Origin of the sequence: Acinetobacter sp. YH01020 (assembly GCF_013420275.1) — a bacterium.
Taxonomy (GTDB): Bacteria; Pseudomonadota; Gammaproteobacteria; order Pseudomonadales; family Moraxellaceae; genus Acinetobacter; species Acinetobacter amyesii.
The window spans coordinates 1-48,249 of sequence record NZ_VOYN01000025.1 but is presented as its reverse complement, the minus strand read 5'-3'; the positions used below and the strand labels follow the sequence as shown (position 1 = coordinate 48,249).

At 39.4% G+C, this 48,249-nt stretch carries 45 protein-coding genes and 6 tRNA genes; 28 read left to right on the top strand and 23 right to left on the bottom strand.

Going from position 1 to position 48,249, the window contains the following annotated elements:
* Nucleotides 1-76 precede the first annotated feature (76 nt).
* Nucleotides 77-379 carry a YiiX/YebB-like N1pC/P60 family cysteine hydrolase gene (locus FTT85_RS10825; RefSeq protein WP_257232146.1) on the top strand — a complete coding sequence of 101 codons (303 nt, stop codon included), beginning with the start codon at nucleotides 77-79 and terminating at the stop codon, nucleotides 377-379.
* A gap of 66 nt (nucleotides 380-445) precedes the next feature.
* On the opposite strand, the gene FTT85_RS10820 is transcribed toward FTT85_RS10825, so the two are convergent.
* The 6 genes from FTT85_RS10820 to FTT85_RS10795 all read right to left on the bottom strand — a co-directional run bounded on the left by FTT85_RS10820 (nucleotide 446) and on the right by FTT85_RS10795 (nucleotide 3,523).
* A tRNA-Glu gene (locus FTT85_RS10820) sits at nucleotides 446-521 on the bottom strand.
* Between the two features lie 58 nt (nucleotides 522-579).
* Nucleotides 580-655, bottom strand: a tRNA-Glu gene (locus tag FTT85_RS10815).
* Between the two features lie 24 nt (nucleotides 656-679).
* Nucleotides 680-755: transfer RNA gene (locus tag FTT85_RS10810), tRNA-Glu, on the bottom strand.
* Between the two features lie 132 nt (nucleotides 756-887).
* Nucleotides 888-1,793, bottom strand: a complete 906-nt coding sequence (locus tag FTT85_RS10805; protein WP_111885776.1) for an alpha/beta fold hydrolase — start codon at nucleotides 1,791-1,793, stop codon at nucleotides 888-890.
* A 112-nt stretch (nucleotides 1,794-1,905) separates the two neighbouring features.
* Complete coding sequence (locus FTT85_RS10800; RefSeq protein ID WP_078189154.1) at nucleotides 1,906-3,324, bottom strand: amino acid permease; 1,419 nt, start codon at nucleotides 3,322-3,324, stop codon at nucleotides 1,906-1,908.
* Nucleotides 3,325-3,447: 123 nt separating this feature from the next.
* A tRNA-Glu gene (locus FTT85_RS10795) sits at nucleotides 3,448-3,523 on the bottom strand.
* A gap of 106 nt (nucleotides 3,524-3,629) precedes the next feature.
* Here FTT85_RS10795 and FTT85_RS10790 point away from each other — a divergent pair.
* Nucleotides 3,630-4,322 carry a hypothetical protein gene (locus tag FTT85_RS10790; protein WP_180183532.1) on the top strand — a complete coding sequence of 231 codons (693 nt, stop codon included), beginning with the start codon at nucleotides 3,630-3,632 and terminating at the stop codon, nucleotides 4,320-4,322.
* A 156-nt stretch (nucleotides 4,323-4,478) separates the two neighbouring features.
* On the opposite strand, the gene FTT85_RS10785 is transcribed toward FTT85_RS10790, so the two are convergent.
* From FTT85_RS10785 to FTT85_RS10775, 3 genes are all read right to left on the bottom strand, one after another.
* The gene (locus FTT85_RS10785; protein ID WP_180183531.1) at nucleotides 4,479-5,906 is read right to left on the bottom strand and encodes an amino acid permease; all 1,428 of its coding nucleotides are present in this window, start codon (nucleotides 5,904-5,906) and stop codon (nucleotides 4,479-4,481) included.
* A gap of 128 nt (nucleotides 5,907-6,034) precedes the next feature.
* Entirely contained in the window at nucleotides 6,035-6,187 is a 153-nt protein-coding gene (locus tag FTT85_RS10780; protein ID WP_168379378.1) for a hypothetical protein, read from the bottom strand.
* A 65-nt stretch (nucleotides 6,188-6,252) separates the two neighbouring features.
* Nucleotides 6,253-6,681 (bottom strand): hypothetical protein, encoded by a 429-nt coding sequence (locus tag FTT85_RS10775; RefSeq protein ID WP_180183530.1) that lies wholly within the window; start codon nucleotides 6,679-6,681, stop codon nucleotides 6,253-6,255.
* Nucleotides 6,682-6,818: 137 nt separating this feature from the next.
* Here FTT85_RS10775 and FTT85_RS10770 point away from each other — a divergent pair.
* Nucleotides 6,819-7,984, top strand: a protein-coding gene (locus FTT85_RS10770; RefSeq protein WP_180183529.1) for an IS3-like element ISAba22 family transposase whose coding sequence is annotated in 2 segments (ribosomal slippage) — nucleotides 6,819-7,077 and nucleotides 7,077-7,984 — 1,167 coding nt in all. Because the reading frame shifts where the segments join, the coding sequence is not laid out codon by codon here.
* Nucleotides 7,985-8,013: 29 nt separating this feature from the next.
* On the opposite strand, the gene FTT85_RS10765 is transcribed toward FTT85_RS10770, so the two are convergent.
* The 4 genes from FTT85_RS10765 to pyrC all read right to left on the bottom strand — a co-directional run bounded on the left by FTT85_RS10765 (nucleotide 8,014) and on the right by pyrC (nucleotide 10,862).
* Nucleotides 8,014-8,886 (bottom strand): TonB-dependent receptor plug domain-containing protein, encoded by an 873-nt coding sequence (locus tag FTT85_RS10765; protein ID WP_180183528.1) that lies wholly within the window; start codon nucleotides 8,884-8,886, stop codon nucleotides 8,014-8,016.
* 201 nt (nucleotides 8,887-9,087) lie between these two features.
* A tRNA-Glu gene (locus FTT85_RS10760) sits at nucleotides 9,088-9,163 on the bottom strand.
* A 20-nt stretch (nucleotides 9,164-9,183) separates the two neighbouring features.
* Nucleotides 9,184-9,843 (bottom strand): ribonuclease T, encoded by a 660-nt coding sequence (gene rnt, locus FTT85_RS10755; protein ID WP_078192915.1) that lies wholly within the window; start codon nucleotides 9,841-9,843, stop codon nucleotides 9,184-9,186.
* Nucleotides 9,828-10,862 (bottom strand): dihydroorotase, encoded by a 1,035-nt coding sequence (gene pyrC, locus FTT85_RS10750; RefSeq protein ID WP_111885770.1) that lies wholly within the window; start codon nucleotides 10,860-10,862, stop codon nucleotides 9,828-9,830. Before pyrC ends, rnt begins: the two co-directional genes overlap by 16 nt.
* A gap of 151 nt (nucleotides 10,863-11,013) precedes the next feature.
* Here pyrC and FTT85_RS10745 point away from each other — a divergent pair, with 151 nt between their 5' ends.
* Nucleotides 11,014-12,270 (top strand): diguanylate cyclase, encoded by a 1,257-nt coding sequence (locus tag FTT85_RS10745; protein ID WP_180183527.1) that lies wholly within the window; start codon nucleotides 11,014-11,016, stop codon nucleotides 12,268-12,270.
* An 82-nt stretch (nucleotides 12,271-12,352) separates the two neighbouring features.
* On the opposite strand, the gene argG is transcribed toward FTT85_RS10745, so the two are convergent.
* Entirely contained in the window at nucleotides 12,353-13,696 is a 1,344-nt protein-coding gene (gene argG, locus FTT85_RS10740) for an argininosuccinate synthase (protein WP_078189146.1), read from the bottom strand.
* Nucleotides 13,697-14,314: 618 nt separating this feature from the next.
* Between argG and lldP the strand changes: the two genes are divergently transcribed.
* The 7 genes from lldP (at nucleotide 14,315) to FTT85_RS10705 (ending at nucleotide 23,261) form a co-directional block, all read left to right on the top strand.
* A complete protein-coding gene (lldP, locus tag FTT85_RS10735) occupies nucleotides 14,315-15,982 on the top strand; it encodes an L-lactate permease (RefSeq protein WP_171256696.1) in 1,668 nt (555 codons plus the stop codon).
* Between the two features lie 32 nt (nucleotides 15,983-16,014).
* A complete protein-coding gene (gene lldR / locus FTT85_RS10730; protein WP_180183526.1) occupies nucleotides 16,015-16,758 on the top strand; it encodes a transcriptional regulator LldR in 744 nt (247 codons plus the stop codon).
* Between the two features lie 2 nt (nucleotides 16,759-16,760).
* Complete coding sequence (lldD, locus tag FTT85_RS10725; RefSeq protein ID WP_180183525.1) at nucleotides 16,761-17,915, top strand: FMN-dependent L-lactate dehydrogenase LldD; 1,155 nt, start codon at nucleotides 16,761-16,763, stop codon at nucleotides 17,913-17,915.
* 337 nt (nucleotides 17,916-18,252) lie between these two features.
* Nucleotides 18,253-19,950, top strand: a complete 1,698-nt coding sequence (dld, locus tag FTT85_RS10720; protein WP_180183524.1) for a D-lactate dehydrogenase — start codon at nucleotides 18,253-18,255, stop codon at nucleotides 19,948-19,950.
* A gap of 182 nt (nucleotides 19,951-20,132) precedes the next feature.
* Entirely contained in the window at nucleotides 20,133-22,169 is a 2,037-nt protein-coding gene (locus FTT85_RS10715) for an NADPH-dependent 2,4-dienoyl-CoA reductase (RefSeq protein ID WP_180183523.1), read from the top strand.
* An 87-nt stretch (nucleotides 22,170-22,256) separates the two neighbouring features.
* Nucleotides 22,257-22,346: transfer RNA gene (locus FTT85_RS10710), tRNA-Ser, on the top strand.
* 702 nt (nucleotides 22,347-23,048) lie between these two features.
* Nucleotides 23,049-23,261: a hypothetical protein gene (locus FTT85_RS10705; protein ID WP_111885766.1), complete on the top strand. Its 213-nt coding sequence runs from the start codon at nucleotides 23,049-23,051 to the stop codon at nucleotides 23,259-23,261.
* 60 nt (nucleotides 23,262-23,321) lie between these two features.
* Here FTT85_RS10705 and FTT85_RS10700 read toward each other — a convergent pair whose 3' ends face one another.
* The 4 genes from FTT85_RS10700 to FTT85_RS10685 form a co-directional block, all read right to left on the bottom strand.
* Nucleotides 23,322-23,615 carry a hypothetical protein gene (locus FTT85_RS10700; RefSeq protein WP_078192906.1) on the bottom strand — a complete coding sequence of 98 codons (294 nt, stop codon included), beginning with the start codon at nucleotides 23,613-23,615 and terminating at the stop codon, nucleotides 23,322-23,324.
* Between the two features lie 166 nt (nucleotides 23,616-23,781).
* Nucleotides 23,782-24,138, bottom strand: a complete 357-nt coding sequence (locus tag FTT85_RS10695) for a hypothetical protein (protein ID WP_180094801.1) — start codon at nucleotides 24,136-24,138, stop codon at nucleotides 23,782-23,784.
* A gap of 217 nt (nucleotides 24,139-24,355) precedes the next feature.
* Entirely contained in the window at nucleotides 24,356-25,102 is a 747-nt protein-coding gene (locus tag FTT85_RS10690; protein ID WP_180183522.1) for a hypothetical protein, read from the bottom strand.
* 88 nt (nucleotides 25,103-25,190) lie between these two features.
* Complete coding sequence (locus tag FTT85_RS10685) at nucleotides 25,191-25,889, bottom strand: 3'-5' exonuclease (RefSeq protein ID WP_180183521.1); 699 nt, start codon at nucleotides 25,887-25,889, stop codon at nucleotides 25,191-25,193.
* Nucleotides 25,890-26,514: 625 nt separating this feature from the next.
* Here FTT85_RS10685 and FTT85_RS10680 point away from each other — a divergent pair.
* From FTT85_RS10680 to FTT85_RS10660, 5 genes are all read left to right on the top strand, one after another.
* Entirely contained in the window at nucleotides 26,515-27,738 is a 1,224-nt protein-coding gene (locus FTT85_RS10680) for an alpha/beta fold hydrolase (RefSeq protein ID WP_180183520.1), read from the top strand.
* Between the two features lie 156 nt (nucleotides 27,739-27,894).
* Nucleotides 27,895-29,148 (top strand): serine hydroxymethyltransferase, encoded by a 1,254-nt coding sequence (gene glyA, locus FTT85_RS10675; RefSeq protein ID WP_180035998.1) that lies wholly within the window; start codon nucleotides 27,895-27,897, stop codon nucleotides 29,146-29,148.
* A 161-nt stretch (nucleotides 29,149-29,309) separates the two neighbouring features.
* Nucleotides 29,310-29,714, top strand: coding sequence for a nucleoside diphosphate kinase regulator (rnk, locus tag FTT85_RS10670; protein WP_078192900.1), 405 nt, complete (start codon nucleotides 29,310-29,312; stop codon nucleotides 29,712-29,714).
* Nucleotides 29,715-29,961: 247 nt separating this feature from the next.
* Complete coding sequence (locus FTT85_RS10665; protein ID WP_180183519.1) at nucleotides 29,962-30,924, top strand: TauD/TfdA family dioxygenase; 963 nt, start codon at nucleotides 29,962-29,964, stop codon at nucleotides 30,922-30,924.
* Nucleotides 30,925-31,040: 116 nt separating this feature from the next.
* On the top strand, nucleotides 31,041-31,745 hold the full coding sequence (locus tag FTT85_RS10660) for a Crp/Fnr family transcriptional regulator (protein WP_180183518.1): 705 nt from the start codon (nucleotides 31,041-31,043) through the stop codon (nucleotides 31,743-31,745).
* A 60-nt stretch (nucleotides 31,746-31,805) separates the two neighbouring features.
* On the opposite strand, the gene FTT85_RS10655 is transcribed toward FTT85_RS10660, so the two are convergent.
* Nucleotides 31,806-32,294, bottom strand: a complete 489-nt coding sequence (locus FTT85_RS10655) for a TIGR00645 family protein (RefSeq protein ID WP_078189122.1) — start codon at nucleotides 32,292-32,294, stop codon at nucleotides 31,806-31,808.
* A gap of 326 nt (nucleotides 32,295-32,620) precedes the next feature.
* Here FTT85_RS10655 and FTT85_RS10650 point away from each other — a divergent pair, with 326 nt between their 5' ends.
* From FTT85_RS10650 to FTT85_RS10640, 3 genes are read left to right on the top strand one after another with little or no spacing between them, the layout of a single operon-like run.
* Entirely contained in the window at nucleotides 32,621-33,412 is a 792-nt protein-coding gene (locus tag FTT85_RS10650) for a tellurium resistance protein (protein WP_180183517.1), read from the top strand.
* A 16-nt stretch (nucleotides 33,413-33,428) separates the two neighbouring features.
* Nucleotides 33,429-34,559 carry a toxic anion resistance protein gene (locus tag FTT85_RS10645; protein ID WP_180024193.1) on the top strand — a complete coding sequence of 377 codons (1,131 nt, stop codon included), beginning with the start codon at nucleotides 33,429-33,431 and terminating at the stop codon, nucleotides 34,557-34,559.
* A gap of 41 nt (nucleotides 34,560-34,600) precedes the next feature.
* The gene (locus FTT85_RS10640; RefSeq protein WP_180113978.1) at nucleotides 34,601-35,521 is read left to right on the top strand and encodes a hypothetical protein; all 921 of its coding nucleotides are present in this window, start codon (nucleotides 34,601-34,603) and stop codon (nucleotides 35,519-35,521) included.
* Between the two features lie 85 nt (nucleotides 35,522-35,606).
* On the opposite strand, the gene FTT85_RS10635 is transcribed toward FTT85_RS10640, so the two are convergent.
* Entirely contained in the window at nucleotides 35,607-36,215 is a 609-nt protein-coding gene (locus tag FTT85_RS10635; RefSeq protein ID WP_180089090.1) for a DsbA family protein, read from the bottom strand.
* A 433-nt stretch (nucleotides 36,216-36,648) separates the two neighbouring features.
* Here FTT85_RS10635 and ahpF point away from each other — a divergent pair, with 433 nt between their 5' ends.
* Nucleotides 36,649-38,214 (top strand): alkyl hydroperoxide reductase subunit F, encoded by a 1,566-nt coding sequence (gene ahpF, locus FTT85_RS10630; RefSeq protein ID WP_180183516.1) that lies wholly within the window; start codon nucleotides 36,649-36,651, stop codon nucleotides 38,212-38,214.
* 286 nt (nucleotides 38,215-38,500) lie between these two features.
* Here ahpF and FTT85_RS10625 read toward each other — a convergent pair whose 3' ends face one another.
* The 3 genes from FTT85_RS10625 to FTT85_RS10615 form a co-directional block, all read right to left on the bottom strand.
* Nucleotides 38,501-38,755, bottom strand: a complete 255-nt coding sequence (locus FTT85_RS10625) for a YfhL family 4Fe-4S dicluster ferredoxin (protein WP_180009475.1) — start codon at nucleotides 38,753-38,755, stop codon at nucleotides 38,501-38,503.
* 9 nt (nucleotides 38,756-38,764) lie between these two features.
* Complete coding sequence (gene yegQ / locus FTT85_RS10620) at nucleotides 38,765-40,159, bottom strand: tRNA 5-hydroxyuridine modification protein YegQ (protein WP_180010889.1); 1,395 nt, start codon at nucleotides 40,157-40,159, stop codon at nucleotides 38,765-38,767.
* 80 nt (nucleotides 40,160-40,239) lie between these two features.
* Complete coding sequence (locus tag FTT85_RS10615) at nucleotides 40,240-40,656, bottom strand: Cd(II)/Pb(II)-responsive transcriptional regulator (protein ID WP_168379319.1); 417 nt, start codon at nucleotides 40,654-40,656, stop codon at nucleotides 40,240-40,242.
* Between the two features lie 76 nt (nucleotides 40,657-40,732).
* Here FTT85_RS10615 and FTT85_RS10610 point away from each other — a divergent pair, with 76 nt between their 5' ends.
* The 8 genes from FTT85_RS10610 to FTT85_RS10575 all read left to right on the top strand — a co-directional run.
* Nucleotides 40,733-41,368 carry a cation transporter gene (locus tag FTT85_RS10610; RefSeq protein WP_168379320.1) on the top strand — a complete coding sequence of 212 codons (636 nt, stop codon included), beginning with the start codon at nucleotides 40,733-40,735 and terminating at the stop codon, nucleotides 41,366-41,368.
* 301 nt (nucleotides 41,369-41,669) lie between these two features.
* Nucleotides 41,670-42,233 (top strand): TetR/AcrR family transcriptional regulator, encoded by a 564-nt coding sequence (locus FTT85_RS10605; protein ID WP_168379321.1) that lies wholly within the window; start codon nucleotides 41,670-41,672, stop codon nucleotides 42,231-42,233.
* 691 nt (nucleotides 42,234-42,924) lie between these two features.
* The gene (locus FTT85_RS10600; RefSeq protein WP_180183515.1) at nucleotides 42,925-45,546 is read left to right on the top strand and encodes a type VI secretion system Vgr family protein; all 2,622 of its coding nucleotides are present in this window, start codon (nucleotides 42,925-42,927) and stop codon (nucleotides 45,544-45,546) included.
* A gap of 1 nt (nucleotide 45,547) precedes the next feature.
* Nucleotides 45,548-46,054, top strand: a complete 507-nt coding sequence (locus FTT85_RS10595) for a DUF4123 domain-containing protein (protein ID WP_111885353.1) — start codon at nucleotides 45,548-45,550, stop codon at nucleotides 46,052-46,054.
* Between the two features lies 1 nt (nucleotide 46,055).
* Nucleotides 46,056-46,481, top strand: coding sequence for a hypothetical protein (locus FTT85_RS10590; protein WP_111885352.1), 426 nt, complete (start codon nucleotides 46,056-46,058; stop codon nucleotides 46,479-46,481).
* On the top strand, nucleotides 46,472-47,194 hold the full coding sequence (locus FTT85_RS10585) for a hypothetical protein (protein ID WP_180056089.1): 723 nt from the start codon (nucleotides 46,472-46,474) through the stop codon (nucleotides 47,192-47,194). The genes FTT85_RS10590 and FTT85_RS10585 overlap by 10 nt, the downstream gene beginning before the upstream one ends.
* Before the next feature lie 3 nt (nucleotides 47,195-47,197).
* The gene (locus FTT85_RS10580) at nucleotides 47,198-47,704 is read left to right on the top strand and encodes a hypothetical protein (RefSeq protein ID WP_111885350.1); all 507 of its coding nucleotides are present in this window, start codon (nucleotides 47,198-47,200) and stop codon (nucleotides 47,702-47,704) included.
* 253 nt (nucleotides 47,705-47,957) lie between these two features.
* Nucleotides 47,958-48,249, top strand: a 292-nt coding sequence (locus FTT85_RS10575) for a helix-turn-helix domain-containing protein (protein WP_180183514.1), incomplete at its 3' end; no start/stop codon positions are given.

Sequence of the window (48,249 nt, the reverse complement as noted above, 5' to 3'; positions counted from 1 at the left end):
GGATAATCTTTTTCAGATTCAATCAATAATTGAACCGCTCTTTCTCTGATTTCAGGGGTATATTTTGGTTTTGTCATTGGAACATTCTCTCAAGAAAGTTGGTCTCCGACAAAACCGGTACGGTTCACCCTATGATATTTACTTTGAATGGGATGACCGTGCAATTTACTGTTCTGAAATTGTTTGGAAAGCTTATCAGCATGCTTTAGGAATCGAACTTTCTCCATTACAGCAACTTAAACAATTTGATTTAAAACAAAATGAAGTGCAGCGTCTAATGCGGCAGCGCTATGGTCAAAATATTCTGCTGAATGAGCAGGTGATTGCCCCTAAGGCCATTTATGATTCAAAACTTTTAAAAGAAATATTTAGAAATTAAGGCAATAAAAAAGCCCAAGTCGCAATGCTTGGGCTTTTTAATGAGTGGTTAAAACCAGCTCGAATATGGCGTCCCTACGGGGATTCGAACCCCGGTTACCGCCGTGAAAGGGCGATGTCCTAGGCCTCTAGACGATAGGGACAGTACAGAAAGCAAATTTTAAAACCGTTTATTTCAGTCTAAGTTTTTAGACTAAATAATGGCGTCCCTACGGGGATTCGAACCCCGGTTACCGCCGTGAAAGGGCGATGTCCTAGGCCTCTAGACGATAGGGACTTAATAAAATGTACTTCTGAAAATTGGCGTCCCTACGGGGATTCGAACCCCGGTTACCGCCGTGAAAGGGCGATGTCCTAGGCCTCTAGACGATAGGGACGTTTCAGAGGTGGGCGTATATTAGGGTGAAAATCGGGGGGTGTCAAACGCTTTTCTATAAATAAATTCAGTTTTTGTTGTTGAGTGCATAAAATTAAAACAATTTGCTAAAAATGTTTGAAAAATACATTATTTATGTCGGTTTTTTCAACACTTGTAAGATTGTAGCAATAACTTCTGGATGCGTTAAATATCCAGCAATATCGTGTGGGTGTTCAATCGATGTCTGAATTTGCTGGTTGATAATGGCGGGTTGAAAATCAAATGGTGCCTGACTCAGTGGAAAAGCGCTGAGAAAATCATCATGTGAATAAAAGTTTAACCAATCGCCTGAAATTGCATCAGGTCGCTGTAAAGGCTGAGGTAAGTGGGCTTGGATGACACGAAAAGCCAAAGGTGAGCCCAAGGTGATAAAGCGCTGTATGTTGAGTTCAGGATGTAACAGTAAAAAATGATACGCAATCACGCTACCTAGCGAATGTGCAATCAACAGGGTGGGTTTCGTTTGATGTAATTGCTCATGCAGACGAGTATGAACTGCCTGAATAAAGTGTGGATTGGATAAATAGAGATAAGTTTCGACCAAAAATTTATGCAAAAGTGTGGCATGTAATTTTGGGAAATAATTCATTAAAACTGCAAAATCGCGTAGGGCAAGATCTTTGCCAAGTGCAGTGATCGATTTGAATGATTGGCTTAATCCAATAGCATCATTGAGGGTGATGTCAGGTAGATTATTTTGTACAGCGTGATGCTCAAGTACTTTTGGTGATTTTTCTGGGAGTTCAGTACGATGGATAAACGGAAAATGTGGCCACGTTTGAGGCGTCAAGGTGCTGGCTTGAAGCATATTCTGCAAATGATAACGCGTGAGTAAGTCCCCATAAAAAGGCATGCGCATATGGTGCTGTATATACGATAAAAAAGTCTCTTGATGGCTTTGCTTTAAGCCTTGAGACAATAGTGCAAGCCAATGCTGTTCGAGCGAACGTGCAGTTTGTTGCTGTTGATTCATGCCATGGATAAAGATGATCTGCATATTGCACCTCATCGACGGACCAGTTTTTATTCTACTTTTATTAAAATATAGCCATAAAAAAAGAGCAACCGAAGTTACTCTTTTATCGTGTTTGGTGGTATGACAACGCAGATCAATCTTTGTTGTGATACAAGGTGTAGTAGCTGATATAACACGCCACAATGAAGATCATACAGCAGATAAAGCCAGTTAACATTTCTGGGTCAAATACCATACTAATACAGGTAATAAGACAGAATACAAAACCGAGTATCGGCACGATTGGGAAGAGTGGTGCAGCAAAAGCTAAATCTTTTGCAGTTTTGCCTTCTTTATACCACTGACGACGGAAGTTGAATTGACTTAAACAAATACTCATCCATACCACCACCATGGTAAATGCCGCAACACCTAACAAGTTTTTGAAGATGGTTTCTGGTGCAAATTGCTCAGAAAGTAAGCCTGGCATACCACCGATCATGGTCACAATCACCGCAACATAAGGAATACCACGTGAGTTCACTTTAGAGAACACCGCAGGTAATTGCTTACTATAGGACAATGACCACATCATTCGAGATGCAGCAAATAAACCAGAGTTAGCAGCAGAAAGTAGGGCTGTGATAATCACAAAGCGGATGATGTCTTCTGCATAAGGAATACCAATGTGCTGGAATACCGTTACGAAAGGTGAACTACTTACACCTTCGGCAGATAAGCCAGCTTCTTGATGGGGCAATAATGCAGTAATAACAACAATGGTACCCACAAAGAAAATCAATAAGCGGAAAATCGCCGTGTTAATGGCTTTAGGTACATTTTTCGCTGGATCTTTGGTTTCACCCGCAGCAACACCAATCAGTTCAGTACCTGAGAATGCAAAGTTCACAATCAACATTGTAGCGAAGATTGGGAACAAGCCTTCAGGGAACCAACCTTGTGCAGTGAGGTTGCTAAACAGCGGTGCAGCTTCATAGCCTCGATAGCCTAAAACACCAAAAATGGCCAATAGACCTAAAATAATAAAGGCTACAACGGTAATCACTTTGACTAAAGCTAGCCAAAATTCAGATTCAGCAAACCATTTGGTTGAAATCATATTCAAGCAGAATACAAAAGCACCAAAGATTAAGGTCCACATCCACATAGAGCTGTCTGGGAACCATTCCTGCATTAAAAGTGCAGCAGCGGTAAATTCAGTTCCTAGCGTTACTGACCATGTCAGCCAATACAGCCAAGTGATGGTATAACCCGTACCAGGTCCGATATAGCGTTTAGCATAAGCGCCAAATGAACCAGATTCTGGCATATGTACAGCGAGCTCGCCTAAGCAAAGCATCACCATATAGGCGATAATACCGCCTAAAAAATACGAAATAATGGCACCTACAGGCCCCGTTTGTGCAATGACTTCACCCGAACCAAGAAATAAACCAGTACCGATTGCGCCGCCAAGCGAAATCATCACCAGATGTCGAGTACTCATAGCGCGTTTTAACGGCGCAGAATTGCCCTGATGCGAAGCATCATTCGGAGAATGTGATGACTGCATAGAGAAAAAGGAGAATCAAATAATGAAGCGAGTAATTGTAGAGAAGAATGCAATGATGATGCAATCAATTAATATAAATTATAGATAAATAAACTTTAAGTTTGTCAGAACTGACAGAAGAATTGGCGTCCCTACGGGGATTCGAACCCCGGTTACCGCCGTGAAAGGGCGATGTCCTAGGCCTCTAGACGATAGGGACGTTTTGAGGTGGGTGTATAGTACATAGCCCATCTATATTTGTCAAAATAGAGTTTCATTGTTATATTCTAAATGTATATAAATGAAACAAAAAACAGAATTTTTTAATGAAAAATAATTTTAATGAGTTTATTTCTGGAATTTTATTTGAAATCAATCAATTTAATGTGGGCAAAGTCCATGAAAGATTCTATATAGTTTTATTGAATTATTTGCATTGGTTTGAAGTTTATCCAAATAATTTTTCTTCGTATATCAGTAAATCAGAGTTTGAAAGAATTATTGATGAACTTTTATTTAGGGATTTAGATGGGGAAAGTAGAATTACGTATAATCACCTCAAATCTTTAGATGATTCTCATTATTTTTTAGATATCCAGAGCTTTTTTAAATTATATTTAATCTTAAAGGTTCGAAGATATCAGTTGTCTAGTGATGATGTAGAACTTGAAAAATTAGAAAAAAAATTGGATGTAAGTTTTGAGCCAATGTTGTGGAGTAAAGACAAACAAGATTTATTGGTTATTAATCGTGATTTTCCTGAATTTAAAAAACAGATGAATTCAAGTCGGGTGCTTTTGCCACTTTCATTAATAGTTTTTAACTTTACTTTTGTTGAATTAATATCTAATACAAGTTTGAGAGTATCTATCCAAATATTTCTAGCAATAGTAGCTGCGTGTCTTTTAGCTAATGTTTCTAAAGGGGCAAAATCCGAAAAGGACTCATTAGAGTTGAAAGTATGGGATTATATCTTGGTGTTGAGCGAGGATAAAAACTCATTGACGAAAAGCAGTTGAACTATTTCTTTAAATTATAATTTGTACAGTGGTTTTTGTGGATTAAACTGCTCCCACAAATCATTTTTGAATTTATATGGAAACCCTAATTTTTCTCTCATAGGGAAGAGAAATAGTTTCATAAAAAAAGGTGGCTAATGAGCCACCTTAACTATTTTATTTATCGTGATATAACCAATAATAACCTGCATAACACGCCGCCATAAAGATCAGACAGCCAATAAAGCCTGAAAGCATTTCAGGATCTGCAGCCATACTTAAACCTGTTGCGGTACAGCAGACAAAGCCAAGAATTGGAACCAGCGGGAACCATGGTGTACGGAATTTAAGTTCTGACACGCTATGACCTTGTTTCAGCCATTGGCGACGGAAGTTAAATTGACTCCAGCAAATACTCATCCACACGATCACCATGGTGAAGGCAGCAACCCCCATCAAGTTCTTGAAGATGACATCTGCGCCAAATTGTTCTGACAATAGACCTGGTAAACCACCGATCATAGTGACCAATACAGCAATATAAGGCACACCAGTTTTGCTTAATTTGCCGAAAGCACGTGGTAATTGTTTTTGTGCGGACAGCGCCCACATCATACGTGATGCAGCATATAAACCAGAGTTAGCTGTAGACAGTAAAGCCGTAATAATGACGAAACGAATTAAGTCTTCTGCATAGGGAATGCCCATCAGGTTAAATACGGAAACGAATGGGCTACTACTTAAGCCGCCATGTCCACCAACATTTAAACCTGCATCGGTATAGGTCAACAGGGAACTGATGACGATAATAGTGCCGACAAAGAAAATGATTAAGCGCCATACCGCAGCATGAATGGCTTTAGGCACATTCTTTTCAGGGTTTTCAGTTTCACCTGCAGCGATACCAATCATCTCCGTACCATTAAAGGCAAAGTTCACGATCAATAGCGTTGCAAACAGTGGGAACAAACCATTTGGCAGCCAACCATGTTCAGTCAGATTCTGGAACATTGGAGCTGATTCATAGCCTTGGAAAGGCACGAAACCAAAGATGCAGGCAAAACCAAGGATGATGAAAATCAACACTGTTGCAACTTTCACCATTGATAACCAAAATTCTGACTCTGCGAATGCGCGTGTAGAACTTAGATTAGAAATCAGTACACCAGCAGCAAAGATCAGTGTCCATAACCAAATAGAGGTTTGTGGAAACCATTCCTGCATCAAAATAGCCGCCGCAGTAAATTCTGTACCTAAGGTGGCAGACCAGCCCAACCAGTACATCCAAGACACCATATAACCGGTACCCGGGCCAATATAATTTGTTGCAAAAGCACCAAAAGAGCCAGAAACAGGTAAATGTACGGCAAGTTCACCCAAACAGAGCATGACCATGTAGGCAATTAGACCGCCAATAATATAGGCAAGTACAGCGCCCAAAGGCCCAGCTTGTGAAATAACTTCACCTGAACCCATAAACAAACCAGTACCAATTGCACCACCAAGTGAGAGCATCACAAGGTGTCGAGTCGTCATCGCACGTTTAAGCGATGGACTTTTACCTTCAGCAGACGAGTGTTGCGAAGGTTCAGAGGGAGAATGCATAGTGAAAAGAAAATTGAACGAAAGGTATATTTTATGATTGAATGCAGTGAAATTATTGATAAATCGAATTTTTCTTATAATGTGATAATACTGATCTAAAATTTAAATCTTTAGCACTGACCATTGGATTAATGGTCAGGAGTTTGATACTCAGCTTCAGAAGTTGCAGGTACTTGAGTTTGTTCTGCTACAGGGGCTTTGTTGTCATCACGACTCACAATATACAGATAGAGTGCAGATGGAAATAAGATGGCTAAAACCAAGAGCAACTTTTTAAACATAGGGTGTTCTTACATCAAAATAGATCAAGCTGAAGTATAAACAAAACCAGTCAGGCTGTAATTAATTAAAGTTTACGGTTTTTCTGTTCTAGATTGGACAGGATGACTTGGTAAATGTCGGGGTAGTGTTGTTTAAAGTTCCGTTGTTGCATGATCGTGATGGTTGAAGCATTTGGCTCAACACCCAGTTTTAAAATTTTTTGGGTTAAAGCGAGTTGTGGGGAGCGACCATCAAAATGTGTATTCAGTAAGTTACCATCGGTATATTTTACTGTGAGTCTAATATTAAGTAGATAATCAAAAACATTAGGCAAACCAAAACCGGCAGCTTTGTAGAGTAAATTATATGTTTCTGCACGATAGCCACGGCCGTATGTTTGATGTGCTTTTAATAATCCTAATGCATTATAAAATTCTAATTTGGCAATAATTTCTTGTTCATTAATAGAACCATCGCCATTTTTTAAAATCCTATTGATGGTGTTAAAAGTCACATCGTTTGAGCTGGGTTTGCAATCAGCAGCAATCAGTCGCTTGATATCTTGAAGTGGAAGTATAAGATGTGTGATGTGTGCTGAAAAAACAGGAGGTTTTAACTTGGTAAACTAAACACACTCATCAGGAGTTTACCATGAGCAAGAAACACAAGACTTACACCACAGAATTTAAAGCTGAAGCCATCAAATTAATTGAAGCCAATCAAGGCAATGTCTCGGAAACAGCTAGACAACTTAGCATTTCAATGCAAACTCTTTCAAATTGGAATACCAAAGCAAAGGCTGGAACTTTAGCAGGTACAAAACAGTATTCACCTGATCTAAACGCTCTACTCGAAGAAAATAAAAAACTCAAACAACAGCTCAAAATAGCTGAAATGGAACGTGAATTTTTAAAAAAGGCAGCAGCGTACTTTGCCAAAGAAAGTCAGTAAGGTACGCCTATATGAAACAAAAAAGATATTCTTTTCCAATTACCTTAATGGCTCGATTACTTCATGTTTCAGTTTCATGTTTTTATGATTGGCTCAAGAGAGGCGTGAGCAAAAGAACGATTCAACGAAATCAACAGACGATATTGGTGAAAATAGCCCATGAGGAGACAAGGCAGAGCTATGGTTATATTCGATTAACCAAATACTTACAAGCTCAGGGTATAAAAATGAGTATGTACGCTGTACGTCAGCTAAAAGCGCTGAACCACCTGTATTGTAAGCGACACAAGCGTTTTAAAAGGACTACGAATAGTGACCATAATCGAGCGATCTATGAAAACCTGCTGGAGCAACAATTCTCAATGACTAGACCAAATCAAGCATGGTCAAGTGATATTACGTACATATGGACTGTTGAAGGATGGCTGTATTTAGCAGCGGTAAAAGACCTTTACACGAAGCAAGTGGTTGGCTATAGCTTAAATGAGCGCATGACAACACAGCTTGTTTGTAATGCGCTAAATATGGCTATTCACAATCAAAAACCAACCAAAGAACTGATTGTGCATTCAGACAGAGGAAGTCAATATTGCAGCCATGAATATCGAAATATACTTGAGCAATATGGTTTTCAAGGTTCAATGAGCAAGCGCGGAGACTGTTACGATAATGCACCGATTGAAAGCTTTTGGGGAATACTGAAAAATGAGTTAGTGCATCATTACAACTATCAAACCAGAAAAGAAGCCAAAGCAGATATTATAAAATACATTGAGTTATTTTATAATCATCGAAGAATTCAAAAGGGTTTGGGTTTTAAGACACCAAATCAAATGGCCGAAGACTTTTATAAGTTGGCTGCCTAGAATCTCCCAAGGGAAAGTCTCCTGATAATTCAGCGTATATCAGTGTCCGAAGGTGTGTAAAAAAGGGTAGTCCCTAAGTTGATATTATTACGCTCGCTTTTGACTTTACTGCGATCTTCTAAACCACTCATTACTGGAACGATGGATTCACGTTTAGAGGCATAACTATTGATGCCCCATTGTTCAGAGAGTTTGCTGTATAGATTCAGGCTTAGGCCGTGTTTTTTATATTCTTTATTATTTGATGATGTTGGATCTTCAAACTCTGCAGCTTCTTCTTCATCGGTAAAATGATAACGTGACCAATCACTTTCCGTGTAGTCGTAAGTAACGGAGCCGTGGATTTTGCCAATTTCAGTATTTGGTGCACAAGTTTCAGCATTAACTACACCACCTGTAAATTCGCCGTATGCTGCAGAAACATTACTATCGATCAATTCTAATTTACAAATTAAATCGGTATTTAGGGCAATCCCTTGTGAGCCACCATCAAGCTTGCCTGAATAGGAGTTGCCGCTTGCCAGAGGGTCAAGGTTATTGGTGGTATTGACGCCGTTAATTACAAATTTATTTCGGTAAGATTGCGCGCCATTAATAGAAATCTCGGATGGTCGTAGCTCAGCCTGTGAATCTGCAGAACGTTGTTCACGGCTAAACTGCACATTTGGATTAACTTTTAAAAAGTCTGTGATATTTTTTGAGCTATTCGGCGTTTTTTCTAAATCTTCTTTGGTGTAGACGGTTTTACCTACTTCTTGCTTGGCTTTGACTTCAACCTCAATAGGTGTCATCGACACCGTATTGGTTTTGATTTCTTCGGAGATCTTGCTTTCATTTGCATACGTTTGAGATGCTAAAGCAGTCAAAATTGCGATATTAAGGGGAGAATAGGCAAAGCGCATGGCTGTCAACAATTATGCAGATAAAAACGATAGCGATTATCATTAACTTTACAAGAATAATCAATAGAAATGAGAATTATTTGCAATAAGTGATTTTTTAATACACAACAAATTCAATGAAAATTTTGAATAATCAGGAGAGATGGTGATGTGTATTCAATAGACTTGAATATTCAGCTTGGAGAAAGTCTGAATAAGAATTGGCGTCCCTACGGGGATTCGAACCCCGGTTACCGCCGTGAAAGGGCGATGTCCTAGGCCTCTAGACGATAGGGACGTTTAGAAGATGGCGGTATCTTATTGATCCGCCATCATAGTGTCAAGTAGGTGAGGGCCGAGTTTGTTCAAAATATAGCAGAACAGTTCAGCGGTCTTCTGAGTATCGTAAAGTGCAGAGTGTGCTTCTTTACCATCAAACTCAATACCTGCTTGAATACATGATTTTGCCAGCACAGTTTGTCCAAACATTACAGCGCTCAAAGTCACTGTATCGAATACGGAAAAACTATGGAAAGGATTTTGATTTTTTGTCCCTGTACGTGCAATAGCTGCCTGTACAAACCCTAAATCAAAATGGGCATTGTGACCAACTAAAACAGCATGAGTGCAGTTTTGTTGACGACGTACTTCATTCACTGACTTAAAAATACGTTTTAATGCTGATTTTTCATCTTCAGCCATGGCCATACGCATCGGATTAAATGGATCTACACCAATAAAATCCAGTGAACGACGGTCAAGGTTGGCACCTTCAAATGGATTGATATGTGCATGGTGGGCTTCACCCGGTACAAAATTACCTTCTGCATCATACACAATAGGAATAGCTGCAATTTCCAGTAAGGCATCGGTCTGTGAATTAAAACCTGCTGTTTCGACATCGACAACAACAGGTAGGAATCCACGGAAACGTTGACCAATGACTGGTCGAGTTTCATCTGTCACACTTTTCTCCATTGGATGGTCTTACCCGCATACAACGGAATAATTTTTTCGCCATCCAAATAGTCTAAACTTTCAGGGATCACTTGATCTTCTTTTACCAAAGTAATGGTATTGGTATTTCGAGGGAGTCCGTAGAAGTCTGCACCAAAGTGGCTTGCAAAACCTTCTAAACGGTCGATTTTACCGACTTGATCAAATGCTTGAGCGTATAGCTCAATTGCTGTTGGTGCACTATAACATCCTGCACAGCCACATGCATTTTCTTTAGCATTTTTTGAGTGCGGCGCACTGTCTGTACCTAAGAAAAATTTAGGGTTCGCACTGGTCGCGACTTCAAGCAAAGTTTGCTGATGGGTTTGACGTTTTAATATCGGTAGGCAATAGAAATGCGGTTTAATGCCACCCACCAACATATCATTACGGTTAAACAATAAATGTTGCGGTGTGATTGTCGCAGCGACATTACGGTCTTGTTCTAATACAAAATGCGCAGCTTCACTTGTGGTGATGTGTTCTAGCACCAATTTTAATTTAGGGAACTGTTTTAACAGTGGAGAAAGTACTTCATCAAGGAAACGTTTTTCACGGTCAAAAATATCGACATGGTTATGCGTCACTTCACCATGTAAGAGTAATGGCACTTGGTGTTCTTCGAGTTGCTCAATCACACCATATACTTTACTAATATCGCTGACACCACTGTCCGAGTTCGTGGTTGCACCTGCTGGATAGAGCTTAATGGCATTAACATGCTCAGATTCTTTAATTTTTTTAACTTCACTTGCAGGTGTGTTGTCTGTGAAATAGAGCACCATGCGCGGGTCAAAGTGAACGCCTTCAGGAACATGTGCCATGATACGTTCACGGTATGCATTTGCTTCTTCAACGGTTTTTACCGGTGGTACGGTGTTTGGCATACAAATCGCGCGAGAGAATTGTTGTGCTAAATCAGGAACTGTACGCTTTAGGGCTAGACCGTCACGTAAATGTGCATGCCAATCATCTGGCTGAAGAAGAGTAATCGTATTCACAGCGATTCCAAGCTTGGAAATAAAACAAATGATAATGCAAATAATGTGAAAATGGTAACGAGATTTCTGTACAAATGACTGAACAGATATAAATAAAGAATAAAACTGTGGTATTTTTAAATGACTAAAAGAATTAGATAAATGCTTGGAAATGGAATACAAGTATAACCTTGCAAAGTTGCAATACGATAAAGAAAAAATAGAGGAACTGATTACACGGCAAACTCGTCGTGTAGGGGAAATGTTTCCTAAAAAACTGGAAACCCAATTTTGGACTTTAAACCTCGATCGTGCGCAAACCAACATACGTCATTTTTTCTGGATGGGGGTGTTGATCTACTTTGTGCTCACCATGCTGATCATTCCCGGAGATTATTGGATAATTAATCAGCAGCATTTTGTGCATGATTTTATTCATTGTTTGCTTGGACAGCTCAATGGTGCGCTGTGTCTTCTGACTTTATATGCCTTTGCTCGTTACGACCGTCTGAAGCCTTATTTTTCACATGCCAGTATGTTTGTAGTGTTTTGGGCTGTTATTTCAATGTCTTGGCTCACCATGACCGTGTATACCGAAGCACTTAAACATCAGGCCATGATGATCCTTTGTATGATTTACATCTTGAGCTATATTTTGACGGGGGTTAAACCAGTCCAAATGTTGATGTCTGGATTGTTGGCTGCTGTGGTCACCATGTTGATGCTTTTTTCATTAGAAGTGAAATTTGATATGATGGTGTTGGGGCGTGTACTGATTGGAAGCTGTGTATTGGGTTTTGCAATCAGTAAGATGCTCTGTGCGCGTGAAAGGATGATTTTTTTGAATATGCTGCGCGCGGATATTAGTGAAAAAATCCATCGTATTCATACCACAGAGCTTTTACATTTAAGTCAGCATGATGAATTAACTAAGATTTCCAACCGACGTACTTTTGATGAAATGCTCGATACCTTTTATGAGCAATCTCGACGTAATAACACCTCGCTTGCTGTGCTATTTATCGATGTTGATCATTTTAAAAACTATAACGATTTCTACGGTCATCAAAAAGGCGATGATGTAATTTCAACCATTGCCAAAACCATTAAAAATGCCATTCGACATATGGATTTTGTAGCGCGATATGGTGGTGAAGAATTTGTGGTTTTATTGCCTGAAACCGATGCGCATGGTGCTTATGCGGTAGCGTCAAATATTTATAAAGCAATCGATCGTTTAGAAATTCCACATGCCAAATCACAGGTTTCAAATCACGTCACTATTAGTTTGGGTATTACGGTATATCGTGCTGAAAATATGACGAAGGATGAACTGTTAAATATTGCCGATCAGGCGTTGTATCGTGCGAAACAATTAGGCCGGAATCAAATTTACTATCAGTCGATTCGTTCAGCACATGTGGCTTAATGTTTAATAAAATTGAGAACTTCTCTGAAATCGGCAATAAAAAACCGCGCAAAATGCGCGGTTTTTTATGACTCAACAAATCTTATTTGTTTTTGTCTTTTAATTGAGGCACTGCAGAACCTGTACCTACTGCAAGTAAGCCAGAGTTTGTGTAGATACCTAATTTAGCGCGAGTATCTGTGATATCCAAGTTACGCATAGTCAATTGACCGATACGGTCAGCAGGACTAAACATAGAGTCACCTTTCTCCATAGTTAAACGTTCAGCTTCATAAGTGAGGTTAGGAGATTCAGTGTTTAGAATAGTGTAGTCATTACCACGACGAAGTTCTAAAGTCACAGTACCAGTGATTGCTTTAGCAACCCAACGCTGCGCAGTTTCACGAAGCATTAATGATTGAGAATCGAACCAACGACCTTGGTAAAGAAGACGACCTAAACGCAGACCGTTAATACGGTATTGTTCGATGGTGTCTTCGTTATGAATACCAGTCACTAAACGTTCATAAGCAATATGAAGAAGTGCCATACCTGGAGCTTCGTAGATACCACGAGATTTTGCTTCAATGATACGGTTTTCGATTTGGTCAGACATACCTAGACCATGACGACCACCGATACGGTTAGCTTCAAGAATGAACTCAACTGGGTTTTCGATGCGTTTGCCATTTAATGCAACAGGGAAGCCTTCTTCGAAAGTTACAGAAACTTCTTCAGCTTTTACTTCTACGTCATCTTTCCAGAACGCAACGCCCATGATTGGGTCTACGATTTTGATACCCGCATTAAGGTATTCAAGATCTTTTGCTTCGTGAGTCGCACCTAACATGTTTGAGTCAGTTGAGTACGCTTTCTCTTTTGACATTTTGTAGTCAAAACCATTGTCGATCAGGAACTGTGACATTTCTGCACGGCCGCCTAGCTCGTCAATGAAAGTTTGGTCTAACCAAGGTTTGTAAATTTTTAGCGATGGGTTAGTCAACAGACCATAACGATAGAAACGTTCAATGTCGTTACCTTTATAAGTCGAACCGTCACCCCAGATGTTTACGTCATCTTCTTTCATTGCGGTTACAAGCATCGTACCTGTAACTGCACGACCAAGAGGAGTCGTGTTGAAATAAGGCATACCACCAGTTGAAATGTGGAAAGCGCCACATTGAATAGCCGCAATACCTTCTAAAGCAAGTTGTAAACGACAATCAACTAAGCGAGCTTTAACTGCGCCATACGCTTCCGCTTTTTTTGGAATCGCATCGTAGTCGTCTTCATCAGGTTGACCTAAGTTTGCTGTGTAAGCATAAGGTTCTGCACCTTTTTGTTTCATCCACAAAAGCGCAGCTGAAGTATCTAGACCACCAGAGAAGGCAATACCAACTTTTTTGCCAACTGGGACATTCTGCAAGATAGTTGCATTATCAGTCATTGTTAATCCTAACGATATAAATATAGGCACCGAGAATGGGTGGCCTGAAAGAATACATATATGTGCGCGATTGTAGCACTTTTCTGCAGGGTTTTTCTAAAAAATCATGAGATACAAGCGATGAGGTGGAAAAAAATGATCGTTGAAATCTATTGTTGAATACTTTATCTAGTTTTTGCAGGCGGAAAATGCATTTTCTGAAAGAAATAGGATGCAAATATAAAGAAATCTATTTGATTTAAATAAATGGTCATACCAATATGGTGTTGATTTGGTTTTTATACTTCCCATTGAAATGAGACTGAGGTCAAACAAAGCTTGGTTATTAGACTAAAGTATATTTTATAAAATCTATTCATAAATAATAAATATAAAACAGATGTTTAAAAGTTGATATGTAAGTTTTTAAAAGGGAAAATAATGTTTTTGTATTATTTATTGGTCATACCAAAAACAAGAAAAGCTTGAATGATTGAGTTGAATTAATTAAAAATTGCGGAGTATTTCAGCAACAGTATGAGTATTTATGTCTTTGATTTTTATATTGGTCATACCAGTGTATAAAGACCACATGCTGATATTGCTCAATAATTAAATCTTAGTAAGCATTTCAAGGAGATGACAATGCTTCAATGGCAGCAAATATATGACCCAATGGGGAATATATGGATATCAAGTTTAATTGCGCTCATTCCGATTATCTTTTTTTTCTTGGCGCTTGCTGTATTTCGTTTAAAAGGCAGTGTGGCAGGTACGATCACCGTTGTACTGGCACTTTTGGTGTCTTTATTTGCCTATGACATGCCTGCGCTCATGGCATTGGCTTCGATGGTCTACGGTTTCTTCTACGGTTTATGGCCGATTGCATGGATCATTATTGGTGCGGTGTTCCTGTATAAAATTTCTGTCAAAACAGGGCAGTTTGACATTATCCGTTCTTCGATTCTTTCCATTACTGAAGATCAACGATTACAGATGCTGTTAGTTGGCTTTGCTTTCGGTACTTTCCTAGAAGGTGCGGCGGGCTTTGGTGCCCCTGTGGCGATTACTGCAGCACTATTGGTAGGTTTAGGCTTTAAGCCTTTATATGCGGCAGGTCTTTGTCTGATCGTAAATACAGCGCCAGTAGCTTTCGGTGCGATGGGTATTCCAATTATCGTTGCTGGACAAGTGTCTGGTGTTGATACGATGGAAATCAGTCAGATGGTTGGTCGACAGCTGCCATTTATGGTGCCGATTGTACTGTTTTGGATTATGGCGATTATGGATGGCTGGCGCGGTGTGAAGGAAACTTGGCCTGCGGTTGTGGTTGGGGCGAGTAGCTTTGCGATTGCACAGTACCTAACCTCGAACTTTGTCGGTCCTGAATTACCAGATATTACCGCGGCGATTGCCTCTTTAGTGTCATTAACGATTTTATTTAAATATTGGCAGCCTAAACATATTTTCCGCTTTGCAGATCAAGATGCGACGATGAGTGAAGATGTTGCTGCACAAAAACAGCAAAAATATAGCTTGGGTCAAATTGCAAAAGCGTGGTCGCCATTTGCGATCTTAACGGTGATGGTCACGATCTGGAGTATTAAACCGTTTAAAGATTTATTTACTAAAGACGGTGCCTTACATGATTTAGTTATTTCGATCAAAGTGCCATTTTTACATCAATTGGTTCAAAAGATGCCGCCAGTCGTACCTGAAATGAAGGACTACGATGCTATCTATAAATTTGATTGGTTTTCGGCAACAGGTACAGCAATTGTTATCGCTGCGATCATTACCATTATTTTCTTAAAAATGAAGCCGAAAGACGCGATTGTGACCTTTGGTGAAACCATTAATGAATTAAAAATTCCAATTTATTCAATTGGGATGGTCTTGGCTTTTGCATTTATCGCCAATTATTCAGGGATGTCAGCAACATTGGCATTAGCACTTGCACATACAGGTCAAGCCTTTACCTTCTTCTCACCATTTTTAGGATGGCTTGGTGTCTTCCTTACGGGTTCAGATACGTCAGCCAATGCGCTATTTGCTGCATTACAGGCAACCACTGCACAGCAAATCGGTGTACCAGAAGTATTACTCGTTGCTGCCAATACCAGTGGTGGTGTGACAGGAAAAATGATTTCACCCCAGTCCATTGCAATTGCATGTGCGGCAGTTGGCTTGGTAGGTAAAGAGTCTGATTTATTCCGTTTTACCGTAAAACACAGTATAACGTTCACAATCATGATGGGGATTTTAATCACCCTACAAGCTTATGTGTTCCCTTGGATGATTCCATAACACGCATTGTGTAACAACGTTAAGGAAAGCAGATGAAAGTCTCTGATAAAACTGTTCAAAGTCTTCGCGTATTGATTGAACAAAGCAATATGCAAGTTGGAGATCGTCTGCCTGCAGAACGGAAACTGTGTGAACAACTTGGCGTCTCACGCACTTCTTTACGCGAAGCGATTTCTCAATTGACCAGCATGGGCGTGTTGGTCAGTAAAGTCGGTGCGGGGACGTTTTTAAAGCAATTACCAGCGACTTGGTCGAGTTATCAAATTGTGCAGCCCATCAGCAGTTTGATTAGTGAAGACCCTGCCTACCGGTTTGATGTGCAAGAGGCGCGCATTATTTTGGAAGGTGGTACTGCATGGTATGCGGCACAACGTGCTACAGCAGAGGACTTGGCACATATCCGACATTATTATGATCAGATCAATCATTTTCAGGCTTTAGGCAATGACGATGAAGCAGCGCGTGCAGATGCCAAATTTCATTTGGCGATTGCTGAAGCATCACATAATTTAGTGTTGATTCAGATGATGCGTGGTCTATTTGATCTGTTGCAATTTAATGTCGTTTTAGGTCGTCGAAAAGTTTATAGCGAAGCACACCGATTTGATCAATTGCATGATCAGCATTTTCAAGTCATGAATGCAATTGAACGTCGTGATCCTGAAGCTGCACGTAGAGCAGTCTGTGGACACATTGAGTTTGTAGTACAACAGGTGCGTATGATTGATGAAGAAGAAGCTCGTCGTCAGCGTGCCAGTCGATTAAACAGGATATAAGCATGATTATTTCTTCTGCCAATGACTACCGTGAAGCGGCACGACGTCGTTTACCGCCATTTTTATTCCATTACATCGATGGTGGTGCGTATGCAGAATATACCCTGAAGCGTAATGTAGAAGATCTATCAAAAATTGCTTTGCGCCAGCGTGTACTGAACGACATGTCACAGTTAAGTTTAGAGACCAAACTGTTTGATGAGACTTTGTCGATGCCAGTTGCATTATCGCCTGTGGGTTTAACAGGCATGTATGCACGCCGCGGCGAAGTTCAAGCTGCGGTCGCTGCAGATAAAAAGGGTATTCCATTTACACTGTCTACCGTTTCAGTATGTCCAATTGAAGAAGTGGCACCTGCGATTCAACGTCCAATGTGGTTCCAGCTCTATGTACTACGTGACCGTGGTTTCATGAAAAATGCTTTGGAGCGTGCTAAAGCGGCAGGCTGTTCAACCTTGGTGTTTACTGTGGATATGCCTGTTCCGGGCGCGCGTTACCGTGATGCCCACTCGGGTATGAGTGGCCCAAATGCAGCAATGCGCCGTTATATGCAGTCATGTTTCCACCCACATTGGGCGTGGAATGTCGGCATGATGGGACGTCCGCATGACTTGGGCAATATTTCCAAATACTTAGGTAAGCCTACAGGTCTAGAAGATTATATTGGTTGGTTAGGTTCTAACTTCGATCCGTCTATTTCGTGGAAAGACCTTGAGTGGATTCGTGAGTTTTGGGATGGGCCAATGGTCATTAAAGGAATTCTGGACCCTGAAGACGCCAAAGATGCAGTGCGTTTCGGTGCAGATGGGATTGTGGTTTCAAACCATGGTGGTCGTCAGTTGGATGGTGTTTTATCTTCTGCACGTGCGCTTCCACCAATTGCAGATGCAGTCAAGGGTGATATTAAAATCCTCGCAGATTCAGGTGTTCGTAATGGTCTAGATGTTGTGCGTATGCTGGCATTGGGTGCGGACACGTGTATGCTCGGTCGTGCCTTTGTTTATGCACTCGGTGCAGCAGGCGGTGAAGGTGTTTCAAATCTTTTAGAATTGATTGATAAAGAAATGCGTGTGGCAATGACTTTAACAGGTGCAAAAACCATTGCTGATATTACATCTGACTGTTTAGTGAAGTTAGAACGAGAGTTGGCTGAGTAAGTTTTTAATAATTTCTATTGTATGAAAATGGATAGTGTGAAGTTGTTTTAATTCACAATGTAAATCTCCCCTAACCCCTCTTTATAAAAGAGGGGAATGTTGCAAATTAATTGATTGTAAAATTTGCAATACTCTCCCTTTGTAAACGGAGGGGCTTGTTTTTACTTGAATTGATCTAGGTAAAAGAAAAGTCCCCCTTTGGAAAAGGGGGATATAGGGGGATATAGGGGGATTTCAAATATGGAATTTATCTTTGCACTTTGAATTCGAATATAAGAAGTTAAATGAATAAATAAACATTATTCCTTAATTAAAATTTGGAATAGGAAAACTCCTTATGCAAACTCAATTATCTCCACCGCAAACTATTCAAAAGCTCATAACTATTGTTGGTAAACAACACGTTTTAACTGACGATAAAGATACACGTTTATACCGCCAAGGTCGTCGTTACGGTGCAGGGAAAGTACTGGCTGTTGTTGCACCGGGCTCATTACTTGAGCAATGGCACGTACTGCAAGCAGCTGTGGATGCAAATTGTATTGTGATTATGCAAGCAGCCAATACAGGTTTGACCGGTGGTTCAACGCCTTTTGGCGATGACTATGACCGTCCTGTGGTTCTGATCAGCACGCGTCGTTTGGTTGGCATTCAGGTGATTAATAATGGTCAACAAGTCATTTGTCTACCGGGTGCGACATTAGACAAGCTTGAAAAAGATTTGGCGCAATTCAATCGTGAACCTCATTCGGTGATTGGTTCTTCTTGTATTGGGGCATCGGTTTTGGGTGGCGTCTGTAATAACTCAGGTGGTGCTTTGGTGCGCCGCGGTCCTGCCTATACAGAGCTTGCACTGTATGCACGAGTGAATGAGTCAGGTGACTTAGAGTTGGTCAATCATTTAGGTGTCAATCTTGGCAATACGCCTGAAGAAATCCTCACAGCGTTGGAAAATAAAAATTATCAAATCAATGACATTGTGAATAATTCAAGTTGCTGTGCCTCTGATCAGCGCTATTCACATGACGTTAAACAAGTTGATGAAAATACGCCTGCACGTTTCAATGCTGATCCAAGCCGCTTATTTGAAGCATCGGGTTCAGCGGGTAAAGTGTGTGTCTTTGCCGTACGTTTAGATACCTTTGAAAAGATTCCAAGTCAGGTGTTTTATGTAGGAACCAATTCACATGATGATTTGACGGAAATTCGCCGTTTTTTACTAAAAGATTTGCCGCGCTTGCCGATTGCAGGTGAGTACATTCATCGCGTGGCATATGACATTGGGGCTGAGTACGGCAAAGATTCTTTTGTATTTATTGAAAAATTTGGCACGGCAAAAGTTCCAGCTGCTTTTGCCATGAAAGATAAAGTCGATGGCTATTTAGAAAAACTGGGCTTGCGAGGTTTGTCGGATAAAGTCTTGCAGCTGGTGACTAAATTTTTGCCGAATCATTTGCCAAAACGTATGAATGAATTTCGTGATTTATATGAACATCATTTGATGATTCGTATTGAAAATCAGGATGTTGATCAAGTTGATGCGTATTTGAAAACGTATTTTTTAGATAAAACCTCAGGTCATTATTTTAAATGTACGGATGAAGAAGGTCGTAAGGCATTTTTACATCGCTTTGCGGTGGCAGGTGCTGCCATTCGTTATCGTGATACGCATCGTTCAGAAGTGGAAGACATTGTTGCATTGGATATTGCATTACGTCGCAATGATCGAGAATGGGTCGAAACTTTACCGAAAGCCATGGATGAGCAAATTATCCATAAACTTTATTATGGACATTTTCTCTGTCATGTTTTTCATCAAGATTATATTGTGAAAAAAGGTGTAGATCCTTTGGCAATGGAACATGCAATGTGGCATTTACTCGATGACCGTGGCGCTGAATATCCTGCAGAACACAATGTTGGGCATTTGTATGTGGCGAAGCCTGCATTAAAAAATCATTATCAAAAGCTGGATCCGACTAATAGCTTTAATGTCGGGATTGGACAAACCAGCAAGCTGAAACATTGGAAATAATGCTTTTAAAAACAACATGCCGTGATGTGAAACTTCACGGCTTTTTTTATGGTTCGAGGATTTATATATCAGGAGGTATTGACCATAAATGCGAAGAATATTTTTTAAATTGTCATCCCAAAATATAAAAAAACCGCTAAAGTGTTATGCAACAAGTTGCAAAGCCAAAATAAGGATTCAGCATGACAACGACTAGCTATGCAAATATTTTAAAGCCTTTACATTTGGGTTTTACCACGATTAAAAACCGTGTCGTGATGGGGTCCATGCATAGTGGGCTGGAAGATCGTTTTTATAATTATCCTAAGCTTGCGGCTTATTTTGGTGAGCGTGCGAAAGGTGGTGTCGGCCTGATTATTACAGGCGGTATTTCGCCAAACCGTCAAGGTTGGCTGTTACCTGCTGGCGGTACCATGAATACTTTAGGTGATATTGCTCCGCATCGCTTGGTGACCCATGCAGTACATAAACATGGTGCCAAAATTTTAATGCAAATCTTGCATGCTGGGCGTTATGGCTATCAGCCTTTTGCAGTGTCAGCGAGTCCGATAAAATCTCCGATTTCACCTTTTAAACCGCGTCAATTGAGTGATAAACAGATTTTAGACACGATAGACGACTATGTACGCTGCGCAAGCTTAGCTCAAAAAGCGGGCTATGACGGTGTTGAAATCATGGGTTCAGAAGGCTATTTGCTGAATCAATTTTTAAGTCGTCATGTCAACCAACGGACTGACCGTTGGGGCGGCGAGATTGAAAATCGTATGCGTCTTGCGGTTGATATTGTGAAATCGATACGTGCTGAAGTGGGTGAGAAATTTATTATCTGCTTCCGTTTGTCATTACTCGATTTGGTCCATGATGGGAACACCATGGCTGAAGTCATTACTGTTGCCAAAGCTTTGGAAGCAGCAGGTGTGACGTTGTTGAACACGGGGATTGGCTGGCATGAAGCACGTATTCCGACAATTGTAACTTCAGTTCCGCGTGCGGCATTTGTGGATTATACCGCTGAAGTCAAAAAACATGTTGCGATACCTGTCATTGCGTCAAACCGTATCAATATGCCAGATACAGCTGAAGAAATTTTGGCTTCAGGCAAGGCAGATATGGTGCAAATGGCACGTCCATTCTTGGCAGATCCATTTTGGGTGAATAAAACTGCGACCAATCGTGTCGATGAAATTAATACGTGTATTGCCTGTAACCAAGCCTGTTTAGATCATACTTTTAAAAATCAGCGTGCGACGTGTTTGGTCAATCCACGAGCGGCATATGAAACAGAATTGGTTTATTTAAAAACCAAAAAACTGAAGCGTATTGCAGTCGTCGGTGGTGGCGTGGCAGGTATGTCTGCTGCAACGGTAGCGGCAAGCCGAGGTCATGCCGTGACTTTATTTGAAGCTGGTGCAGAGGTGGGTGGTCAATTTAACTTGGCAAAAGTCGTTCCCGGTAAAGAAGAATTTCACGAAACGATTCGCTACTTTAAAGTTCAAATCGAAAAAACGGGTGTTGATTTGCGTTTAAACACGCGTGTAAACCGTGAGCAACTTGAACGTGAAGGGTTTGAGGAAGTTGTTATTGCAACTGGTGTGGTTCCTCGCAGCTTAAAAATTGAAGGTAGTGATGCACCGAATGTCTTGTCTTATGCAGAAGTGCTGAAGGGCGCAGCTGTGGGGAATAAAGTTGCTGTGATTGGTGCAGGCGGCATTGGCTTTGATGTATCTGAATTTTTACTCAAACCACCACATCAGCCACAACCAATGCCTTTAGCGGATTGGCAGCGGGAGTGGGGTGTTGATCCAAATCCAAACTACGTAACAGAAGGCGGTATGCAGGCTGCTGAGCTCGAACCTCCTGTTCGAGAAATTTATTTATTACAACGTAAAACAACTGCACTCGGTGCAGGGTTAGGTAAAACATCAGGCTGGGTACACCGTGCACAATTAAAGAAAAATGCGGTTCGTATGCTGCGTGGTGTTCAATACAAAGCCATTAGTGATGAAGGGCTTTGGGTTGAACATGCAGGGCATGATCAATTATTACGTGTAGATACGATCGTTGTTTGTGCAGGTCAGGAATCGGTAAAGCATTTGATGCCCGAACAGGGTGAGAAAACCCTTGCCAATTACCATATTATTGGTGGTGCAAAACTAGCAGCAGAGTTAGATGCGAAACGCGCAATACGTGAAGGTGCGGAGCTCGCGGCTAAACTTTAAGGATTTGGCGAAACAATATTCATTTGAAAGGTTTAGTTGTAATTTTTACTTGTCAGATGAATAAAACCTCCGTATTATGGCGCACATGGAAGCGTGGCAGAGCGGTTTAATGCACCGGTCTTGAAAACCGACGAGGGCGCGAGTCCTCCGTGAGTTCGAATCTCACCGCTTCCGCCATATTCAAAAAAGCCCCTGTAGTGATACAAGGGCTTTTTTTTTGTCTTAGATTTTAATTTGAGACGGCAATCTTATTCATTAGTATTTTTAAGCAATGCTAAAAATGGATATCACACTTAAAATTCAAGTCAGAAATTAATACAAGGGTTGTCAAAGGTAGAATTAAAAGTAAGAGAAAAGAATGTTTATAGATTGATAGTGTAGAATTTATTTTTAATGGCCTATTTATTTAAATCTTTCACAAGCATTGGGCAGAGCTATGATCGCTTATTTTGAAAAAATATCAATTGTATTTTATTTGATCAAATGTTTAGAAGTGTCACGCCCCCTTGGCAAGGGGTAAAAAAGTGCTATATTTAAATCACGGTAGGTCATAAAACGACGCTACCAATAAGTTGGACGGATCAATGACAGCTCGTTGAGTTTCGTAATATTTTAGTCTTAAGATATTGCAGACAAGAAATCAGCACTAGCCTTCCAACATAGAGCCCGCAGCAATGCGGGCTTTTTAATGTCTTTCAAAATGTGAAAATATAGTGTTTTTGTCAAACAATAATTAAATAGTCAACTTATGTTATTGATATATATTTACTAAAGTAAAATAAGTTTACATTGCCATGAAATCTAACATTTACAAAGCAGGTTGTTGCGTAAAGGTGTGATATAAAAAATTCAATTATTAAAACAAGTAGAGACGTCACTATGACACAGATGATCGATATTAAAGTGAAGGACCAATTTAGTCAGGTTTATGAAGCACAAGCTTTGGTGCGTAATCCTTCAGAAGAAGATTCAAGAGGGCTGTTTCATCGCATTGAACATATCATTATTGCAGGTGAAATCATCCTACCCAGTATCGAACTACTTTTTGAAAGTCAAAAATCGGACAGTATTTACAAGCTTTTAGAAGCTTAAATTGAATGAATAAAAAAAACTCACCTTATGGTGAGTTTTTTTTATTTTAGAGTTAAAAATTTAAGTTGTTTGATCTACTTTAAATTGATTCAAAATATAAGAGAGTAACTGATATCGCGTCATCGGATTGCTAGAAGACAGTTCAACGTCTTGTTTACGCACTTGAATTTCTTGAGTTAAAACTCCAGCTTGAAAACGTTGCACGATCATATGATCTTTTGATACATCATGGTCGGTCAGCACTAGTTTTGGTCCAAGGTGCAGATGTCCAATCGCATCTAGACATTGTTCAAGGCTGCTATATAGGTTGAAAAGGATGAGTGCCTGATCATTAGAATAATTGGCTAAATTCATTTTTATTATCCATGGTCAAAAATTATTGAGCAGGAATAGTGTATATGAATTGAGCAACAATAATCTGTATGGATTATTTTTCATTTAATGTCTATCTAGCTAACTTTGGTTAAATCATTGAGACAGCTTAAATCTTTATGAAAAATAAGTTGGAATTCGCTTTAAATTAAAGCGGCTTGAATAGCAATGGGACATCGTAACGGGCAAATTCTTCAATGATACTGTTTAAAATCAATTGAGCTTGAGGTTCCGCTGCTGTAAAGGTGAGTTCTTGGTTCGTTTGGCTGTTAAAGCATTCGACTTGTTCTATACGCCAAATTGTTTCAATGGCTGTATTTTGAATGACCACACGTCGAGGTTGTAATTCATCACTAATTTTTCGTGGCAAGACATAGGTAATGGCCAATTGAACATTAGGCAATTCGTCTTGTGAGGTTAAGAAGGTAAATACCCAATTGCCAATTTTGCTGAGTTGCATAGGATTATCGAAAGAATCAAATTCTAAACAAAACTGTTGTGACATTGACATGCTCAAACGCTAGGAGATCGGTTTTATTCTTGCGATTTTTTACTGTTGATTGACATTAGGGGAAGGTCGTATAAAACAGCAGTTAAAACCATAAATGAAATAAGTGAATCGATAAAGTTAATAAAATTCAATTTCTTATATTGATGTGTGTGAAAAATAACTCACCTCATTAAGTTGTTTTTTGAATGAGAAGTGAGGAAAAGTCTCTAAGTTAAACCAGTTGTTGCAGATTTTTTAGACTGTAATTAATTTGCTGTAATGCATGTTGTAAGAGTTTAGGTTGAATATTGGATTCATTTAGACAGGTGATCCATTGCATCTGACAGGCTTTTAATTCTGCAATGTCCGTGGCCTGTTGAATATTAAGCATTAATTTTTTTGCCATCAGTCCACAATAACGCTGTAAGTAACTGCACATAAAATTCTGTAACTCATCAAAATCATGCTCGATGAAATTAATGATTTGTTCTGCTAATACAGGGTTGTTTGATGTTGTGTTTTCAGGTGTGGCTTGATTAAATTGATGGGATATAAAGCCCATTGCATCCATTGGCAGGGAGTCAGTTATTTCGTGCTGTGACTGAGTCTGAGGAACTTCCATTGTAGGCATTGAAAGTTCATTAAAAGTCACATGTTCTTGCGCTGTGAGCTCTGATGGAGGGCTAAAGGTATTGAGATCGGACGTTTTGCTAGGCGCTATTTTAGGAGTATTAAAAGCAGAAAAATCTGAGCTTTGAAGGCGTTGATGATCATGTGCTGTAATTGGCTGAATCAGCCCAAGATCCATCAGTTGCTCGAGCAATGTCGCTTCAGCAATCCGCTGCTGATAATGCACTGGCATTTGGTTAAAGTCATCACTACCAATTAAGAGTAGCAGACGACGTTGTCTAGCATTTAATGCGAGCTGTCGGTCTTTTAAAGTTTGAAAACCCAGCTCAGTTTTTTGATAGTTGAACATGCCTTAATTCCATAGCTCAAAAAAATTAAGGCAATCCTATGCAGTGATAATGACAGTAATATTAAGAAAATATTAAACAATCAATGATTTATAGAGTAATGACAGCAGAGTTTTCTAAAGCTTTACGCAAATAAGGGTCTAAGTCATCTTGACGTAATAGCCATTGCACATAGTCCGCAGGTAATTCTGCAATTGCGGTACCACGGTGTTTACCAAAATTAATACTGAGTGGAATGCGAGCATCTTCCGAAGCTTCGTATAATTCTTCGATGCTGTTGATTTTTAAGTGATGGACGATATGCATCAAAATATTGGCAGTTAAAATAATATCCATATCTGCGCGGTGAGCTTTACGGATCATTTCACGGGCTTTTTCACTGCCTTTGGTGATCATATAAATCAAGGCAGAAATATTATGCGCTTCTGCATCAGGCCATACTCGACGAGCTAGCGCAAGGGTACAAATGGCTTTGATTTTTGAACTATCTACACCGCATTTTTCGAGCGCTCGAATATCGTAGTCAATATTATGCCCAATGATATATGTCGTCTCTGATGGGAGTTCAAAACTGCTGTAGTGGGGCTGACCTTCAAGATCTGATTCTAAAATATGATGAACAGCCATCGCTGCAAAAGAAATAGCTTCATCACAACGATATAGTTGATCAAAAATTTTAGATTTATCTAAAGTGATTTTGGCATCTGCCACCTGAATTGGAGCATAGGCAATCTCGATGGGTTGTCCATTTAGTGTATGGGTTTCTGTGTCGAGAATGATGGCTTGCATGTCCAGTTCCAGCATGTTGAATAATGTTTATGAATGTACATGATCACATCCACACTGACAAACCCATGCTGTGATTATTTGTAGGAATATTATGAAGATGGCTGCGCAGTGTTTAAATAATCTGCTTTTATCGCATCTGCTGAAATAAAACCTTTACAGCGGGATAAAGCTAAACCATCTTCTAAATCGACTTATTTTAAAGGCTTTTGTCCATCGTGATATCCAAAAATGTCGCTAAGTGGATTAAGCACTAGAGTATGTTCACGATCAATAGCATGGTGGTTTTTCGGCTTTACTTTTGTGCATATGTTTGTGTAGTTGGCAGGGGGTACAGCATTTTTGTTGATTTTACATTTTGCTTTAACCTCCGAAAAATAGCCCAATCTGTATCCAATGATCAGAAATATAAGTTCAGCCATTTTTCTGAGATCGGGGTGGCTGATTTATTTGAATGCTGTTAATCCATATCGAGCTAAAACAAAGTTTTAGTTCTATATTAATTTGATAAATTAAAATAAGAGTAGTTGCTTAAAAATTAGGCTTGAACAAAAGTTTGTTCCATGTATTTAATGATTCATATTCAATGAAAAATTGACTTTAAAACAACAAACAAAAGGATCATGGAATGAAAATGCTGCGTTTAACGGTTTTAGTCAGCAGTATGCTATTTTTAGCAGCCTGCGGTAATGATAGTAATGACCAACAATTTAGTAATCCTGAAACAAATGCTGATCTCAATCAGATCAAAAATCCGGTGGTAACTACAACAGCCTATAGTCAAGACAATATGCCTGCTGTGAGTGCAGACAGCCGATTGATGACCTATAAAATGCTAGGAGTAGATGGCAAAGTTGTTCAAGCCACAGCCTTAGTCTTTACCCCAAAAACAGTTGCTCCGGCAGGTGGTTGGAAAATTGTGGCTTGGGCACATGGAACGACCGGTGTGGCTGATAAATGCGCTCCGAGCCGACAAGGTTTGCAAGGCACTGAATATTTATTGCAAATGTTATTGGCAAAGGGTTATGTCGTTGTGGCACCCGATTATGAAGGATTAGGGGAACCTAGTGGACGTGAAAACCATCCTTATCTGAATCTAAAAAGTGAAGCCTTTTCGATTACCGATGCCGTTGTTGCAGCTCGAAGTTACTTAACCAGTCAAGGTAAAACGGTGTCGAAGGATTGGCTTTCGATCGGACATTCTCAAGGTGGTCAGGCCGTGTTAGGTGCGGCTGAATATGCATCACGTGCTGACTTAAATTATAAGGGAACGATTGCCATAGCACCTGCAAATAATCTTGCGCTCATTCTTGACGCAGGCGAGAAGTTAGCTGTAGGTAAACCTGCAACCGTGCAAAGTATGATTTATGCACCTTTAGACAGTTTTACTGCGCAGATCATTGCGGGTATGCAAGGGCATAAAAACAGTGTGGATTATTCAAAAGTATTTAGTGGACATCTGGCTGCGATTGCACCTCAGGCTGAAACAGTGTGTTCAGGCGAGTTAACCAAGTTAATTCAAGATGACATGCTCAGTTATGCGAGTCAGAACACGACTTTGGATAACTATGGCCGCACGCAGTCTGATTTCTTAACTTTAAAGCCAATCCAAAACTTTATGAGTGAAGGTTCACAGCCTTTAACGACAGCGGTGAAAACGCCGATCATCATTTATCAAGGTAAAGCCGATCAGACCATTCCAGCAGATGCGACTAAATTTATGATTAGCCTTGCTAAGCCGGGAACATCAATTGACTATCGTGAGCAAGCGACAGCAGATCATCTTACTATTTATACCGATAATCTGGCAAATTTTGTGCAAGATGTAGAGACTCTCATGCCAAATCAATAAGTTGATTTGACTTAAATAGTGCTCGTGCAGATTCAACACGGGCATTATTTATTTAAAAACAGCACAAACTTCCCTCTCTCATTTCTAAAACTTCATGCTACAATACGCGCCAATCTTAGCACGGCTTAAAAGCCCTAATTTAATAGGACCTCGCTAATGTTTGCCAACACCTCTATTGCTCAATTTGACCCTGAATTAGCTCAAGCGATCTCGAATGAAGATGCTCGCCAAGAAGCGCACATTGAGTTAATCGCTTCAGAAAACTACTGTTCACCTGCAGTAATGGAAGCTCAAGGTTCAAAACTTACTAACAAATATGCAGAAGGCTACCCTGGTAAACGCTACTACGGCGGTTGCGAGTATGTAGACGTGATCGAACAATTGGCCATTGACCGTGCTAAAGAATTGTTTGGTGCTGATTATGCAAACGTTCAACCACACGCTGGTTCACAAGCAAACTCTGCAGTTTACCTTGCGCTACTTAACCCAGGCGATACAGTTTTAGGTATGAGCCTGGCTCACGGTGGTCACTTGACTCACGGTGCTAAAGTTAGTTTCTCTGGTAAAACTTACAACGCAATTCAATACGGTTTGAACCCAGAAACTGGCGAAATCGACTATGAAGAAGTTGAACGTTTAGCTGAAGAACACAAGCCAAAAATGATCGTGGCTGGTTTCTCTGCGTATAGCCAAGTTGTTGATTGGCAGCGTTTCCGTGATATCGCGGACAAAGTTGGCGCTTACTTATTCGTAGATATGGCTCACGTAGCTGGTCTTGTTGCTGCTGGTGTTTACCCAAGCCCAGTACAAATTGCTGACGTAACTACAACGACTACACATAAAACACTTCGTGGTCCACGTTCTGGTTTAATCCTTGCGAAAGCAAACGAAGAAATCGAGAAAAAATTACAATCAGCTGTATTCCCAGGTAACCAAGGTGGTCCTTTAGTTCACGCTGTAGCGGCTAAAGCGATCTGCTTCAAAGAAGCAATGGCGCCTGAATATAAAGCTTACCAACAACAAGTTGTTAAGAATGCGCAAGCAATGGCTGAAGTTTTAATCGAACGTGGTTATGATGTTGTTTCTGGCGGTACTAAGAACCATTTGTTCTTATTATCTTTAATTAAACAAGACATTACTGGTAAAGATGCCGATGCTTGGTTAGGTGCTGCTCACATTACTGTGAACAAAAACTCAGTACCAAACGACCCACGTTCTCCATTCGTGACTTCGGGTATCCGTATCGGTACTCCTGCTGTAACAACACGTGGTTTTGGCGAAGCTGAAGTACGTGACCTTGCAGGCTGGATCGCTGACGTTCTAGACAGCAAAGGTGACGAAGCTGTGATTGCTACAGTGAAAGAAAAAGTTGCTGCTGTTTGCGCTAAATTCCCAGTTTACGCAAAATAAGTCTGACTTGAGAAAGCCCCCTCAAGGGGGCTTTTTTTTATGTCATCAGAAAAATTCAAAAGTTATCTAAACATTTATATTTCTGATATAACGGAATAAGAGATAACAAAAAATTTGCCCATCGCTATAGATCTGTTGGCAAGGTCGCAAAGGAACTTTATATGAAAAAACCCAATATTATTCTTTCAGAACAAGATTTACATCGCTTAGAAACCATGTTGGAGCATCAGTCTAAGTTGACGCCGACGATGGAGCATTTGGAAGATGAGATGGCGCGCGCTGAAGTGGTTGCTCCACAAGATGTCCCTGCCAATGTGGTGAGTATGAATGCCAAAGTTCTCATTAACATTGCACCTGCGACAGAAGCAACCGAAATTACACTGGTCTATCCACATGATTTTCGTGGCGATAAAGGTCAAGTCAATGTTTTGGCTCCAGTGGGCGCTGCCATTTTAGGTTTGGCTGAAGGGCAGGAAATAGAATGGCCGCAGCCTGATGGTCATACCATGAAAGTCAAAATCATTAAAGTGCTCTATCAACCTGAGCGTGAAGGGAATTATCTATAATTCCGCTGTGATATACAGATATAATCCGCACACAAAGCCATCGATACCGATGGCTTTTTTATTTTTTCTTTATTGCATTTTTAGATATGAAATGGGCAAATGTTGTTAAGCAGATTTTATTACAACCATAGCAGTTTAACTTGGGAAAACTGTCAAAGAATTGACAGAGTCATGGGCACGAAGTCGGCACACTGTATTTCAACAACACCATCGTTGCTTAATAATTTGAAGAATAAGGTAGAGCCCTATGACACAATTAGAATCGAATCATTACAATCCAGACTATCAATATCAGCATATTGAAGTAAAACCTGTAACCGGTCGTATTGGTGCCGAAATTTCTGGCATTCAGTTGTCTGGAAATTTAGACAAAAGCGTGGTCGATGAATTTAATCATGCACTATTAAAATATAAAGTTATATTTGTTCGTGGGCAGCAAGATCTCACCGATTTAGAACAAGAAGCCTTTGCACGACTTTTAGGAAATCCGTTGAATCACCCAAGTGTGCCACTCAAAGATGGTACAACACATACGTTGTCAATTGACTCACGTGGTGGGCGCGCAGATTCGTGGCATACCGATATTACGTTTTTGCCTAATTATCCTAAAGCCACAATTTTAAGAAATGTAGTTGCACCTGAACATGGTGGCGATACAGTTTGGGCCAATACCGTGACGGCTTATGAAGATTTAAGTCCGGAGCTGCAAAAACTGGCGGAACAATTACGCGCGGTGCATAGCAACAGTTATGACTATGCGACGCCGAAAGGTCAGTACAATGAAGAAGGTCGCCACTTATTCCGTACAGCGGTAGAAGTAGAAACCGAGCATCCTTTGGTGCGTGTACATCCTGAAACAGGTGAAAAAAGTTTGGTTTTGGGTCACTTCTTTAAACGCTTTAGTGGATATAGTCCGGCACAGTCACGACGTCTATTTGAACTCTTTCAAGAGCAAATTGTGCAATGGGAAAATATTGTGCGTTGGCGCTGGGCGGTAGGTGATGTTGCGATTTGGGACAATCGTGCGACGCAGCACCGTGCCATCAATGACTATGGCGATGAGCTACGTATCGCCTCACGTGTCACCATTGAAGGCGATGTGCCTGTCGATGTAAATGGTCAGCCGAGTACTGTACTGAAAAATATTCAAAACACGGACATTTCAAACTTGCGTTCTGAAGCTGGCCGTATTTATGAGAAAGCATCTTAAGTATGAGAGCGTCATTAAAACAGCACAAAAATAGATAAATAATGCGAAAAACAATGGTTTTACATTTTTCAGCACTTGCCTAAGATCAATGAGATCTTAGACATTTTTTTATAGACGTGAGCGATCAAAAGAACACCACCCAACAGCATTTGTTGCAAATTTTGCGTAATGAAGACATCTTTCAGGGCTTTAGCGATCAGACTTTAGAACAGCTTGTACAACAGGTGAAATATTCACGTTTTCATTCGCAGCAGCACATCTTAAAACAACAACAAATCGTACAAGATATTTATATTTTGCTTTCAGGTACGCTACAAATTGGTTGGTTGCAAAATAATGGTGAATTGATTGTCAATGATTATATTCGTCGTCAGTCGGTATTTAATTTTGTCGCAGTCTTACAACAAAAGCTTTTGAATTATGATTATTTTGCTGCGACACATGTCGAGGTGGCAATCATTTCTGGAACAACGTTTTTAGCGGTTTTACAGCGTGATCCACAGGCGCTTTGGAATGTCGTGCAATCTCTCAGTCGACGTATGTATTTGATGTTTGAGCATAATCGTTATTTGAGAACGGCAACGCTAGAGCAGCGCATCGCAAGACATTTGATTCGACTCTATGAACAATATGGATGTCGGCAGGAAATTCCCCTGAAACTCAGTCAGCAGGAATTTGCAGAGTCATTTAATATTTCACGGCAAACGTTGAATAAACATTTACAGCAATTTGTTCAAACACAGGTGATCGCGTGGAATTATGGACAAATCGTGATCTTGGATCTTGGGCGTTTAAGGCGAATGAGTGAACTTGATGAATAACTAGATTTAAAATTTGACGAGAAGCCATGATCGCAAATGGCTTCATTAACCTTATCTAGATTAGTGCTTACTGATTTTATCCAAATATCCCATCATAAAAGCAGAAAAAACAAAGGTTAAATGCATGATGATGTACCACATGATTTTGTCATTTGGGATGTTTTTCGCATCCATAAAAATACGTAATAAATGAATCGAAGAAATTGCCACGATTGATGCTGCAACTTTGAGTTTTAATGAATTGGCATCCATAGTGCCGAGCCAGTTCAAGCGATTGGTCGATTCATTAATTTTTAATTGCGAAACAAAGTTTTCATAGCCTGAAAACATCACCATCACAATCAGTCCACCCACCATAGTCATATCGACCAAAGAGAGGATGACTAAAATCAGATCAGCTTCTGAATATTCTAAAATATGCGGAAGGACATGAATGACTTCTTGGAAAAATTTAATCGCGAGCAGTAGCAGTGCAAAGGATAAACCAAAGTACACGGGAGCCAGAATCCAACGTGCTGCATACATTGTGTTATGGAAAAAACGTTCCATTTAAGCCTCTAAAATTATTGATCTAATATTTGGTTCTAAAGTATAAGGATTAAATTTTACGATAATTTTGATAATAATTCATGTAGAGTCAGTTATTTAATTTAAACTAGATTGAATCTTTGGGTATCTTAAGCTTGAATTCATCTGTGTAGGTCATCATATCCATTGAAATGATGCCGTATGGCTGCTTAGGCGGATCTATAGGCAACGGTTGAATTTGATGGCGAAATTTGACTGATGAAATAGATGTATTTTTTGCAAAATACTACAAGACTTTTATGGCAAAACTTGTAGTATAAAAATGATTTTATTGAGTTTAATTGGCTATGTCACAAATTGATGTATTGGTGCCGTTAAAGGATATTACGGTAGATCGGGCGGAAGTGCTTTCGATTAAGCGGAATGACCTTGTGCCATTACTGACCGATCAATATCGTCTTAATCATTATGCTGATCAATTAATTCAAGCACAGTCGGTGCTGCTAGATGGTGTTGACCCTCAGTTGACGAAACAACTTAGTCAAACCATTGAGCAGTTGATTCAAGCTTTAGCCAATTCAAAAAAATATTTAAAAACACGCAAATTTAATGCCCTGCAAAAATGGTTAGGCATTGATTTGGAATATGGGTCCGGACAAGTTGAATATTATAAAAATCTAGATCAATTGCTTGATCGGGCAAATCATCTGAGCCAAAAACTACAGTTAGAAATTCAAAAGTCCCAAGCACGTTTTAATCAACTACAAGGCTTACGTGAGCAAATGGCACGCTATATCGTCGCGGCTGAAGAGTTTTTGCTGGAGTACCCACATTTTGTGAAAAATCAGCATCCGCTTGACAACTTTGCAGAACGTTTATCGAAAAAGGTGAATACGTTGCAAACCTTACAAGCCAGTAATGATATTGCAATTACGCAAATGCAGCTTTCTCAGCAGCTTTCTTTTGAATTATTAGATCGATATAAGGAAGCTCAGCAGGTGTTGATTCCAGCATGGCAATATCATGTGAAACAAAGTCGTCAAAGTAACTCGACAAGTTCATTGGAAAAGCTTGATAATAGCCGTGAAAATTTGATTAAAACTTTAAAAAAATCATTAGAGAATTCCTCTAAGTCTTAGAAATATAAGGTGAGTTATGACCGATTTAGATGCCAAAAATTTACCCGTTGAAGTTAGCAAAGAGTTGACTGAAGAAAAGTTTCAGCAACTCAATTTGCAGGAAATTGGCTTACAAACTTCCGATTTTCACGAAGTCGAAGCTGCACGTAAGGAATTGGCAGATTTAAGTCATAATAGTGTTGCCGAATACGGTAAAAACATTGCCACCAAGACGTCGACCTATACCGATGAATTATTAAATTTGGTGCAAAATAAAGATCTAGATGCGACAGGTCAAAAGCTCAATCAGGTGGTACAAGTCGCACAGCAATTGAATACCACGAGCATTTTAAATAAATCTAAAAGCTCAGGATTTTTTGGTGGTTTACTGAGTAAATTTAAAGGTGCCAAGCAAAGTTTTGATCAGCACTTTAATACCACCAAAGAGCAAATTGATGCGTTGGTTAAAGAAATTGAAACTTCGCAAAATGGCTTAAAAACGCGTGTAAATACCTTAGATAAAATGTTTGAAGGCGTACAAGACGAATATAAACAATTAGGGGTGTATATCGCCGCAGGTAAGTTGAAAGAGCAAGAAATTCAACAGGAAATTGCAAGCTTAACCACTCAAGTTCAAGATCAAACCACTACGCAAAAAATCTATGACCTCAATCATTTGGCAAATAATCTTGAAAAACGTGTGAGTGATTTACAGATCTTGCAACAGTCTGCGATGCAGACCTTGCCGATGATTCGTATTATTCAATCCAACAATTTGATGTTGGTCGATAAGTTTTATGCTATTAAAAATATCACCTTACCGGCTTGGAAAAACCAAATTAGCTTGGCGATTTCATTGCAAGAACAAAAGAACAGCGTGCAATTGGCAAATAGCATTGATGATGCGACCAATGACCTGTTAAAACGCAATGCAGATTTGTTGCATCAAAACTCTGTCGATACAGCAAAAGCCAATCAGCGTTCAGTGATTGATATCGAAACACTTGAACATGTGCAAAATACCCTCATTAAAACCGTTAATGATGTGATTCAAATTCAGAAAGAAGGTGTACAAAAGCGTGAAGAAGCGACGACACGTATTCGTGCCTTACAAAATAATTTGAATCATTTAGTAATTGAATCGAGTGGTTCAAACCCTTCTTCATAAACGGTGAGGGAGGTGAAAATATAATCTGAAGGAGTATGTCTTTGCCTCCCATTGATGAATATTCGCTAAATCCGCAGCAACTGGAAACAGGGCTTCAAACCATTAAGAAGCGTCAACGTAATTTAACGTTATTGACCTTAACCAGTGTTTCTGTGCTGATCGTTTCGGCTGTGATGCTGTTTATTCAGCATGATATGGTCTATAGCTTTTTTGGCCTAAGTTCTAGCGTACAGCAACTGCATATCCCTGTTAGTGCAGGTGATTTGGCATATCAACTCGGTGAGTCCTCCGACTATTTTTCAAATTTTTTATCCTTTATTGGTTGGTTATTTCTCAAACTTATCGTTTCATTTATTGGCGCATTTTTCTTGGTTGGATTTCTAAAGAAATTTCAATTTTTTAGAATTCGATTCCAATCTTTTGTATTGAAATTTGTCGGCTGGATTTTATCGTTTATCGTGCTTTGGTCAGGCTTAACTTATGTGCAATATGACCTTAATCATGATGACCGTGCAGCAGATCAAAAATTGGTACATTATGAAAAAAATATTCAAGAAAGCCAGCTGGCTTTCGAGATGGAAGATGCACAATTGGCAAAACCCGTGCAAGCCTATTTACTTGCACAAGCTGCTTTGATGCATAAGCCTGTAGATCGTGCGACAGCAATTCCTTTGGTGCAATCCTTAATCAATGCCGAGCAACAAAATCCAGCAAAATTCCGTGAATACGGTTTTCAGCCTGAACAGCTCTGGGCAATGCAAAATCAGCTATTTGATAAAACCATGACACCGATGGCGCAAAGCGTGGAAAAACAAGTTCAGCAAGCCAATGTAGTAGAAGTTGTTGTACGTTGGGTGTTGATCGCCGTGATGGTACTCACGCTGGTTTTGAGCTTAATTTTGTATCTACTATCTCAGCATTTCAAATCACGGATTAATCGAATTGAGCAGGGACTTCATTAACAGGCCTATTTTCTTTTTAGATCATTGCATTGCTCAGAATAAAAATCCCCATCACATTGTATGGGGATTTTTGATCTTGGGTAGATTAACTTGCGCGATGAAACAGTTGTCGAAGTTCCTGTGTAGAAAAAGTCTGATCATTCACTTCGCCATCCACAAGGTAAAAAGGAATGGGGTGCTGTCCCTTTGATTTTACATATTGTGTAATTTCATGCTGACGGTCTGCAATATCTTTATGTTGAATTGAGCGCAGTACTTTTGAGCCATCTAAACCAATGCCTTCAATGATGCTTTTTAAAACCTGAATATCAGCAATATTTTGACCGTGTGCAAATAATGCATGGAATAAGGCTTGAGTCAGGGCATATTGATCCAGAATATTGTCCAAGGCCAAAATACCTTGATGAGCCAGTTGACTGTTTGGCATACGTTTCATGTGCTCAATATTGATAATCACATCTTCGCTATAAGCGGCAAACTTTGTCATTTCGAGTTTTCGATTTGCTGCACTTGAGCCATACTTATTGGTTAAATACTGCAGCACATCTAAGCCTTGTTCAGGAATTTCAGGAACGCGTTGAATCGGCAATAGCTCTACACGGGTTGCTGTATGTTCATTCCAGTTTTGTTTTAACTTTTGAAATCCGACATAACTCATGGGATAAACAATATCAAAGACAAATTCAATTTTCATTATTTTCCTCACTGTTGATTTTATACTTGTAGATCGATGGCTGATTGATGCAAGGGATTGATTGTGGCTTTATTGATGGAACTCAAAAGCAGTCAAATCATCTGATATTTCCTTTGATTTAAAGCCGACTTGCTGAAATGAAACTTAAAGCTTTATAAAGATTTTGTAATTGATCAGGTCGTGCGTATGTCTTGCATAGGCTTGGTGTAATTTCAATAAAAAAGAAAAAAATGAGGGATTTATCACGATATATGTGTACGAAGTAAATCAATTTAATGTTATTATACGTATATATATTTATGATTTAGAAAGAAATTTAATCATTTGATTTGTAAAACCGATTAATTTTATAAAAACAAACCGTTTCACCTATTTAATGGTTTGTTCTATCATTCTCTCATCAAATAAATTTACTCCTCTGGAGACGTTAGCAATGTTAGATCAAAATACTTCTGCTCAATTAAAAACCTTACTTGAACGCCTTGAAGGCCCGATTGAAATCGTCGCGACTTTAAACGGCACAGACAAATCAGACAAAATTAAAGAATTGGTAACTGAAGTTGCTGCTTTATCTGATTTAGTGACTGCACGTTTTGACGGTAACAACAGCCGTGCGCCAAGCTTTGGCATTGCAAAAGCAGGTGAAACACCACGCGTATTCTTCGCAGGTCTACCGATGGGCCACGAATTCACATCTTTGATTCTAGCTTTGCTACAAACTTCAGGTTATGCACCGAAAGTTTCTGACGAAGTACTGAACACTATCAAAGGTCTAGGTCTTAAAACTGACTTTGATGTGTTTGTATCTTTAAGCTGCCATAACTGTCCTGACGTGGTTCAAGCACTTAACTTGATCGCAATTTACAACCCGGGTACAACTGCAACCATGATTGATGGTGCATTCTTCCAAGAAGAAGTGGAAGAACGCAAAATCATGGCTGTACCAATGGTATTCCAAGACGGCAACCACATCGGTCAAGGTCGTATGACCTTGGAAGAAATCATTGCTAAATTAGACACCAACTCTGCCGCAAAAGATGCTGAAAAGTTAAATGCCAAAGAAGCCTTTGATGTTCTTGTGATTGGTGGCGGCCCTGCGGGGAATACTTCTGCAATCTATGCAGCACGTAAAGGCATTAAAACAGGTATCGTGGCTGAACGCATGGGCGGTCAGGTCATGGATACGATGGACATTGAAAACTTCACGTCGATTCAAAAGACTCAAGGTCCTAAGTTTGCTGCTGAAATGGAAGCACATGTACGTGAGTACGGTGTGGACATTATGAACTTGCAACGTGTATCTGACATCAAAGGTGCTGACCAAACAGCTAATGGCTTAGTTGAAGTGACTTTAGAGAATGGTGCAAAACTTGAATCTAAAACAGTGATTCTTTCAACAGGTGCACGTTGGAGAGAGATGAATGTTCCAGGTGAGCAAGAATACCGTACTCGTGGTGTTGCATACTGCCCACACTGTGACGGTCCATTGTTTAAAGGTAAACGTGTTGCAGTCATAGGTGGTGGTAACTCAGGTGTCGAAGCGGCGATTGACCTTGCTGGTATTGTAGAACATGTAACACTTGTTGAGTTTGATACCAAGCTTCGTGCTGACCAAGTCCTTCAAGACAAGTTAAATAGCTTACCGAACACCACTGTGATCATGAATGCATTGTCTACAGAAGTGGTCGGTGATGGTTCACAAGTGACTGCATTGAACTACAAAGACCGTGCAACAGATGAAATCAAAACGATTGAATTGGCCGGTATCTTTGTACAAATTGGTTTGTTACCAAACACTGATTTCTTGAAAGGAACAGCAGTTGAACTTTCAAACCGTGGTGAGATCGTAATTAACGAACGTAACGAAACCAATGTAAAAGGTGTATTTGCTGCCGGTGACTGTACAACAGTACCTTACAAACAAATCATCATTGCGACAGGTGAAGGCGCGAAAGCTTCATTGTCTGCTTTTGATTACATCATCCGTTCGGGTCAATAAAAGAAAGGCCAGTGTGTTTCGAGAAACACGCTGGCCGCGCTGAATGTTGTCATTTGAATATTATTTTTCTTAATATTCTCGTTTTACAGGAACTTTGGATGCTAACACCGGAGTTCCTTTTTTTGTCTGCAAAATTAGGATTCAAAAATGTTCCCACACATTTTGAATCCTATTCGTTGCCCAGCTATTTTTGTTTTACAACCTTATTTTTATACTTTCCCCAAGGTTGTTTCTCTATAAAATATAAAGCGGAGTAAGCAATTAATATACCAATCACATCACGAATTTAAGATTTAAATAAATTCAAGCCTTTAAACTTCTCCATTAACTGCTCATCTGTCTCCACATGTTCAGGATGAGGCACAATGCACTCAATCGGACAAACTGAAACACAAGTTTGGTGCGCATAGAAACCGACGCATTCAGTACAACGTGCGACATCGATTTCATAAATCTTTGAGCCTTCATAAATGGCATCATTGGGACATTCAGGTAGACACATGTCACAATTGATGCATTTGTCTGTAATCAACAAAGCCATAAAGTAAACTCAAGCCTGGTAAGCTAAAGTTGAAGCCGAAATATCCACTGTCGAATTGGGTAAGTTACGAATCAGTAAGGCGTATCGCATATCCACATCGGCAGGTACAGGAATATCCACGATATGACCTGAACCTTTGGCATCGTCGATTAGATTACCTTTTTTATCTTTCATTTCAGTTAAAACGAAGGTGATGTTGCCTGAAGTGGTCATCAGTTCTAAAGAATCACCTACAACAAAACGGTTTTTCACTTCGATTTTAAGAGAGTCACCATTGCGTTCTAAGACTTCACCTACAAACTGTTGATGATCAAAACGTGAAGAGCCGGTTTCATAGTTTTGATATTCACTATGTACATGGCGGCGTAGAAAACCTTCGGTATAACCACGGTTCGCAAGACCTTCAAGCTGAGACATGAGAGCAGGGTCAAATGGTTTACCAGAAAGGGCATCATCGATGGCTTTACGATAAATTTGAGCGGTACGCGCACAGTAGAAATAAGACTTGGTACGGCCTTCAATTTTTAAAGAATGAATGCCCATTTTGGTTAAACGGTCAACATGCTGTACAGCACGCAAGTCTTTCGAGTTCATGAAATAAGTGCCATGTTCATCTTCTTCGGCAGCAAACATGTCTTCTTCATTGCGTTGTAATAAAACCGGCTCGCCGAATTGGTGTTGTTCTAGGGCGTGTTGCTCATCGGCATTTTTATTATTGCAGCATGATGATTCTTTAATTTGTGTGACTGGAATAACATCACCAGTTTCATCTTCAACTGCATCGTGAATTTTATAATCCCAACGGCATGCATTGGTACATGCACCTTGGTTTGCATCACGTTTATTCATATAGCCAGAAAGTAAGCAACGACCGGAGTAAGCCATACATAATGCACCATGTACGAAAACTTCAATTTCCATATCAGGTACATTGTGTTTAATTTCTTCAATTTCTTCGATTGATAATTCACGTGACAGAATGACACGTGTCAGTCCCATATTTTTCCAAAATTTAACCGTTGCCCAGTTCACCGCATTGGCTTGGACAGACAAATGAATGGACACTTCTGGAAAATGTTCACGCACCATCATGATTAGACCAGGGTCAGACATGATCAGTGCATCAGGATTCATGGCAACCACAGGTTCAAGGTCACGGATGAAATTTTTCAGTTTTGAGTTATGCGGTTGGATGTTTACCACCACATAAAACTTTTTCCCTAAGGCATGAGCTTCTTCAATGCCAATTTTTAAATTGTCATGGTCGAAAGCATTATTGCGCACACGTAAGCTATATCGCGGCTGACCTGCATACACGGCATCTGCGCCATAAGCAAAAGCGTAGCGCATATTTTTTAAAGAGCCAGCAGGTGAGAGGAGTTCGGTTACGTGTTGAATCGTCATGTCAATAAAGGCATAAAAAATTTATGGCTTTATTGTAGTGATCTAAAAAAAGGATTCAACCAAGTATTTTAGTTGGGTTTTCAAGATATTCCGTTTTCCAAATGTTTTAAAATTTGGCAATCATTAATTTGACTGGTTTCATTACAGCTAGCACGGAGCTTACTTAACTGTATTTTAAAATTTTCTAATTCTTTAATTTTTTCAGAAACTTGACGAATGTGATTATCAATTAATTCATTCACAGCATGACAGCTTTGCGTAGGGGATTGCTCAAGTTCAAGCAGGGTTTGAATCTCGGTGAGAGAAATATCGAGGTTTCGACAGCGCTTAATAAAAACCAAACGTTTGTACATTTCTTCATCATAATAGCGATAATTGTTGTCTGCGCGGAAGCTAGGTTTCAGCAGTTTTTTCTTTTCATAAAAGCGAATACTGTCAATGCTTACCCCAGATTTGGTGGACAATTCTTTAATCAAATAATGTTTTTGTACGTTCATGCTTGACCTTGGAGTGAGTCCATAGTTTTGAATAAGAGTAATACAAATCCATTGATTTTAAAATTGGAGCACATTTATGGCATGTACATGTAGTCATGAGCCAGCACCAAACAAACCCAACAGTAAATTTCGTATCGCACTTTGGATTGCCTTAATCATTAACGCCATGATGTTTTTGGTGGAGCTGATTGGTGGGGCTTATGCACATTCTTCTGCGCTTTGGGCGGACTCGCTGGATTTCTTTGGTGATGCTGTAAATTATGGGGTTTCATTAGCCGTGCTTGGCGCCAGTTTATATTGGCGTGCAACAGTTGCCTTGGTGAAAGGTTTTGTCATGGCAGCGTTTGGGATCGTTGTGATTGCCAAAGTGCTCTATGCCTATGCCAATGGGATCGCTCCTGAACCAATCACCATGGGTGTGATTGGTATTCTGGCCTTAGTCGCTAATGTCATCTGTGCATACGTCTTATATGCCTTCCGTGAAGGTGACTCCAATATGCAATCCGTTTGGCTATGTAGCCGTAATGATGCGATTGGTAATGTCGCAGTGATCTTGGCTGCAGTCGGGGTGTTTGGTACAGGCAGTCTATGGCCAGATTTGATTGTGGCCGCAATCATGGCAATTTTAGGTTTAACGGGCGGTTATCAGGTGATTCGAAAAGCACTGCAAGAGCGTAAGCAAAAAAATATTCTGAGTACCCCTTGCTCTTAAATACTTACTCTTAAATCCACCGTTAATGGCATTCATTTTATCCATGTTTTTAACGCAGATGAATAGTCGTTAAATCGCTAGTTGAAATTAAAATAGCAGTCAGTTTTATACGAAATTTTCCTGACTGCTAATTCGATAAATCATCTGAAATCAGACTGTATTTAATAGGGTGCTGAGGTTTTATCTACAGACTCCAATTAAGTTATGCTTTACAATAGCGCGCGAAAATCATGTTTAAAAATTAGGTTTTCTACCTTGAAAGCTTTATGTTTAGGCCCCATTGGTGCATCAGGTAAATTAAATGTCGAAAAAGCAAGACATCATTAACGTTGCGCTCCAACTCTTCAATTCTTATAGCTATAACTCGATTGGTATAGATCGAATTATTGGGGAATCGGGCGTTGCTAAAATGACGTTTTATAAATATTTCCCCTCTAAAGCCAAATTAATTGAAGAATGTCTCGTGATTCGAAATCTTAATTTACAGGAATCACTTGAAGCTGCTATTGCAGAATGTGATCCAGAAGACCATCTTTCGCATATTAAAACCATTTTTGCTTGGTACGATGCTTGGTTTCATACTGCAGATTTCAATGGTTGTATGTTTCAAAAAGCAGTAGAAGAAATATCTAAAGTTTATCCTTCGTCATTACAACCTGCGATCGATTATAAAGACTGGCTCAAATCAAAACTAAGTACTGCTTTGCAAAATCTGGGCATTCAGCAAACTGAACAACTAGCTGCATTTCTGAGTAGTATTTTGGATGGCATGACCATCCAAGCCCAAATTGACCCCAACCAAGTGCATTTAGCAGATTATTGGAAGCGAGTTGAAACCTTAATTCGTTTGGAATTGGCTGCTTAAAAATTTGTTTGTAGGCATCTAGGTTTTAAATCTAGCGACGACTTATTTGTATTGATTAACCATCAATTTTTTTCACATGACTTAAGATTCTAAGAAAATAAAAAGCGCGATTATTTGGGGTAATCGCGCTTTGCTGACAATTGTGCGTTCAAATCATTCACTTTGTTAGCTTAAGTCAATGATTTGATTTTCGAACGTTTTATACGTTTTCTCTCATTTATATTTTTACCCTCTGAATGCTAAATTCATTCGGTTTTTGCAGCAAAATAGACAGACTTGTTTGTTTTTTTTGAATTATAGGGGATCTTAGGTGAATTACAAGACAGGAAAGAAAGGGTTGTGTGTTTTTTAATCTGACTTGAGTTTAAATTAATCTACTATTTTTAAAGATAATATTAAAAAATTGATCATTAAGCTCGATTTAAATTAGACGATAAAACTATTTTTACAGTTGCGTGCATGACGCTGTTCGTTGGGTGCAAGTACATGGTCTAAGACCATTTGGTGAATATTTTATATGCAAGAAGTAATTAGTGAGTGGGTTCTCCGCTTTTTATTTTTAAGTGAATTTTTGAATCGTGGATTTTACATAACGAAACATCTTCTATGGTTTTAAGCATTAAGTTTATTGATGAATTTGACTAAACTAGCAGCAAAATTATTTCCATGATTACAATTTAGAATTTTTATTATGTTAGGCAAAATATTTGCTGTATTAGAACAATTGGGTCTATCCGCTCAAAAACGTGCCATTCATGTGCAATTTTCCAACCCTGCGTTGAATGAAGAGCTTTTTATTCAACGTATTGATGGGGAGCATATCTTAAACCAAGGCGTACAAGCGACTTTGATTTGCCTATCCACCAATGCCCTTATTCCACTAAAACAATTTATTGGCTCACAGGTCGCGGTTGATCAAGTGACCGATCAGGGCGAACTCTTCCGCACCACGGGTATTATTACCGAAGCCACCCAAGGCCAGAGTGACGGTTCACTCACGCTGTATAAACTCACTTTAGAAGATGCAACATCGCTGTGGCATAAGCGCCGCAACAGCCGTGTGTTTATGAACAAATCTGTTCGCGATGTCAGTGAAACTCTCTTTAAAGAATGGCAAAGCAAAAGTCCGCTTTTTGCTGCCAGTCTAACGCTAGATCTAAGCGGTTTAAGTCAGAACTATGATGTGCGGCCTTTCATCATGCAGTCGAATGAAAGCGATTATGACTTTCTGACCCGACTTTGGCGCAGTGAAGGCATCAACTGGCTCATCGATGAAGCACAGCTGAAAGTGCCACATTCCTCAGTGCCAATTGAAAAACAAAAACTCCGCCTGATTGATGACAATAGCCAATATCAAGCACTCAGCCGCCGCAGTATCCGCTTTCATCGTTCTAGTGCAACAGAGCAACAAGACAGCATCACCAGCTTGATCGGTGAACGCAGCATTCAGCCGACTGCGGTCCATGTACAGCGCTGGCAAGCCGATGGACTCAGCCAAGAAGAAGGCGCAGGTTCAGTTCAAAGTAAACATCAGCACAGCCAAAGCCAAGACAATGCCAGCTTAAGTCTTGAACAAGCATGGCATGTCAGCCCTGCATGGATGCAAGATTTAAAAGGTGAAGATCAAGCCACTGCTTCATCCAACAGCCAAATTGAAAAACTGAATCAAAACCTAACGCGCTATCACGAGCTGCAATCGAAAAAATTCAATGCGCAATCGACTGTGCGTGATACCCAAGTGGGTTATTGGTTTGAATTGAATGAACACCCAGAAATCGATCAACACAGTGGTGCAGACAAACAATTTTTAATCACAGAAAAGAAATTCTATAACCAAAATAACTTACCCAAAGACCTCACCGAACAAGTCAAACAACTGATTGAACAGAGCCAGTGGAATATTAAACCCATCCATGAACAGGCCGAGCGTCAGGCCAATCAGCTCACATTACAACGCCGCAATATTGCGACGGTTCCTGAATATAGCCCACTCGAACACCGTCCAAGCACCCATCCGCAACGCGCTAAAGTTGTTGGGCCAAGCGGTGAAGAAATACATGTCGATGAATGGGGGCGTATCAAAGTCCGCTTCTTATTTACTCGTGGAGATGACCACAGCCATGATGGCGGTGCAGGCAGCAATGACAATGACACAGATTCTGCATGGGTCGATGTGCTGACACCATGGGCAGGTGAAGGCTATGGCGCACGATTCTTACCACGTATTAATGAAATCGTAGTTATTGATTTCTTTGACGGTAATATCGACCGACCATTTGTGGTGGGACGTATACATGAAGCACAGCGCAGTCCGACCCAATTTGATAGTAAAGGCAAACTGCCAGACACCAAAAAACTGGCTGGAATAAAAAGTAAGGAAGTCCAAGGTGAAGGCTTTGGGCAACTGCGCTTTGATGACACGACAGGACAAATCTCAACACAATTACAAAGTACCCATGGTGCCACTCAGCTTAACCTCGGTAACCTTAGTCATCCCAAAGAAACCGCAGAAAGTGAAGGACGAGGAGAAGGCTTTGAGCTGAGAACCGATCAATGGGGTGCTATTCGAGCTGGTAAGGGATTATTGATTAGTTCTGCGAGTCAAGAAAACGCCAAAGATATACAATTAAATATAAAAGAGTTGTTAACGCAATTAAATGAATCTATAGAAAAACTCAAAAGTTTAGAAAAAAATGCTCGAGTAAGTAAGGCTTTCCAAGATGAAAACTATCAAATTAGTAATGATTTGATTGCTCAAGTAGAAAATAGTCTAGAAAAGTTTGAGCATCCTAATATTCTGCTTAGTACTCCTCAGGATTTTGTTTCTGTAAGTCAAAAAAACCAAACTCATGTTGCTAAAGAAAATATAAAAATTATATCGGGTCAACAGTTAGATATAAATTCAAATGGTGAGTTTACTGCTCATGCTGCGAAGGGATTAAGCTTTTATACTCAAGAAAAAGGTATAAATATTGTAGCGGCTCAAGGTGAAATTAAAGTTCATGCGCAAAATGATCAAATTGATCTAGCATCTCTCAAGGATTTTAAGATCATGAGTACTGAGAATTCCATTACGATTGCAGCCAAAAAAGAAATTATGCTGACTTGTGGTGGGGGGTACATAAAAATAAAGACTGACGGTTCTATTGATATTAATAGTCCTGGGCTCGTTGAGGTTAGGTCTGCTCAAGCACAATTTGTCAAAGGTACACGTCATAAATTCCAGCTTCCTAATATTTCTACGAAAATATGTATTCCCTGTTTAATTGATGCCGCTCGAAAAGGTTTACCGTTTGTGTTTAGGGAAATATAGGATGGACATATTACAGTTATCAAAGAAAATTAGTGGTGAAGAATCTAAATATAATTTCTTCCTGTTGATTGATGCAGCTAAAAATTATACTTATATGCGCCATTGGCTTACTTTAAACTATGATAGAAATATCAAATATATAGGTAATTTATTCGATGGAACTGTTGATGATTCTACACCATTAGAATTTTCCCCTTTATTGTTGAATTTAAATAAACTAAATAATCAAAAATTTATTAATGAACTTGTTATAGAAGAAAATTTAGGAATGTTTTCGATATTGAAAACAAATCTATCGAACCAAGAATTGATCAAACATTTTCAGCCATTCTTACAAGCAGAATTACCATCCGGCGAATTAGCATTGTTCAGATTTTATGATCCTTCAGTTATAAAATCATTAAATCGACTATTAGATAAAAAAAATTTAGATATTCTGTTAGAACCTATTGATGGTTGGTGGTATCAAGAAGTATCTGGTGATTTCAAGTTATTGGAGAGGATTTAGAATGGTTATCGAATTTACTAAAGAACAGCTTGAGGAATTTTCTGCAGATCGTGAAGAAAGTCTAGCCTTGTGGAACTGGAATCGGCTAAAAAACACTTATAGCGAACTGGCGATAAAGTATTTTAATAATAATGAAGATAGTGGACTAAAATTCCTGATTACTGCCCAAACAAAAATTCGAAAATATCTGGTAGGAATGGAAAATCATGCTGACTATGACAAATGGAGAGCGGCTTATGGAGAACTATGTTTTATTTTGAATAAAAATAATTTAGATGATGATCCATGGAATCGCAGTTTATTAATAAATAGATTATTTCCACCATTTCTTGCAATTGATATCTTAGCTGGAGTTTTACAAAGCTCTTTAAATTCTTCAGATAGTCAAAAATTCTATGAAGCATTGGAGAAAAAATCGTGGCAATAGCGGCTGATGCAGCAGATATTTTTGGTGGTTGGGGGACAACTGCTGAAAAAGCTGCTGAAAGAGCAGGAACTGCAGCTAAAGTAGGAGCAAGAGCAAATCCTATAGGCGTAATATTAACTGGAATATTCACTCCATCCCCATTAGGAGATGGAACAATTACAGGCATGCTCAATCAAAGAATTGATCTGGCTGAAGAGGATATCGATAATAGTCGTTCGGGTATAACTCAAGAGCAAAAAGATCAAGCATTGGCAGCAAGTAAAGCGAAATCTAAGGAACTTGAGAGATCTTGTAATAGTTCTAATAAGGAGTGTAAGAACGAACAGCATAGTGGTCGTATACAGGCGCAGAATGCAAATAGAATGATTGTGACTGCAACTGAAGCAGGTAGCGTTTGGACAAATCACCCTTTTCCACCGCCTCTAGTACTATGTAAGCAATATGCACTTTCCATGCGTATTGCCATGCTAAAATTAGAAGGTCATAGCAAACCAGATACTAAAATAAAAAGTCCAGTTGATTATCACAAAGGTGCAACTCAAGCCTATAAAGCAATGATCGCTTGGATGGAAGCGAAGACACCATATGGAGTTTCTGTAGGTAAACATTCTTTTAGTTTTGCAGGTCGTCATTTTACTGGTGTTATTCCACCAGATTTTGATGCTAGAAGAATGGATATAGATATTTTGAAGGGCGAAATATTAAAAGGTTAAATAATGACGAATATAGAAAAGATAGTTAATTTTTTTAAGGATCACCCAAAATTTCCATTTTTACAGTGGGATAGAGAATATGACGATTATTGTAGTATGTATCTTTGTTTAAAGAATATTTTAGAAGCATACATACCAAAAGAGCAGATTACAGCTTGGTCTGCTGCAAATGAATACTCTGATTTCAGAAGAAATCCAGATGGAGAGGTATATTATCCTTTGACAATTATTAATGATGCTATCGAAATAGTAATTCACTTAGGAATTTTAAAAGAAAATAAAGATGGTTTAGTCGATGTGAATTCATCAATTCAAATTAGTAGAGATGACAGATGGGGGGATCGTTGGGAAAATAATGCACCTGAAGATGAATGGTATAATGAAGTGGCGATTATGCTTGATCTGAACAATGCTGAGTCATTAAGAAAGACAGATTTTATCTTAAAAACAATTGTTCAAAAAAAACAAACTTATCATGATTTATTAAAGTTGAAAGATGGAACTCTATAAAAAATTAAATTAATTTTTAGTTTTGAAATATATCTTTAAATTATCGATAAGTTTCTTTTTAATAATTAGGCTATCTAGATTCAAGAGTTTGATGTGTGCTGAAATCACAGGACACTTCCACTTGGGAGATTCTAGGCAGCCAACTCGTAAAATGTATTAGTTCAGACTTGATCGTACATTCTTCTTGAAAAAGAGAAAGTTACCCGTTTTGATAAAGGTGTCGAAATCTTAATCAAACAAAGGTAACTTTCTTATGTTGCATACTAACAATCAAATCATTAAACACAAAGTAGGTCTACTCAATTTAGCTGAAGAGCTTCAGAATGTATCCAGAGCCTGTAAGGTTATGGGCGTTTCAAGAGATACATTTTATCGCTATCAAGAATTAGTGAAGTCTGGTGACATTGACGCACTGATTAATAAGTCCCGTCGAGTACCAAATTTAAAAAACCGTGTAGATGATGCTACTGAACAGGCTGTTATTAATTTCGCAATTCAATATCCTGCATATGGTCAGCACCGTACTAGTAATGAATTACGCAAGA

What these genes read in the sequence shown, in the direction of transcription:
- FTT85_RS10625 (WP_180009475.1), bottom strand. Translation starts at nt 38,755, where the DNA reads ATGGCTTTGTTGATTACAGACAAATGCATCAATTGTGACATGTGTCTA.
- FTT85_RS10685 (WP_180183521.1), bottom strand. Translation starts at nt 25,889, where the DNA reads ATGCAAGCCATCATTCTCGACACAGAAACCCATACACTAAATGGACAA.
- FTT85_RS10650 (WP_180183517.1), top strand. Translation starts at nt 32,621, where the DNA reads ATGTCACAAATTGATGTATTGGTGCCGTTAAAGGATATTACGGTAGAT.
- FTT85_RS10680 (WP_180183520.1), top strand. Translation starts at nt 26,515, where the DNA reads ATGAAAATGCTGCGTTTAACGGTTTTAGTCAGCAGTATGCTATTTTTA.
- FTT85_RS10780 (WP_168379378.1), bottom strand. Translation starts at nt 6,187, where the DNA reads ATGTTTAAAAAGTTGCTCTTGGTTTTAGCCATCTTATTTCCATCTGCA.
- glyA (WP_180035998.1), top strand. Translation starts at nt 27,895, where the DNA reads ATGTTTGCCAACACCTCTATTGCTCAATTTGACCCTGAATTAGCTCAA.
- lldD (WP_180183525.1), top strand. Translation starts at nt 16,761, where the DNA reads ATGATTATTTCTTCTGCCAATGACTACCGTGAAGCGGCACGACGTCGT.
- FTT85_RS10800 (WP_078189154.1), bottom strand. Translation starts at nt 3,324, where the DNA reads ATGCAGTCATCACATTCTCCGAATGATGCTTCGCATCAGGGCAATTCT.
- FTT85_RS10705 (WP_111885766.1), top strand. Translation starts at nt 23,049, where the DNA reads ATGACACAGATGATCGATATTAAAGTGAAGGACCAATTTAGTCAGGTT.
- argG (WP_078189146.1), bottom strand. Translation starts at nt 13,696, where the DNA reads ATGACTGATAATGCAACTATCTTGCAGAATGTCCCAGTTGGCAAAAAA.
- FTT85_RS10765 (WP_180183528.1), bottom strand. Translation starts at nt 8,886, where the DNA reads ATGCGCTTTGCCTATTCTCCCCTTAATATCGCAATTTTGACTGCTTTA.
- dld (WP_180183524.1), top strand. Translation starts at nt 18,253, where the DNA reads ATGCAAACTCAATTATCTCCACCGCAAACTATTCAAAAGCTCATAACT.
- FTT85_RS10615 (WP_168379319.1), bottom strand. Translation starts at nt 40,656, where the DNA reads ATGAACGTACAAAAACATTATTTGATTAAAGAATTGTCCACCAAATCT.
- FTT85_RS10700 (WP_078192906.1), bottom strand. Translation starts at nt 23,615, where the DNA reads ATGAATTTAGCCAATTATTCTAATGATCAGGCACTCATCCTTTTCAAC.
- FTT85_RS10655 (WP_078189122.1), bottom strand. Translation starts at nt 32,294, where the DNA reads ATGGAACGTTTTTTCCATAACACAATGTATGCAGCACGTTGGATTCTG.
- rnk (WP_078192900.1), top strand. Translation starts at nt 29,310, where the DNA reads ATGAAAAAACCCAATATTATTCTTTCAGAACAAGATTTACATCGCTTA.
- ahpF (WP_180183516.1), top strand. Translation starts at nt 36,649, where the DNA reads ATGTTAGATCAAAATACTTCTGCTCAATTAAAAACCTTACTTGAACGC.
- FTT85_RS10610 (WP_168379320.1), top strand. Translation starts at nt 40,733, where the DNA reads ATGGCATGTACATGTAGTCATGAGCCAGCACCAAACAAACCCAACAGT.
- FTT85_RS10715 (WP_180183523.1), top strand. Translation starts at nt 20,133, where the DNA reads ATGACAACGACTAGCTATGCAAATATTTTAAAGCCTTTACATTTGGGT.
- FTT85_RS10605 (WP_168379321.1), top strand. Translation starts at nt 41,670, where the DNA reads ATGTCGAAAAAGCAAGACATCATTAACGTTGCGCTCCAACTCTTCAAT.
- FTT85_RS10645 (WP_180024193.1), top strand. Translation starts at nt 33,429, where the DNA reads ATGACCGATTTAGATGCCAAAAATTTACCCGTTGAAGTTAGCAAAGAG.
- FTT85_RS10785 (WP_180183531.1), bottom strand. Translation starts at nt 5,906, where the DNA reads ATGCATTCTCCCTCTGAACCTTCGCAACACTCGTCTGCTGAAGGTAAA.
- FTT85_RS10805 (WP_111885776.1), bottom strand. Translation starts at nt 1,793, where the DNA reads ATGCAGATCATCTTTATCCATGGCATGAATCAACAGCAACAAACTGCA.
- rnt (WP_078192915.1), bottom strand. Translation starts at nt 9,843, where the DNA reads ATGGAGAAAAGTGTGACAGATGAAACTCGACCAGTCATTGGTCAACGT.
- FTT85_RS10745 (WP_180183527.1), top strand. Translation starts at nt 11,014, where the DNA reads ATGGAATACAAGTATAACCTTGCAAAGTTGCAATACGATAAAGAAAAA.
- FTT85_RS10595 (WP_111885353.1), top strand. Translation starts at nt 45,548, where the DNA reads ATGGACATATTACAGTTATCAAAGAAAATTAGTGGTGAAGAATCTAAA.
- FTT85_RS10580 (WP_111885350.1), top strand. Translation starts at nt 47,198, where the DNA reads ATGACGAATATAGAAAAGATAGTTAATTTTTTTAAGGATCACCCAAAA.
- FTT85_RS10790 (WP_180183532.1), top strand. Translation starts at nt 3,630, where the DNA reads ATGAAAAATAATTTTAATGAGTTTATTTCTGGAATTTTATTTGAAATC.
- FTT85_RS10695 (WP_180094801.1), bottom strand. Translation starts at nt 24,138, where the DNA reads ATGTCACAACAGTTTTGTTTAGAATTTGATTCTTTCGATAATCCTATG.
- FTT85_RS10690 (WP_180183522.1), bottom strand. Translation starts at nt 25,102, where the DNA reads ATGTTCAACTATCAAAAAACTGAGCTGGGTTTTCAAACTTTAAAAGAC.
- FTT85_RS10635 (WP_180089090.1), bottom strand. Translation starts at nt 36,215, where the DNA reads ATGAAAATTGAATTTGTCTTTGATATTGTTTATCCCATGAGTTATGTC.
- FTT85_RS10590 (WP_111885352.1), top strand. Translation starts at nt 46,056, where the DNA reads ATGGTTATCGAATTTACTAAAGAACAGCTTGAGGAATTTTCTGCAGAT.
- lldR (WP_180183526.1), top strand. Translation starts at nt 16,015, where the DNA reads ATGAAAGTCTCTGATAAAACTGTTCAAAGTCTTCGCGTATTGATTGAA.
- lldP (WP_171256696.1), top strand. Translation starts at nt 14,315, where the DNA reads ATGACAATGCTTCAATGGCAGCAAATATATGACCCAATGGGGAATATA.
- FTT85_RS10600 (WP_180183515.1), top strand. Translation starts at nt 42,925, where the DNA reads ATGTTAGGCAAAATATTTGCTGTATTAGAACAATTGGGTCTATCCGCT.
- FTT85_RS10665 (WP_180183519.1), top strand. Translation starts at nt 29,962, where the DNA reads ATGACACAATTAGAATCGAATCATTACAATCCAGACTATCAATATCAG.
- yegQ (WP_180010889.1), bottom strand. Translation starts at nt 40,159, where the DNA reads ATGACGATTCAACACGTAACCGAACTCCTCTCACCTGCTGGCTCTTTA.